Origin of the sequence: Actinosynnema sp. NPDC049800, from assembly GCF_040656635.1 — a bacterium.
GTDB lineage: Bacteria > Actinomycetota > Actinomycetes > Mycobacteriales > Pseudonocardiaceae > Actinosynnema.
Genome location: NZ_JBFAMT010000016.1, coordinates 1 through 56,514, shown reverse-complemented (window position 1 = coordinate 56,514; position 56,514 = coordinate 1). Strand labels below are relative to the sequence as shown.

The window sequence follows — 56,514 nt, the reverse complement described above, 5'->3', positions numbered from 1 at the left end:
ACGGCGGGCCGCTGGACGTCAGGCTCAGCCTCGGCCGCTGACGCACCACCCCGGGCACGCCGAACGCCCACCTCGAGCCGGAGCGGTCCCGGCCCCCTCCCCCTCGGGCCGGGGCCGTTCCAACCACCCGAACCCCGACGCGCCGTTCAGCGGCCGACGGCGTAGCCCTGGGCGCCGCGCGGGTTGGCCGCCGCGCGCAGCAGGCCGTCGCGCGAGTCCCGGGCCACGGCCGACATCCGGCCCAGCGTCCACGGCCCCGCGTCGAGCACCGCGTGACCGCGTTCGCGCAGCTCCGCCATCGCGCCGTCGCCGATCCGCGACTCGACCACGACCTCGCCGGGCGTCCACGACCGCGGGTAGAACGAGCTCGGGAACGCGTTGGTGTGCCACATCGGCGAGTCGATGGCCTCCTGGAGGTTCATCCCGCCCGCGGTGTGCGCGAGCCAGAAGCCCAGCTGCCACTGGTCCTGCTGGTCGCCGCCGGGGGTGCCGAAGGCCATCGCGGGCAGGCCGTCGCGCAGGGCCAGGCTCGGGGACAGGGTGATCCGGGGGCGCTTGCCGGGCGCCAGGGAGTTCGGCAGGCCCTCGTCCAGCCAGAACATCTGCGCCCGGGTGCCGAGGCAGAACCCCAGCGACGGGATGGTCGGCGAGGACTGCAACCACCCGCCGGACGGGGTCGCCGACACGATGTTGCCCCAGCGGTCGACCACGTCCACGTGGACCGTGTCGCCCTTGACCGTGCCCGCGCTCGACACGGTGGGTTCGCCGATCGCGCCGCCGCCGTCCTCCCCGCTCACGACGCGCGGGCCGCGCAGGACGTGCCCGGGAAGACGTGCTTCGAGCCGACCGGGTGAACCGGGCCGCAGGTCGAGCGACGCCTGATCGCCGACGAGCTGCCGGCGCTGGTGCGCGTACTCCCTCGACAGGAGGACGTCCAACGGCACGTCGCCGCCGTCCCCGTACCAGGCCTCCCGGTCGGCGAACGCCAGCTTCGCGCACTCCACCGCCAGGTGCACGGTCTCCGCCGACGGCACGCCGTCCGCATAGGACAACCGGTCCGCGAAGCCCTCCAGCAGCAGCAACTGCTGCAACAGCACGGGTCCCTGGGTCCACGCCCCCGGCTTCACCACGCTCCACGACCCGAAGTCCACCGACACGGCGTCCTCGTACGACGCCTCCCACGACGCCATGTCCTCGCCGGTCAGCACGCCGGCGTGATCGGCGCCCGAGTCGTCGCGGTGCGCGATCCGGGAGAACTCGTCCACCTGCGCCGCCACGAAGCCCTGCGACCACGCCCGCCGCGCCGCCTCGATCTGCGCCTCGCGGTCCGACCCGGCGGCCTCGGCGGCGGCGAGCAGCCACTCCCACGTGTCCGCGAGCTTGGTGTTGCGGAACCGCGCGCCGGCCTGCGGCGGCTTGCCGCCGGCCAGCCACAGCGCCGCCGACGACGTCCAGTGGTCCCGGAACAGGTCGGCGACCGTCGAGATGGTGAACGCCGCCCGCTCCAGCAGCGGGAAGCCGTCCCGCGCGTACCCGATCGCGTACCCCAGCACCTCGCGCAGCGACTTGGTCCCGTAGTCGCGCAGCAGCGTCAGCCAGCCGTCCCACGCGCCCGGCACGGTGGCCGCCAGCAGCCCGCTGCCCGGCACGAGGTCCAGCCCCAGGCCCGCGTAGTGCGGGATCGTGGCACCGGCCGGCGCCACGCCCTGGCCGCACAGCACGCGCGGCGCGGACTCGCCGGCGGCGGCGAACACCACGGGCACCTCGCCGCCGGGACCGTTGAGGTGCGGTTCCACCACTTGCAGCACGAAGCCGACCGCGACCGCGGCGTCGAAGGCGTTGCCGCCGTCCTCCAGGACGGCCATGCCCGCGCCGGAGGCGAGCCAGTGCGTGGACGCGACCATTCCGTGCGTGCCGACGAGTTCAGGACGCGTGGTGAACATTTCGACAACCTACGTCGGCTCGCCGAATTTTGTTACCCCTGCTAACGAGACCGTGTCCTGAAGATCAGCTGAACCCGAACCGCGCTCACCTCGCCTGGTCGGGCACCCGCAGCTCACGCCCCAGGCCGTGCAGCACGAGCCCCGCCCGCGCCAGCGCGTCCGGGTCGAGGTGGTTGCGCGTGTCGAGCACCGTCGAACCGGCCATCACCGACGCCACCAGCGCCCAGTCCAGCGCGCGGAACTCCGGCCACTCGGTCAGCAGCACGACCGCGTCCGCGTCGCGCACCGCCGCGTACGGGGAGTCGACCACGGTCATCCCCACCAGCGGCCGGCTGATCTCCGGGTCGTGCGCGACCAGCTCCGCGCCCTCGAACGCGAGCAGCTCCGCCACCGCCAGCGCGGGCGAGTCGCGCAGGTCGTTGGTGCCCGCCTTGAACGCCAGCCCCAGCACGCCGATGCGGGCGCCGGCGAGCGGCCCGATGGCGCGGCGCAGCTTCTCCACCACCCGCCGCTGCTGCCGCCCGTTCGTCTCGATGGTGGCCTTGACCAGCGAGAAGTCGACGCCGACCGCATCGGCGATGCGCACCATGGCGTGCGTGTCCTTGGGCAGGCACGACCCGCCCCAGCCGGGGCCCGGCTTGAGGAACGACTGGCCGATGCGCTTGTCGTAGCCCATGCCCTCGGTGACGGAGGTGACGTCCGCGCCGACGAGCTCGCACAGCTCGGCGACCGCGTTGACGTAGGACAACTTCATCGCCAGGAAGCAGTTGGCCGCGTACTTGACCATCTCGGCGCTGGCCGCGTCCATGAGCACCGTGGGCGCGCCGAGCCTGGTGAACAGCGCGCCGACGCGTTCGGCGGCCTGCGGCGAGTCCGAGCCGACCACGATCCGGTCGGGGTGCAGGAAGTCGCGCACGGCGCTGCCCTCGCGCAGGAACTCCGGGTTGGAGACGACGGCGACGTCCTCGCGCCCGAGCAGGGCCGCGACCCTGGTCGACGTGCCGACCGGAACGGTGGACTTGCACACCACGACCGCCCCGTAGGGCAGCACGTCGCGGATCTCCCGGGCCACCGCCTCGACCGCGCCGAGGTCCGCCGCGCCGCCCGCGCCCATGGGCGTCGGCAGGCACAGGAACACCACCTCGGCGTCGCCGACGGCGTGCCGCGCGCCCTCCACGAACGCGAGCCGTCCCGCCGACTGGCCCGCCGCCACCAGGTCGGCGAGGTCCGGTTCGAGGATGTCGACCTGCCCGGCACGCAGCCGCGCGACCTTGAGCGCCTCCACGTCGGCGCACACGACCCGATGCCCGAGGGAGGCCAGGCACGCCCCCGTCGTCAGGCCCACGTAACCCGTTCCCACGACCGCGATCCGCCGGACGAACATGGGTATGACGGTGGCACCCGAAGTTGACCGTGGGTCAAACACCAGGCGTATGCGGAGAGTGAGCTGGGTAGTCCCCCGGGTGTACGGGGAAACACCCCTCGCGGCGGACGCGGTTTCGCCTGGCCGAAGGCAAGGTCGTAGGTATGGAACTCGTCCTGTTCTCCCTGCTCTTCGTGGGCCTTGCGCTGCTGGCGGCCGTGCCGTTGGTCGCATTGCTCCACTTCTCCGAGCGCCGGGGGCTGAACGACCGTTAACCTCCTGGTCCCAGGACAGGAGGATGTATGGAGATCTCGGGTACCGCGGCGATCGTCACCGGCGGCGCGTCCGGGCTTGGCCTCGCGACCGCACGGGCGTTGGCGGCACGTGGTGCGGCGGTGTTCGCGCTGGACCTCTCTACCGACAACGCGCCTGACGTCGAGGGCGTCACCTACCTGGCGGCGGACGTGACCTCCGAGGAGGACGTCCAGGCCGCCGTCGACACGGCCGCCGGCTCCGGCTCGCCGCTGCGGGTCGTGGTGAACTGCGCGGGCATCGGCCCGTCGACGCGGACGGTCGGCAAGTCCGGCCCGCACCCGCTCGACCTGTACCGGAAGGTCATCGACGTCAACCTGGTCGGCACGTTCAACGTGCTGCGGCTGGCGGCGGCGGCGATGGGCAAGACCGAGCCGCTCGCGCACGGCCAGCGGGGCGTGGTGATCAACACGGCGTCGATCGCGGCGTTCGACGGGCAGATCGGGCAGGTGGCGTACGCGGCGTCGAAGGCCGCCGTGGTCGGGATGACCCTGCCCGCCGCGCGCGACCTGTCGTCGGTGGGCGTGCGGGTGATGACGATCGCGCCGGGCATCGTGGACACGCCGATGCTGGCGACCGTGTCGGACGAGTTCCGGGCCGGCCTGGCGGCGGGCGTGCCGTTCCCGAAGCGGCTGGCGCTGCCGGAGGAGTACGCGCAGCTGGCCGTGTCGATCGTGGAGCACGACTACCTGAACGGCGAGGTCATCCGCATGGACGGCGCACTGCGGATGGCTCCGCGGTGACACGGCCGCTGCTCCGCAGGCGGCGGCTCGGTCGCCCGGGAGTCGACCGCTCGCGCCTGATTTCCCGACGATCGAAAAGCGTGATCGCCGGGAAATGAGTCACGAACGATCGACGCGACCTCGCGTGGTGGTCCGGTAGGGCGACCTCGCCCGCGACGCCGGAGGCGGCGCAATCACAAATCCCCGGCGAACGGCAGGTCGTCCATGGCGTCCGACGTCATCCACAGCCTCAGGGTGTGGGTGGCGCGGACGTCGTCCTCGTTGTACTCCAGCAGCCGGCGGCGCTGGGCGGGGTCGGCCGGCTTGCCGTCCATGCCCACGGCGTCGCGGTACCAGCGCATCGAGTTCTCGCCGCCCGCCTCCGGGTCGCGCCAGCGGAAGCCGGCGACCGGCGCGATGGTCTTCAGGCCCTTGCCGTGCGCGCACAGGAACTGGTCCTGCACGATGCCGAACAGGTCGACCCACGAGTCGGACGTGATGAACTCCCGCACCTGCGCCACGGTGGGGATGCCGGGCTGCCCCTTGAACCGCTCGGCCGACCCCAGCAGCCAGCGGTTCTCCGCGAGCTCGTTGTAGCAGTAGGCCTTGAACGACAGGCCACGTGCGCGGGCGCGCAGCCGCACGCCCGTCAACCAGCCCCAGAACTCGGCGAACGACCGGGCCTCGTCCGCGCACGGCAGCGGGTCCCAGGTGGCGAACGCGCGGTAGCCGTGCTCCTCGCCGACGTCCTGCCCGGACAGCCAGCAGCCCCACATGTACGCGCCCAGGTCGCCGAAGCTCTCCATGTCCACGTCGACCTCGACGTCGGCGCGCGGCACCTCCATCCGGGACACGCGGCGCACCACGGTGAGGTCGCGCAGCCAGGCGCGGGCGAGGATCACCGCGTCGGAGTGCAGCATCCCGACCAGGGGGACGAGCTGCTCGTCCGGGTCGAGCGCGGCCAGCTCGTCGACCGTGTGGACGCCGACCTTGCGCAGCGCCGCGGCGTCCTCGCCGCGCACCACGAGGCTGACGTCGCGAGTGGTCTTCAGGTCGGCCTCGCACACCGGCCACCACGGGCAGCTGCGACACTCCACGATCCGGGTCGGGCGGGCCTGCGGGTCGGCGCCGGTGGCGGCGGCGGACGCCACGGCCAGCCGGTCGGCGAACCGGGTGTCGTACTCGGCGAGGGCGTTCTTGCCGCCGGGCCACGTCGGCGCTTCCAGGTCGTGCCACACGACGACGTCGGCGTCCATGCCGATCACGCCGCCGGTCGCCCGGCCCTGCGCGGCGAAGCCGGAGGCCTGCAGCTGCCGCTGCGCGTGCGCCAGCCGGAGCTGGTCGCGCGGCTGGGGCCGGACCTTGCGCAGCGGGTCGACCCGCGCGCCGCCCGGCAGCGGGTGCGACAGCGGTGACGTGCGCGCGCCCTGGCCGGGGTCGCTGACCTTGTGCCGGACCACGAGCACCGGCACGTACCCGGTCGCCTCCTTGACCAGCAGGTCGATGCCGCCGCGCCGACCGCCCAGCGGGTCGCGGGGCAGCGCCGCGCCCCAGATGTACGGCACACCGGCCCGCATCGCGGCGGCGGTGACGCGCTCGCGGTCGGCCGACGGCACGTCGTGCGGTATTTCCATCAGGTCGGACCCGACCACCCGGCCCAGGGCGGTCGCGACCGCGCGCCGGTGGTCGTCCGCGTCGGCCTTGCGCTGCTGACCGGTCGGGTCCGGCGGCAGTTTGGGCACGTCACGCATGGTCGGATCGTGTTCGAGGTGCACCCGCCGCCGGCAACGAGTGACCACACCGGCGTCGAGCTGCACCTGGGAAGTCACCGGTGCAGCGTATGACGCCGGGCGCGCTGTTGTACCGGCAACCTCGCGGAGTCGAGTCGATCTTTTGCCGGAACGGCTCTAGGGTCAGGCACAGGAGGTGCGGCCATGGCGCGCGAGAAGGGCAAGGGGTTCACCCCGGCCAGGGTGAAGAACCTCGTCGGCGTGGCCAAGGTGCTGGCGCCGACGTTGATCCCGGTGATGGCGCCGGTCGCGGCCAGGGCCGCCGCGCTCCTGGGCGACCGCTACGACCACTACCGGGCCGCGCGGCTCGGCGTGCCCGTCGACCAGCTGACCAGGTACTCGGGCAAGGGCGCGCGCCTGCACGCCCGGATCGCCGGGTTCGCCGACGCGCTCGCCCAGCTCCGCGACACCGAGCCGACCTACGTCCAGGACACCGAGAAGCGGCTGGCGCAGCTGCTGGCCGCGGTGCGGGCGTCCGAGCGGATGCCCGCACCGCGGCGCAAGGCGGCGCACCGCGCGGTCTCGGTCGACCTGGACGCGATGGAAGCCGACCTGCTCAAACGCCTCGGCGTGTGAGCTCCTCCACGGTCCGGTAGGCGGTCTCCTCCGGGTTGGGGTCCTGCGGGTCGTAGTGCGCGGTGACCTCCTCCATCACCTCGGCGACCCGTTCCTCCCGCCGGATCAGCGGGTCGCTGCGCAGGTCACGGGCCAGCGACACGCACAGCCCCACCATGACGACCATGAACGGCAGCGCCGCGATGATCGTGAGGTTCTGCAGGCCGGTCAGCGCGCTCGTCCCGCCGATCAGGAGCATCACCGCCGCGACGAGACCGGTGAGCACGCCCCAGAACACCACCACGGGCTTCGACGGCCGGATCGAGCCGCGCTGCGACAGCGTGCCCATCACCACGGACGCGGCGTCCGCGCCGGACACGAAGAAGATCGCCACCAGCAGCATCACCACCACCCCGGCGACGGAGGCCAGCGGGAACTGGTCGAGCAGCCCGAACAGCTGGCCCTCCGGGGAGGCCGTGCCCGCGAGGTCCGCGCCGGACCGCTGCACGAAGATCGCCGTGCCGCCGAACACGCAGAACCACGCCAGGCTCACCAGGCTGGGCACGCCGATCACGCCGGCCACGAACTGCCGGATGGTGCGGCCGCGGCTGATGCGGGCGATGAACATGCCGACGAACGGCGTCCACGAGATCCACCACGCCCAGTAGAAGATCGTCCAGCCGGACAGCCACGTCTCGGTGGCGTCGCCGCCGGACGCGGCGGTGCGGCCCGCCATGTCGGCCAGCTCGCGGAAGTAGTCGCCGATCGCGGTGGGCACGAGGTTCAGCACGAACACCGTCGGCCCGACCACGAACACGAACGCGGCCAGCACCACGGCCAGCACCATGTTGATGTTCGACAGCCACTGGATGCCCTTGGCCACGCCGGACACCGCCGACGCGACGAACGCCATGGTCAGCACGGCGATGACGCCGACCACGATGCCGTTGCCGACCTCGCCCAGCCAGCCCGCGACCTGCAGGCCGCTGCCGATCTGGAGCGCGCCGAGGCCGAGCGACGTGGCCGAGCCGAACAGGGTGGCGAAGATCGCCAGCACGTCGATCGCGCGACCGGCGGGCCCCTCGGCGCGGCGCTTGCCCAGCAGCGGGGCGAACGCCGCGCTGATCAGCTGGCTGCGACCGCGGCGGAAGCTGCCGTAGGCGATGGCCAGGCCCACGACGGCGTAGATCGCCCACGGGTGCAGCGTCCAGTGGAACAGGGTGGTGGCCATCGCGGTCTGCAACGCCTGGTCCGACCCGCCCTCGACGGTGCCGGGCGGCGGCTTGACGAAGTGCGACAGCGGCTCGTTCACGCCGTAGAACATCAGCCCGATGCCCATGCCCGCGCTGAACATCATCGCGATCCACGAGATCGTGCGGAATTCCGGAGGCTCGTCGTCGCGGCCGAGCGGGATGCGGCCGTAGCGGCTCACCGCGAGCCACAGGGCGAAGAGCACGAAGCCCGACGCGCTGAGCACGAACGCCCAGCCCAGGTTGCCGATGACCCAGGTCAGGGCCGATTTCGACGCCGTGGCCAACGATGCCGTGCCGAGGATGCCCCACGCGACGAACCCGAGGGTGACAACTGCGGCGACACCGAACACCACGCGGTCCGTCCGCCCTGGTCGATCCAGCTTCGGATCACCGGGCAACGGCTCTTTGACATGTTTACTCTCGGTCGTCACGGGTAATCACTACCCCCGATCGGAGTAGCGCAAACCCACGCCACCCCGTGGGGGCTGACGCCGGGGCGGCACGACCTCCTACTCTCTGGAGTATGACCAGCCGGCCCGCACCGACCCGCCTCGCGCGGGCCGTGCTGCTGGCCGTCACCTCGGCGGCGCTCAGCGTCACCGCTCATGGCGCGGCGGGCGGCTCGGTGACCGAGTTCGCGCCCGCGCTGCCGTTGACCTTGCTCGTCGCCTTCGCGGGCACGGCGCTCGCCGAACGCGGACGCCGACCGTGGACGATCCTGGCCACGCTGGGCGTCGCGCAAGTCGGGCAGCACGCGCTGCTCAACCTCGGCCACCACGCCGCCGACGGTCCCGGCCTCGGGTTCAGCCCGACCGCCATGACCGCCGCGCACGCCTTCGCCGCCCTGCTCACCGGTCTGCTGCTGGCCCGCGCCGACGCCGCGCTGCACGCGCTGGTCGGCGTGGTGACCCGGCTGCTGCCGCCGCCCCACACGCCGGTCGCGCCGGCCGGGGCGCTGTGGGCGCCCACCCCCTCGCCGACGGCGAACGTGCTGGTCGACGTGGTGTTGCGGCGGGTGCACGGCCGCCGCGGCCCTCCTGGTTCCTGATCACCCGGGTCCCCGAAGCACACCTCAGGTCTCAGGAGCCACAACTTCATGTCGACAAAGCGATTTGGCGTGCGCACGCTCGCCAAGGGCGGCGCCGCGCTCGGCGCCGCCGCGATCCTCGCGCTGACCACCGCGGGCCTGGCGTCCGCCCACGTCACCGCGTCCACGCCGAAGGACGCCGTGCAGGGCGGGTACACCAAGGTCACGCTGCGCGTGCCCAACGAACGCCCCGACTCGGGCACGGTCAAGCTGGAGCTGACCCTGCCCGCCGAGTACCCGCTGGCCTCGGTCAGCACGAAGCCGACGCCCGGCTGGAAGGTCGAGGCGGTCAAGGAGAAGCTGGCCACCCCGGTCAAGAGCCACGGCCGCGAGGTCACCGAGGCCGTGCGCACGGTCACGTGGACCGCGGAGCCGGGCAACCGCATCGAGCCCGGCCAGTTCAACGAGTTCGACCTGTCCATCGGGCCGCTGCCGGACAACACCGACCAGCTGCTGCTGCCGACCAAGCAGACCTACGACAGCGGCGAGGTCGTCGACTGGAACGCGCCGCCGCCCGCCGAGGGCGCCGACGAGCCGGAACGCCCCGCGCCCGTGCTGAAGCTCGTCGCCAAGACCGACGGCGACGCGCACGGCACGGCCACCACGACGGCGGTCGCGGACACCGGGCACGACCCGGCGGCGGCCGGCTCGACCGACGACACGGCCCGCTGGCTGGGCGGCGCCGGTCTGGCGGTCGGCGCGCTGGGGCTCGGGTTGGGTGCGGGAGCCGTGCTGCGGTCCCGCCGAGCGGGCAAGCCGACGGCATGAGGCGCGTCGTCTCGCTGCTGCTGACCGGCCTCGTCGCGGGCGCGGTCGTGCTCGGCACGGCCGCACCGGCGTTCGCGCACAACGTGCTGGTCAGCAGCGACCCCAAGGACGGGTCGCGGTTGGAGGCCGGGCCGGCGGCGATCACGCTGACCTTCGACCAGGCCGTGCAGGCCGGGGAGAAGTTCAACACGATCACCGTCACCGGGCCCGAGGGCACGCGCTGGGAAGCGGACGGCGAGCCGACGGTCAAGAACAACAGCGTCGTCTTCCCGGTCCGCCCGCTGGGCCCGGCCGCCGAGTACACCGTCGGCTACCGGGTCCTCTCCGCGGACGGGCACCCGGTGACGGGTTCGCTCAAGTTCACCCTGACGAAGGAGGGCAGCGGCACGCCCGCGCCCGCCTCCTCGTCGGCCGCCCAGGACCCGGCGTCGCCGTCGTCCGGGTCGGGCGGCGTGCCCATCTGGGTGTGGATCGCCGGCGCGGCCGTGCTGCTGGCCGGTGGCGCGTTCCTCGCGCTGCGCGGCGGCGCGGACAGCGCCAAGGAGAGCACCAGGCGATGACGGCGAACCGGACCACCACCACCGCGAACAGGTACTGGGTCGTCGGCGGCCTGCTGGCAGGCGGGGCCGTCGGCGTCTTCCTGGGCCTCGGCCTGTCCACCACACCGGAAGCGGTGGGCGTGGCCGAGCCGGGGGTGGTGGTCCGGTTCGGCCACCCGTTGGTGCGAACGCTGCTCGACCTGGCCGCGACGATCGTCGTCGGCCTCTCGCTGCTGCCGAAGCTGCTCGGGTTCAGCCGGCCCGCCATCACCGAGCCGGTGATGCGGATCGCCCGACCCGCCGCCGTGGTCGCGGCGGCGGTGTGGGCGTTCACCGCGCTGGTGTCGATCGTGATCCGGGCCTACGAGACGCGCCCGGACGCGGAACTGACCATGCCGATGGTCGTGGACTACGTGCAGCGCGTCGGCGCCGGGCAGGGACTGCTGTTCAGCGCGGTGTGCGCGCTGGTGTACCTGTGGATCGGCGTCATGGCCGTGCGCCGGGGCGAGTCGGTGCCGGCGGAGCTGCGCATCCTGATCGCCATGTTCGGCCTGCTGCCGCTGCCCGTGACCGGCCACGCGTCGAACTGGAAGTACCACGACTACTCCATGATCTCGATGGAGCTGCACGTGCTCGGCGCGGCGGCGTGGACCGGTGGCCTGGCGGCGCTGGTCGTGCTGGTCGCCCACCGGCGGGGACTGCTGGCCGAGGCGCTGCCGAAGTTCTCGAAGCTGGCCACGATCGCGCTGGTCCTGGTGTCGGTGACGGGGTTGTTCAACGGCCTGCTGGAGCTGGCGCTCAACCCGGTCGTCGGGCTGCCGGGCTCGCTGTTCACCACCTCCTACGGCCTGGTCCTGGTCGGCAAGGTCGCGTGCGCCGCGGCGCTGGCCGTGCTCGGCGCGAACATCCGGTGGCGGTTCCTGCCGCACATCGCGCAGCACAAGACGACGGCGATCGTGGGCTGGGCCGCGGTGGAGCTGGCGATCATGGGCATCGCGTTCGGCCTGGCGGTCGTGCTCTCCCGGGCGCCGGTCGCCTGACCCGTCGGCGGGTCGGCGCAGGCACGAGGATGTCGGACCCCTGTGATTGGGTCGATCCATGGCTGATCGACCGATCCTGGTACTGGGCGCCACCGGCTCGACCGGCAGGCGGCTGGCCGCGCGGCTCTCCGGAGCGGGCCACGCCGTGCGCCGGGCGTCACGCCGGGGCGAGGTGCGCTTCGACTGGTCCGACCCCGGCACGTGGGCGGGCGCGCTGGACGGCGTCGAGCGGGTCTACCTGATGGCGCCGCACGAGCTGCCGGTCGAGCCCGGCTTCGTGGCCGAGGCCGTGGCGCGGGGCGTGCGGCGGTTCGTGCTGCTGTCCACCCGCGGCGTGGTGGAGATGGGGGACGAACGGCTGCTCGCCGCCGAACGGCTGGTGCGCGAGTCCGGCGTCGGGTGGACCGTGCTGCGGCCGGACTGGTTCGACCAGAACTTCGACGAGGGCTTCTTCCGGCCCTCGGTGCTCGCGGGCGAGCTGGTGCTGCCCCTCGGCGAGAAGGAGCAGGCGTTCGTGGACGCGGGCGACATCGCCGCGGTGGCCGCCGCCGCGCTGACCGAGGACGGGCACGAGGGCGAGGTGTACGAGGTCACCGGGCCCGAGGCGTTGTCGTTCCCGCAGGCGCTCGACGTGCTCGCCCGGGTCACCGGCCGGGAGGCGGAGTTCCGCGGCACGCCCGCCGACTACCGGGCCGTCGTGCCCGCCGACCTGGCCGAGGAGCAGATCAAGGCGTGGGACGCGCTGGCCGACGGCGAGCCGACCGACACCGTCGCCCGGGTCACCGGACGTGAGCCCAAGAGCTTCCACGACTACGCGGTGGAGGCGTGGGAAGGAGGGGCATGGCGCGACTAGCCATCGGCGAGTGGTCCGTTCGGTGCGACGAGCTGCGCCGAACGCCCTAGTCGGTGACCGGTCGGGCGGAAGAGTCCTCACGAAGCCGGGTCAGCGCCGCCATCGCGTCCTGACCACGCCGTTCGAGTTCCTTGGCGTCGATCCAACCGTTGGCGAAGTACCGGTAGTCCCGCGCGAGCTTCACCAGTTCGGCCAGGTAGGTCGCCGAGCGCCGCCGCCGCTGCTCGTCGAACGACGCCAGGAACGGCAGCTGCGTGTCCACGACCTCGTCCAACATGCGGGCGGCCCGCAGGGCTCGCCTTCGCCGCAACACCGGCAGATTCCCGACCACTCGCACACCTCGCCGACCCCGTCACGCCATCCGTCGATGCCTCAGTCGTGAAACGCGCGCCGAGCGTTACCGGTTCGTTCCCCCACGACCCCCGTTTCAGCGGTAGGGGGTCCACGGAGTGGTGGTGTCGCCCGCGCGCAACGCTTTGAGCCGGCTGTGCAGCTCCTCGCGCACGCCGGGGTGGCTGCGCATGATCGGCAGCACGCTCGTGGTCAGCTTCAGCTCCCTGACCTCGCGCAACACCGGGAAGCCTGCCCACCGGGTGACGTCGAAGCCGTACTCGTCGGCCAGCTGCCGGTACCACTCGGCGGGGTGGCCGAAGCGGGCGACGCCGACCGGCAGGGTGCTCAGGTCCCACTCGCGCGGCCCGACGCTGGTGGAGTCGAAGTCGCAGATCACCGGGCCGTCGGGGCTGGGGATGAGGTTGCCCAGGTGCGCGTCGCCGTGCAGGACGCCCTGCGGCAGCACGGTCCGCAGCTCGGCCAGGCGGTCGTCGGCCGCGGCGCACCGGTCCTCCAGGAACCGGCGGTCCGGCGCGGACAGCTCCTCGGCGTCCGCGATGCGCCGGCGCACGTCGTCCAGCGGCGCCCAGCGCGGCAGGTCGAACTCCGGCGCGGGCAGCGCGTGCACCTGGCGCAGCACCCGGCCCAGGTCACGGCCGTCGACGGGCCTGCCACCGGACGGCACCGTGTGCCACACCGTGGCCAGGTGCTCGCCGACCGCCAACGGCTGCGGCACGCCCTCGACCAGCCGCACGGCCGGCACGTCGTGCGAGGCGAGCCACCGCGCGACCTCGACCACCTTGACCGCGCGGTGGCGCAACGTCGTCGAACCGACGATCCGCACCACCACCCGGTCGACGGGCAGGTCGAACACGGCGTTGCTGGTGAACTTCACCAGCCGCGCGCCGCGGTGCGCGAACCCCAGGTCGGCGCACAGCCGCCTCAGCACGGCGGTCAACGCGGTGGAGGTGAACCTGCCGTCCAGGACCCCGACTCCCCGCAGTTCAGGCCGCGCTGTCGTTGCCGGTGAACTTGGCCAGGCGTTCGGCCAGCTCACGGGCGTCGGGGTTGTTCCGGCGCTTCTCGGCTTCGTGCTGCAGCGGCTTCATCCGGTCCTTCGTGCGGACCGACTTCAGGCCCTCGGACAGCTCGATCGCCTGCCGGCCGAGCCGCGCGCCGTGGTCGATGTCGCCGTCGAGCAGGTGGTTGATCGACAGGGAGGTGAGGTTGAACGACCGGCTGCGGGTCATGTCCTCGCCGTAGCCGCCGATGGCCTTGGTCAACGCGGGCACGGCGGTGCGCGTGTACTTCGCGTCCACGGTCTGCGCCAGCTCCGTGTGCACGGTGCCGATCATCGCGGACAGGTCGTTGGCGTCGAAGAACTTCGCCCACGCGGGCGCCTCGCCGATGTTGGCGCGGGCGAACTCGTCGCGCGCCCGCCCGAGCAGCTTCAGCGCCTGGTCGTCGGAGCCCATCTTCGCGTAGGCCCACGCCTCGTTGGCGCACAGGATGCCGACGGCGAGCTCCGAGCCGGAGTTCTGCGCGGCCAGCTGGCCGAGCTGGAACACCTTCAACGCGTCGTCCGGCGCGTTCTGGTGCAGGTAGACGCGGCCCATCCGGTACAGGATGTTGGCCACGAGCTCTTCCTTGCGCCCCTGCTTCGCCAGGCCGAGCGCCTGGCCGAAGTGGTTGCGGGCCGAGTCGTACAGGCCGGTGTCGAACGAGGTCCACCCGGCGAGGTTGTGCAGGTCGGCGAGCGCGACGTACAGGCGTTCCTTGACCAGGTCGGTCGCGTTCGCGCCGAGCATCTGCTGGCCCCACGAGAGCTGGGCGACCACCGCGTCGCGGCACGAGCCGCCGCCGTACTGGTAGTCGAGCGTGCGCAACGCCCTGGTGGCCGCTTCGACCTGTCGGACGTCGGTCATGCCGATGCGGCCAGGGGCCGGAGTCTGCGCGGGCGACGAAGCCCAAGACCCGGAGTCCGTACCGAACACGGCCGCGCCGACGGTGATGGCGGCGGCGTGCGCGAGGAACTTCCTTCGCTTCACCGACTCGTCCTCCTCAGAATGGGGTGACTCCGCCGTGGCGGCCACCCTCACTGCCGTGGCCTCGTCGTAAGCGAGACCCATGTACCCCCTGGGTACGCCCAAGCCCGCGGCGATCCGCGCGAGGACGTCGTAGGCCATGACCTGGCGTCCCTTGAGGATCTCCGAGACTTCGGACTGCGACTGGCCCGTCAGCGCCGCGATCTGGCGCTGCGAGACACCGTGCCGTCGGAGCAGCCGGTAGACCGCGCTGATCTCTCGTCTGGCCAGGGCGTCACGCATCTCCTGCTGGTCCCAGACCTCTGGGGTAACAGGAGAGCTTGGCGAACCGATGGTGTTCAATTGCGCCCCCTCACAGTCCTTTGGGCGTCAACGGCAGAGTAGGGGCACTCCCCCGACTGCGAGAAGTACCGATCGGCGAGGCTGATCGGCCCTGCCGAACTCCACTGACCGCTTACCGTGGAACGGCCACCGGCCAGCGCTATGACGTCCCGATCCGGGTTGAATCATCGCAATCTAAGTTCCGGTAAGCGAGTGAGCACGGAGAGGAACATGTCGTGGACCTGATCGAGCGGGCGGTGACCACCCCTGGTGGGTCGGCAGCGCCTGCCGTGGCCGCGACCGACGCCTCTCCCTCACCCCTGTCCGTCCAGGAGTCGACCGACCTCGGCTCCGGATGGCGCGGCACGACCGGGCACCGTCGCTGGTGGCGCATCCGCTGCAGCGACGTGGTCGACCGGGAGCGCTGCCTCACCGTGATGGTCGACCGGGGCCGCGTGGTCCTGGTCGGTCCTCCCGGCGAGACGGCGGTCCTTTCGGCCGACCAACTCGTACAACTCAGGGCCGCGCTACGTGAGGCCGCCGAGCAGGCGGAAAGGTGACGGTGACGTTTCGGTGGACGAGATCCTCGGACAAGTTCTTCGCAACGCGGTGTGGGAGCGGTTGGACCTGCTCACAGAGCTGGCCAACGAGGCCGACGCCCCGTCCCTCCTGTCGGTGGCACGTTCCGAGCTCCCTCGGCTGACCGAGGGGTGGCGGGCCCTGCTCGCCGCGCACGAACCGGACGAGAAGGGCAACTGCCCCGAGTGCTCCGGACGGTGGCGGCAGCAGAAGAGCCCCTGCTCGGTGTGGCGCGCCGCGTACGAACACCTGGTCGCGGGCGGTTTGGCCCCGCGCCCGGCTCGGCACCTCCGATCGGCGCCGGTGACGCCTCCTGTCACCCGTTCGCGCCGGGGAATGGTGGTCCGAGCCCACTAACGGGCGGCCCCGACCTGTCGTTCCCCCGACGCGACCAGGTCGAGCACCCGCCTACTGGCCGGCGGTCCGGGACGTGCGAACCCCCGACCGCGACGAACGGACCGCCGGCCAGCTAAAGCTCCACCAGCCAGAGTTCCACCAGCCAAAGCTCCACCCAGCCAGAGTTCCAGCAGCAGGAACCAACTACACAGACATCCGCGGGCCGGTGTTGTGCACACCTTCCCTCCCCGACCGACACTGGTCCGCGGGCACCACTCGGCCCCGATGTCCGCACCTCCCGCGCGGACGTCGGGGCCGTTCAGCGTGATCAGCCCGGTCAGCGTGATCAGCCCGGTCAGCGAGATCAGCCCGTTCAGCGTGATCAGCCGGGTCGGTGGTGAGGCCGGTCGGCGCGGTCAGCGGTGGGTGCCGGTCAGCCAGGTCAGGTACCCGGTCACCCCCGGGAACAGCCGGCCGGCCAGGTCGAACGCCTTCAGCTGCCACGGGAACACCGCCTCGTCCCGCTCCCGCTCCACCACGTCGGCGATCCGCGCCGCGACCACCTCCGGCGTGACGGTCGGGATCAGCCTGGCCAGCCTCGGGATCCGCTCCTCGGCGCCGGGGTTGTTGACGAAGTACCTGCTGCTCACCTTGCCCGGCACGACCTCGCTCACCCCGACCCCGGTGCCGCGCAGGTCCATCCGCAGCGCCGCGGTCATCCCGCGCAACGCGTAGCGGGCCGCCGCGTACCCGGTCGCGCCGGGGATCGGCAGGCGGGACACCGGCGAGTTGACGTTGACCACCCGCCCGGAGCCGCGCGCCCGCATGCCGGGCAGGAACTCCCTGGTCAGGTGCAGCGCGGCGGTGAACGGCAGGGCGATCATCCCGGCCAGCTCGGGGGTCGGGGTCTCGTCGAGGAACAGCCAGCGGCCGACACCCGCGTTGTTGACCAGCACGTCCGGCACGCCGACCTCGGCGACCACCCGTTCGGCGAGCGTGCGGATCCCGTCGACGTCCGCGAGGTCCGCCGGCACGGCGAGCGCACGCCCACCGGTCGCCGTGATCCGTTCGACCTGCTCATCGAGCGCTTCACCGCCGCGTGCCACCAGCACGACAACCGAACCGCGCCCCGCGAGCGTCCGGGCCGTCGCCGCGCCGATGCCCTGCGACGCGCCGGTCACCACGACCGCCTTACCCGCCAACCGCAACGAACTCCCCCTAAGCCACGGAACGAACCCTGGTCACGAACGCCGCCGCGCACAGCGTGGCGACCGCCGACACGGCGAACAACCCCCGGTACCCGCCGAGCGACGCCAGCACGAACGTCGTCAGCAGCGGCGCGATCACCTGGGGCAGCGAGTTGGCGATGTTGAGCACGCCGAGGTCCTTGGCCCGGTCCGACGCGGCGGGCAGCACCTGCGTCAGCAGGGCCAGCGCCACCGCCCAGTACGCGCCGAAGCCGAGCCCGAGCAGCGGCGCGGCGATCAGCGCGGCCGGCCACGTCGGCCACGCGACCAGCAGCAACGCGGCCAGCGCCATCACGCCGGCCGCCAGGAGCACGTACGGCTTGCGGCGGCCGGTGCGGTCGGAGCGGGCGCCGACGGCGAACGCGCCGATCGCCAGCGCCACGCCGTAGAGCAGCATCAGCACCAGCAGGCCGTTCTCGGGTTCCGGGTGCCGGACCACGTCACCGAGGAAGTACAGCAGGTAGAGCGTGCCGAACGCGTTGCCCAGGTTGATCATGAAGTGCGCGCACCACGCCCAGGCGAAGTCCGGGTGCCGCCTCGGCGACACCCACAGCTCGCGCCACCGCAGCGCCGGGCGGGCGGCGGGCGGCAGGCGGACGTCCGGGGTGATCAGCACGAACGCCAGCGCACCGGCCACGACCAGTGCCGCGCACGCCAGGTACCCGTTCGCCAGGCCGCTGACCAGCACCGTCACCACGATCGCGCCGAGCACCGTGCCGAGCATCTGGGAGATGCCGACGAGCCCGCCCACCTTGGCCCGCTGCCGCACGGGCACCCAGTCGGGCACGGCGGAGGTGAGGCTGGCGAGCATCCCGTTCAGCCCGGCCTGCACCAGGCACCACCCGATCACCATCACACCGACGGATGACGCGGACGACAGCACCGCCAGGCCGACGGCGCCGACGAGCGCGCCCGCGAGCGTCCACGGGTGCCGCCGGCCGAACCGGGACGTGGTGCGGTCCGACGACAGCCCGATCAGCGGGTTCGCGACCAGGGCGACGAGCGCGCCGACGCCCGTGACCAGGCCGAACACCGCTTCCTTCGCGGTGGAGTCGAGCAGTTCGGCCTGCTGCGGCAGCAACACCTGGATGGGCGCGTAGATGGCCAGCCAGAGGCCGAGGTTGGCCAGGAACAGCCACGTCATCCACGACCGGCGGACCGGGACGGCCGGTTCCGCCAACGCCTCCGCCGTCACTGCCTGATCCGATCGCGGTACCACTCGTAGGAGGCACGCGGGGTGCGTTGCTGCGTTTGGTAGTCGACCTGGACGAGGCCGAACCGCTGCGAGTACCCCGAGTCCCACTCGAAGTTGTCCATCAGGGACCACACGAAGTACCCGCGCACGTCGGCCTTCAGGGCTTCCGCGATGTGCGCGTCCAGGTACGCGATCCGCTCGGTGTCGTCGAGCGAGTCGGGGTAGCTGCACCCGCTCTCGGTCACGTAGACGGGCGGCAAGTCGACAAATCGATCTCGCAACAGGGAGATCATCTCGAACAGCCCGGACGGCACCACCGGCCAGCCGAAGCCGGTCTTCGGGTACTCGTCGACGTCCACCAGCTCGAACGGCAGCGGGTTGCCCTCGGACGGCAGCCGCAGCCGGGTCGGGTTGTAGTAGTTGACGCCGTAGAAGTCGAGCGGCGCGGAGGTGATCGCCAGGTCGCCGTCCACGATCGGCAAGCGGTCGGCCAGCGAGTCCGGGTAGCGGCCGGCCAGCTGCGCGTCGGCGTAGAGCCAGTTGTGCAGATCGGAGTAGGCGTCGGCGGCGGGCCCGTCGGCCGGGGTGGCGGGCCAGGCGGGCGTGTGGTTGTTGGCCGTGCCCACGGCGCGCGCTCCGGCGGACCGCAGCGCCTGCACCGCGAGCCCGTGCGCGAGGTTGAGGTGGTGGGCGGTCGGCAGGGCGTCGAAGAGCAGCGCCTTGCCCGGCGCGTGCTGCCCGGTGGCGTACCCGAGCAGGGTGACCATCGCGGGCTCGTTGATCGGGATCCACATCGCGACCCGGTCGGCCAGGCGTGCGGCGACCCGCTCGGCGTACTCGGCGAACCGGTGGGCGGTGTCGCGGGCGAGCCAGCCGCCCTCGGCCTCGACGGCCAGCGGCGTGTCCCAGTGGTACAGCGTGACGACGGGCGCGATGCCGGATTCCAGCAGCTCGTCCACCAGCCGGTCGTAGAAGACCAGGTCGCCCGCGAGCACCCGCGGCCAGGACACGGAGAACCGGTAGGCGCCGACGCCCAGGGACCGCATCAGGCCGACGTCCTCGCGGTAGCGGCGGTAGTGGTCGCACGCCACGGACGCGTCCTGCCCCTCGAACGCCGGGAACGCGTCCCACACGGACGGTTGCCTGCCGGCGGCGGTGAACGAGCCCTCGATCTGGAAGGCGGAGGTCGACACGCCCCACAGGAAGTCGTCGGACAGGGTCACGCAAGCCTCCCAGAACATGAAAGTGATTCGGATCGTAGGCGTGTTGCGCCGTGAAGTGAAGTGGAAAGGTCCATTACCGGGCACTATGGAGTCCCGCCATCCATTCAGCAGGAGTCGCCGTGACCAGTACGACCCCGCTGCGCCGTCAGCCGGTGCAGCAGCGCAGCGCCAAGCGCGTCGAGCGGATGCTCGAGGCCTGCGCACAGCTCATCGAGGAGGTCGGCTACGACGGAGTCACCACGACATTGATCGCCGAGCGCGCGGGTGTCGCGGTCGGCTCGCTGTACCAGTTCTTCCCCGACAAACGGGCCGTCGTGCAGGCGCTGACCCTGCGCAACCTGGAGAAGTTCATCCAGACGGTGGACGGCCGGTTCACCTCGACCACCCTCGACCACTGGTGGGACGCCGTCGACTCGATCTTCGACGTGTACGTCTCGATGCACCGCGAGGTGCCCGCGTTCTCGAAGCTGCACTTCGGCGACGTGGTCGACATGCGGCTGCTCGACGACCGGCGCGACAACAACACGGTCATCTCCGACCGCATCGCGGAGATGATCTCGGCGAAGTTCGACATCCCGCTCACCGAGCTGCAGCTGCCGATCTCGATCGCGGTCGAGGCGGCGGACGGCGTGCTGAACCTCGCGTTCCGCCGCGACCCGGCCGGTGACCAGCGGATCCTCGAGGAGGCCAAGGCGTTGGTGCGCGGGTACCTGTCGACACGACTTCCGAGTTAGGTCCCAGGTCGGGCCAGGTCGGGTCGGGTCGGGTCGGCTGTCCACGGCCAGGTTTGGTCGGCCGGGTCGGGTTCGGTCGGGTTGGGTCGGTCGGGTTGGGTTGTTCAGCCGAACGAGTGCCCCTCGCCCCGGTAGGTGGGCACGGTCCGCTCCACCACGCCGCCCCGCACGACGTGGTAGTGGGTGAACCGCTCGGCCAACTCGCCCGCCTTGGCGTGCCGCAGCCACACGCGGTCGCCGAGGCGCAGCGAGTCGGCCGCCCGGCCCACCACCGGGGTCTGCACCTCGCCCGCGCCCTCCAGCGGCAGCAGCTTCAGCCCTACCGGCAGGTACGGGGTCGGCTGGCGGTCGGCGGTGGCGGTGCCGGAGGCGATGTAGCCGCCGGAGAACAGCGTGGCCACGTGCCGCTTCGGTCTGCGCACGACCGGCAGGGCGAACAGCACGGCGGGCTTGGGCTGGAAGCCGCGGTAGCCGTCGAACAGGGTCGGGCCGATGAGCCCGGACCCGGCCGCGAGCTCGGTGACCGACGGGTCGGCGGCGGTGATCTCCAGGCTGCCCGTGCCGCCGCCGTTGACGAACTCCAGCTCGGCGACCTGGCGCACGGCGGCGATCGCGACGGTGCGGCGTTCGACCAGCTCGGCGGCCGAGTGCCGTTGCATCCAGCGCAGGACCGCGCCGCGCACCGGCTTGCCCGGCGGCTGGTCGCCCAGGCCCGCGATCTGCCCCTCGTAGCCCATCACGCCCACCAGCCGGAACCCCGGCCGGCGCACGATCGCCTCGGCCAGGGCACGCGCTTCACGTGCCGTGTGCACGGGTGACCGGCGTGGGCCGATGTGCAGCCCGGGCACCGGCCGCCAGGACACGTCCAGCTCCAGGCACACCCGGATCTCCGGGTGGTCGGGGCCGAGCACGGAGTGGACCAGGTCGAGGTGCGCGGTCGAGTCGACCACGATCGTGATCCTCGCCCGCGCCTTGTCGTCCTTGGCGAGTTCGGTCAGCGCCGCCTGGTCGACGGTCGGGTAGGCGACCAGGAGGTCTTCGGAGAGGTCGACCGACGACAGCCACAGCGCCTCGGCCAGCGAGTAGCACATGACGCCCGCGAAACCCGGCCGTGCGAGCACCCGTTCCAGCAGCGCGCGGACCCGGACGGACTTGCTCGCCACCCGGATCGGCCGCCCGGCCGCGCGGCGCACGAGGTCGGCCGCGTTGCTGTCGAAGGCGTCCAGGTCGACGATCGCGAGCGGGGGGTCGTGCTCCTCCGTCGCGGCGTCCAGGCGCGTGCGGTGCTGCATGGGCCTCACCGTACTTGAAAGGTGAATAGCTTTCACCTACGGTTCGTGGAACGCGTCACATCCGGAGGTGGGCATGGCGTCCCCGTGGACGAACTGGGCTCGCACGGCGTCCGCGAACCCCCACCGGGTAGAGCACCCGGCGAGCGTCGACGAGCTCGCTTCGGTCGTGGTGGGCGCGTCCAGTGTCCGCCCGCGCGGTAGCGGGCACTCGTTCACCGGGATCGCGGTCGCGCCCGGCGTGGCGATCGACCTCGACGCGTGGACCGGGATCGTCGACGTGTCCGGAACCTTGGTGACGGTCCGGTCGGGGACGACGTTGCACCAGCTCAACGCGTTGCTGGACGTGCTCGGGTTGGCCATGGCGAACCTCGGGGACATCGACGCGCAGACCGTCGCGGGCGCGATCTCGACGGGGACGCACGGCACCGGGGCGAAGCTCGGCGGGCTGGCGACGCAGGTCGTGGCGCTGGAGCTCGTGCTCGCGGACGGGTCGCTGATGCGGTGCTCGGCCGAGGAGCGGCCCGAGCTGTTCCACGCGGCCAGGGTCGGGCTCGGCGCGCTGGGGGTGATCAGCACGGTCACGCTGCGGTGCGTGCCGTCGTTCGTGCTGCACGCCCGCGAGTTCCCCGGTCGGTTGGACGCGGTGCTGGAGGAGTTCGACCACCTGACCGCGGTCGAGGACCACGTGGAGTTCCACTGGTTCCCGCACTCCGACCGGGTGATCGTGAAGCGGAACAACCGGGTCGACGAGCCCGCCGCGCCGCTGTCGGCGCTGCGCCGGTTCTACGAGTACGAGGTGATGGAGAACGGCGCGTTCGGGCTGGTCTGCAAGCTGGCGAAGGCCGTGCCGTCGACCACCAGGACGCTCAACCGGGTGTGCGGGTCGCTGCTGTCGGAGCGCGACTACCGGGACGTCTCACACCGGGTTTTCGTCACGCCCCGGCGGGTGCGGTTCGTGGAGACCGAGTACGCCGTGCCGCGGGCGGCGCTGCACGACGTGCTGCGGGAGCTGAGGGCGGCGGTGGGCGGCCTCGAGCACGGCATCATCGTGCCGGTCGAGGTGCGGGTGGCCCAGGGTGACGACATCTGGCTGTCCACGGCGCACGGACGTGACACGGCTTACATCGCGGTGCACCAGTACCTCGGGATGCCGTACCGGCGGTACTTCGACGCGTTCGAGCGGATCGCGGGCGCGGTGGGCGGGCGCCCGCACTGGGGCAAGATGCACCGGCTCTCGGCTGACGACTTGCGGGGGCGGTACCCGCACTTCGACGACTTCCGGCGGGTGCGGGGAGAGGTCGACCCGGAGGGGAAGTTCACCAACGCCTACCTCGACCGAGTGCTCGGTGAGCTTCGGTAAGCCGCGGTTGGGTGCGGTTGGGTGCGGTAAGGCTAGGGCGAAAAGATCAAAGAGTCCTCGCCGGACGGGCAGATCAGCAGGATGACGACCGGTGGGTGGGTACGCGCCGGGTCCGTTGTGGGTCGGGTTTCGTGTCATCCCACCGACCTCCCTACGGGCTACCACACGTATCAAGGGGGCAGGCATCGGTGAATGCCGCGAGGTATCGGTGAACAGGCCCCCTTGACACGCGCGGTAGGGCGGAGCCAGGTCGGCGGGATGACACGAAGCCCTTCCTTTGGGGAAGGGCGTGTCGGTGGAGGGCGTGTCAGTGGACGGCGCGGGGGGTCGTGGGGCTAGAAGGCGTCGGCGATCGGGGTGTCGCCGGAGATCAGTTCGTAGGTGCGGCGGACGGTGCCGGGGCGGTCCAGGAGGGCGACGACGACGGCGGCCACGTCGGCTCGCGGTACGGAACCCCGTAGCGGATTTTCGGAGAGTTGGACGTGGCCGGTCGGCTCGTCGTCGGTCAGCCGGCCCGGGCGCAGGATCGTCCAGTCCAGGTCCCGTTCGCGCAGGTCCTCCTCGGCGGCGCCCTTCGCGGCCAGGTAGGCGTCGAAGACCTCGTCGCCGGTGGTGCGGCCGATGCCCGTGGCGCTGATCTGGATGAACCGGCGCACGCCCGCCCGTTCCGCCGCTTCCGCGAACAACACCGCCGCGGCGCGGTCCACCGTGTCCTTGCGCGCCACCCCGCTGCCGGGTCCGGCGCCCGCGGCGAACACCGCCGCACCCGCGCCGGTCAACAGTTCCGCGACCGAAGCGACGTCGGTCGCCTCCAGGTCGCAGTGGACGGGGACACCGCCCGCGTCCAGCACGTCCGCGTGGTGGTCCGGGTTGCGCACCAGCGCCGTGGCGCTGTCGCCCCTCGCGGCCAACAGCCGCTCCACCCGCAACGCGATCTTGCCGTGTCCGCCCGCGATCACTACCCGCATGGTCCGACCGTAGGTCAGGACGCGGTCGCCAGCACCTGCTCGTAGACGAGTTCGTTCACCCAACGGGTGGTCGCGGTGTCCTCGACCGGCACGGTCTCGTTGCGGCCGGCAACGTCCGTGCTCAGCTGGAGCTCCTCGTCGGCCAGCAGCACCGAGACGCCGTAGCGGCGCACCCGCGGCAGGCAGTTGGCCAGGTAGTCGTGCGTGAAGACGACCGACGTCGGCAGGACGGCGGCGGCGTTGCCGAAGCGGGCGAACGGCACCGCCGAGGCCAGCGCGGTCCGCCAGTGCCGGGCGACCGCCAGGACGCCGACGATCCGCACCGCGGCGGGCGGCACGCGGCCGTCCATCTCCGGCCACACCCAGGTGGACACGGTGGTGCGGTCGGTCTCCGGGCCCGCGCCGAGGCACAGCCGCTCGGCGTGCGCGTCGGCCAGCAGCTCCGCCACCACGATCACCTTGCGCCCCATGAGGACCATCTCGGGCAGCACCACGCCGTGCCAGCCGAGGCGCACCGCCGCGGAGGCGGCCAGCTCCTCGACGGAGCCGGGCAGTTCGGGAACCGGAACGGCGGTTGCCGACAGCGCCCTGGCGTCGTCGGTGTCCGCGATCCGTGCTGGTGTGCTGCTCACGCCAGGGCCTCCTCGGCAACCACGACGGGCTGTCCGCCGCGTTTCGACTCGTGCTCTGGGTAAGGCGTACCAGGTGGGACCGGTCGCACCCCCGGGGCAAAAGGCGTCCTGCGATCGGCGGCGTCGAGCGGTCGGTAACCGGTCGGCGACCGGCGGGGGGACTTCGGCCCGGCGGTGCTGCCGTCTGGGTGACCCGGGCGGCCCTCGGAGCCCGGAAGACTGCTCAGCGTGTGCGTCGCTCGCCTGGAACGACCGCCGGACCGGGGCCGCCGGCCGGCCCGACCACCACACCGCCGACCGCTCGCCGCGCGAAATCGACCGACCGCCCCCGAGCCGCCACGTTCGGCCGCGGCTGTGCGGGTGACAGACATCACGCGACCGCCGGCGGCGAAAAGACGGAAAAACCATGAAGTCCCACCCACGACCGTGGATGGGACTTCATGGTTTTGGTGGGCGAGGGGGGAGTTGAACCCCCACGTCCTTTCGGACACACGGACCTGAACCGTGCGCGTCTGCCATTCCGCCACTCGCCCGGAGCGACGTGGAGAACACTAGCATGGTCCCCGTCCGGGTTACCAATTGCCCCGTGTCCCGCCACGTCAGCCCGGATACGATCGGTCTTGGAAGTCGACCGGGTCGGAGGGTTGCCGTGGGCCTCGTACAGCGCTTCGAGCGCCGTCTCGAAGGCATCGTCGGGAACACCTTCGCGCGTGTGTTCGGTGGCAACGTCGTCCCGCAGGAAGTGGCCCAGGCACTGCAGCGGGAGGCGGAGAGCAACATCCGCGAGTTGGCGGGTGGCAGGTTGCTCGCTCCGAACCACTTCCAGGTCCTGCTGGGTCCGCAGGACCACGATCGGCTTGCCGGGGACGGTCAGGATGAACTACGCATCACCCAGCTTCTGGGGGACTCCATCCGGGAGCACCTCGAAGAGAGCGGATGGGATACCTATGGTGACGTCGTAGTCTCCCTGGAGCGCTCCGACGCGCTGCACACGGGACAGTTCCGAACCAGCTCGTCCGTCGACCCCGACGTGAAAGTTGCCAGCCGACGGTCAGCACCACCTCGCACTGCAGGAGACGGATCCATGAGCCAGCCTCCCGGCTACGGACAAGGACAGGGCCAGCCCGCCTACGACCCCTATGCACAGGGCGGCTACGGCCAGCAGCAGCAGGGCTATGACCAGCAGGGATACGGTCAGCAGCAACCCGGTTACGACCAGGGCTACGGCCAGCAGCAGCCCGGGTACGACCAGGGTTACGGCCAGCAGCCCGGCTACGACCAGGGCTACGGCCAGCAGCAGCCCGGCTACGAGCAGGGCTACGGGCAGCAGCAGGGCTACGACCAGGGTTACGGTCAGCAGCAGCCCGGTTACGGACAGCCCGGCTACGACCAGGGCTACGGCCAGCAGCCCGGTTACGACCAGGGCTACGGGCAGCAGGGTTACGGCCAGCAGCCCGGCTACGACCAGGGGTACGGCCAGCAGGGCTACGCCGACCCGGCGCAGGGCGGTTACGCGCCGCCGGCGGTCCAGTCCGGTCCCCGGCAGCTGAACGCGACGCTGCACCTCGACGACGGCTCCAACCGCACCTACAACCTCAAGCAGGGCGGCAACGTGGTCGGCCGCGGCCAGGAAGCGGACTTCCGGCTACCCGACACCGGGGTCTCCAGGAGGCACCTGGAGATCACGTGGGACGGGCACAGTGCCATGCTCGCTGATCTCGGTTCGACAAACGGCACCACGGTGAACGGCACACCAGTGCAGACTTGGCAGCTCGCGGAAGGCGACGTCGTCCGCATCGGCCACTCCTCGCTGGTCTACCGCACCCAGGGCTGAGCGGTCGATTCGGGCGTAGGCGTGACGGCACTCAAGTCAGGAGCGGTTACAACCGGTGCCAGAGCTGGTGATGCAGCTGACCAGAGCGGGTTTCCTCGTCCTGCTCTGGTTGTTCGTGTTGGCTGCGCTTCGAGTGGTCCGCTCCGACCTGTACGCGGCGTCGGGGCTCCGTGTCCCGACGCCCAAGTTCGGCAGAGGCACTAACAAGGCCGCCCGGGGCAACAAGGCGGCCCGACAGCTCGTCGTGACACACGGCGCGCTGGCGGGCACGCGCATCTCCCTGGACGGCAGGCCGATCATGATCGGCCGTGCCGACGACTCCACGCTCGTGCTGGACGACGACTTCGCGTCGACCAGGCACGCGCGGCTGTCGATGCGCGGCACCGACTGGTACGTGGAAGACCTCGGCTCCACGAACGGCACGTATCTCGACCGGGCGAAGGTCACGGCCCCGATCCGGGTTCCGCTCGGCTCCCCGATCCGAATTGGCAAAACGGTGATCGAGCTGCGCTCATGACTCTCGTCCTCCGATACGCGGCCCGCAGCGACCGGGGCCTGGTCCGCTCGAACAACCAGGACTCCGTGTACGCGGGTCCACGCCTGCTCGCGCTCGCCGACGGCATGGGCGGCCACGCCGCGGGCGAGGTGGCCAGCAAGGTCGTCATCGCCGCCCTGGCCCCGCTCGACGACGACGAGCCGGGCGACGACCTGCTCGGCCAGCTGCGCGACGCGGTGATCGCCGGCAACGGCGCCATCTCCGAGCTCGTGCAGAGCGACCCCGACCTGGACGGCATGGGCACCACGCTCACCGCCGTGCTGTTCGCGGGCTCGCGGCTGGGCATGGTGCACATCGGCGACTCCCGCGCCTACATGCTCCGCAACGGCACGTTCACGCAGATCACGCACGACGACACGTTCGTGCAGTCGTTGATCGACGAGGGACGGATCACCGAAGAGGAAGCGGCCACGCACCCGCAGCGCTCGCTGCTGCTGCGCGCGTTGACCGGCCACGAGGTGGAGCCGAGGCTGATGGTGCGGGAGGCCCGTCCGGGCGACCGCTACCTGCTGTGCTCGGACGGCCTGTCCGGCGTGGTCAGCATGGAGACGCTGGAAGAGGCGATCCGCATCCCGGACCCGCAGGCGTGCGCGGACCGGATGATCGAGCTGGCGCTCAAGGGCGGCGGCCCCGACAACGTGACGGTCGTCGTCGCCGACGTGGTCGACGTCGACTTCGGGGAGGACGCGCCCATAGTGGGCGGCGCGGCCGGCGACGGCAGCGAAGACCCGCCACCACCCGACTCGCCCGCCTCGCGGGCGAGTTCCATCACCGGGCCGCGCCCGATCCCGCAGCGGGTCGAGCCGATGCCACCGCCGGACCCCCGGCGGGCGCGCGGCAACCGGCTCAAGGCGCTCGCCCTGGTGGTGTTCCTGCTCCTGCTGGTGGTCGCGGCCGGCCTGGGCACGCGCTGGTACGTCCTGCGCCAGTACTACGTCGGCGAGGGCGACAACGGCGAGGTGTCGGTGTTCCGCGGCGTCACCGGCAGCGTGTTCGGCTTCGACCTGCACCGCAAGGTGGAGGGCTCGTGCCCGCCGGGCGCGCAGGCGTGCGAGCCGATCACGGTGGAGGACCTGAAGGTCGCCACCAGGGACGTCGTGCGCAACGGCATCACCGACGTGGACGGCCTGGAGGGCGCCCGGGAGGCGATCCGCAGGCTGCGCACCGAGCAGACGCTGCCGTTCTGCCCGAAGGACACCGCGGAGAGCACCACGGGGACGTCCACCACCGCCGCGCCGCCGACGGCAACCTCGACCGAGGCGCCGGCGTCCACCACTGTGGAGGGGACACCCCTCACCACGCCCGTGCAGCAGCCGGGCACGGATTGCCGAAAGGGTCAGTAGTCGCATGGGTTCGCCGGTCACCGGCGCTGAGGGCACACCGCTCGCGGCGGCGAGCAGCACGTCGCCCGGGTTGAGGCCGCCCACGCGACGAAGCACCGAACTGTTCATGCTGGCGTTCGCCGCCACGTTGGTGACGGGCGCGCTGATCCTGGTGGAGGCCAACCAGGAGCAGGAACTCAGCATGAGGATCCTGTGGTTGGGCCTGGCGTACCTGGGGCTGCTGACCGTGGCGCACCTCGCGGTGCGCAAGTGGGCGCCCTACGCCGACCCGGTGATCCTGCCGTGCGTCGCGCTGCTCAACGGCCTCGGCCTGGTCATGATCCACCGGATCGACCTGGCCATGGCGGACGTGAAGCTGCCGAACAACCAGGTGTGGTCCTCCGCCGCGCCGAAGCAGGTGCTCTGGACGGCGATCGCGCTGGTGCTGTTCTGCACCGCGTTGAAGGTGCTGTCCGACCACCGCACGCTGGCCCGTTACGGCTACACGGCCGGGCTGCTCGGGCTGGTGGCGCTGGTGCTGCCCGGCGTGCTGCCGAGCTTCATCGCGCCGGAGATCAACGGCGCGAAGATCTGGCTGAGCTTCGGCGCGTTCTCGATCCAGCCGGGCGAGTTCGCGAAGATCCTGCTGATGGTGTTCTTCGCCGCGTTCCTGGTGTCGAAGCGGGACCTGTTCACCATCGCGGGCCGCCGGGTCCTCGGCCTGGACCTGCCGCGCGCCCGCGACCTCGGCCCGCTGATCGCCGCGTGGGCGGTCGGCGTGAGCATCATGGTCCTGCAGAAGGACCTGGGCAGCTCGCTGCTGTTCTTCGGCATCGTGCTGGTGCTGCTGTACGTGGCGACCGAGCGGGCCGCGTGGGTCGTGCTGGGCGTGATGATGTTCTGCGTCGGCGCGTTCGTGGCGTGGAAGCTGTTCGGCCACGTCCAGATCCGGGTGCAGAACTGGCTCGACCCGTTCGCGGACCCGTCCGGGGCGGGCTACCAGATCGTGCAGTCGCTGTTCGGGCTCGGCACCGGCGGGTTGTTCGGCGCGGGCCTCGGCGGCGGGCGGCCGGACCAGATCCCCGAGGCCAACACCGACTTCATCACCGCGGTGATCGGCGAGGAGCTCGGCTTCGTCGGGCTGGCCGCGGTGCTGCTGATCTACACCGTGTTCGCCCTGCGCGGCCTGCGCAGCGCGCTCGCCGTGCGCGACACGTTCGGCAAGCTGCTCGGCGGCGGTCTGGCGTTCGCGGTGGCGTTCCAGATCTTCATCGTCGTCGGCGGCGTGACGAAGCTGATCCCGATGACGGGCATCACCGCGCCGTTCCTGTCCTACGGCGGTTCCTCGCTGCTGGCCAACTACATCCTGGTGGCGCTGTTGCTGCGCATCTCGGACGCGGCACGCGCGCCGAAGTCGACGCCGAAGCCGCGACCGCAGCAGCCGGCGATCGCCGACCAGTTCACAGTCATGGTGGAGCGTCCGAAATGAACACACCGCTCCGCCGGGTCGGCCTCGCCATGATGGCGATGATCCTCCTGCTGTTGGGCAACGCGACGTACGTGCAGGTCATCAAGGCCGACGACTACCGCAAGGACCCGTTGAACCGCCGGGTGATCCTGGACCAGTACTCGCGGGAACGCGGCCAGATCATCGCCGCCGACGGCACGCCGCTGGCCAGCGTGCAGCGGGTGGACGACCGGCTGCGCTACCTGCGGACCTACGCCAACGGGCCGGTGTTCGCGCCCGTGACCGGCTACTTCTCCACGCTGTACGGCGCGGGCGGCATGGAGCGCGCCGAGGACGACCTGCTCAACGGCTCGGACGACCGGCTGTTCGCCCGCCGGGTGTCGGACCTGATCACCGGCCGCGACCCCAAGGGCGGCAGCCTGCAGCTGACCATCGACGCGAAGCTCCAGCAGGCGGCGTTCGAGCGGCTGCAGGGCGTGACCGGCACGGTCGTCGCGATCCGGCCGCAGACCGGCGAGATCCTGGCCATGGCCAGCACGCCGTCCTACGACCCGAACGTGCTCGCCAGCCACGACGTCGACGTGCAGGAAGAGGCCTGGACCGGCTACGACGCCGACAAGTCCAAGCCGATGCTCAACCGCGCGGTGCACGAGAACTACCCGCCCGGCTCGACGTTCAAGCTGGTCGTGACGGCGGCGGCGCTGGCCGAGGGCAAGACCAACGACACCAAGGTCGACGGCCGCCCGGTGATCACGCTGCCCGGCACGAACACCCCGCTGCCGAACTTCAACGACACCCAGTGCGGCGACGGCGTCACGGCCACGCTGCAGGAGGCGCTGGCCAAGTCGTGCAACACGGCGTTCGCGGTGCTGGCCGCCGAGCTGGGCGCGGACAAGCTGCGCGACCAGGCGGCCAAGTTCGGCATCGGCGAGCAGGACCTGTCGATCCCGCTGTCGGTGGTGCCCTCGACGCTCGGCCCGATGTCGGACAAGCCGTCGATCTACCAGACCGGCATCGGCCAGAAGGACGTCCGGGTGACGCCCCTGGCCAACGCGGTGATGGCGGCGACCATCGCCAACGGCGGCGTGCGGATGCAGCCGCACCTGGTCGGCAAGATCCTGGCGCCCGACCTCCAGGCGATCAGCGAGACCAAGCCGGACGAGGTCGACGAGGCCATGGAGGCCGACCACGCCAAGGCGCTGCGCGACATGATGATCGCCTCGGAGAACAACACCGGTGGCGGCGGCAAGCTCAGCGGCGTGACGATCGCGTCCAAGACCGGCACCGCCGAGCACGGCGAGAACGTGCGCTCGACCAACCCGCACGCCTGGTACGTGGCGTTCGCGCCGGCCGAGAAGCCGGAGATCGCGATCGCGGTGATCGTGGAGAACGGCGGCCAGCAGGGCCTGTCGGCCACCGGCGGCCGGGTCGCCGCCCCGATCGGACGCGCGGTCATCGGCGCCTACCTCGGGGGACGCTGATGCTGACCTCCGGCCAGTTGCTCGCCGAGCGGTACCGCCTCAGCAAGCGGATCGCCGTCGGCGGCATGGGCGAGGTCTGGGAGGCCGACGACACCCGGCTCGACCGCAAGGTCGCGGTGAAGGTGCTCAAGGCGGAGCTCAGCGGCGACGCCGAGTTCCTCAACCGGTTCCGCATCGAGGCGCGCACCACCGCGTCGCTCAACCACCCCGGCATCGCCGCGGTGCACGACTACGGCGAGACCGCGTCGATCCCGGACGGGCCGGAGGACACCGCCTACCTGGTGATGGAACTGGTCGAGGGCGAGCCGCTGGCCGCGATCATCTCGCGCGGCAGGCTGAACGCGGACCGCACGCTCGACCTGCTGGAGCAGGCGGGCAACGCGCTGCAGGCGGCGCACGAGCGCGGGCTGGTGCACCGGGACGTGAAGCCGGGCAACATCCTGGTGACGCCGACCGGCAAGGTGAAGATCACCGACTTCGGCATCGCGAAGGCCGCGGACGCGGCGCCGGTCACGCACAGCGGCATGGTCATGGGCACCGCCCACTACATCGCGCCGGAGCAGGCCCTCGGCCACGCCGCCGAGCCCGCGTCGGACGTGTACGCGCTGGCGGTGTGCGGCTACGAGTGCCTGACCGGGCACCGGCCGTTCCTGTCGGAGAACGCGGTGACGGTCGCGATGATGCACATCCGCGACATCGCGCCGCCGTTGCCGCCGGACGTGCCGCCGGGCCCGCGGGCGCTGATCGAGGCGACCCTCGTGAAGGACCCGCGCCAGCGCTACCGCAACGGCGGCGAGTTCGCCTCGGCGGTGGGCGCGGTGCGCGCCGGGCAGCCGCTGCCCGCGCCGTCCGGCCTGGCGATGGCGGTCGGCGCGCCGATGGCCGGGCCGATGACGCCGCCCGCGCAGCACCCCCATCCCCAGCACCCCCATCTGGGCAACCCGGTGACCCATCCCGGGTCGCGACCGGGCATGCAACCCGTCCCACCAGGCATGAACACTCCGCACACGGGCGCTTTCCGTCCGTTGCCGCCGGGCCCGCGGCCGCCGGGGCGCAACCGCGCCGCGCTGTGGGTTATGGTCGCTGTGCTGCTGGTCGCGCTGCTGGTGCTCGGCGTGGTCATCCTGCGCTGGGCGCTGAAGGGCGACGAGGTGCCCGGCGGTGCGAACCAGCAGGGCACTGGCACCACGAGCGCCCGCCCGTTGGACGACTCGACCGATCGCCTCCCCGGCAAACCGAAGGTGACGATCACGAAGTCCGACTACGTCGACCTCCCGGTGGACGAAGTCGCGAAGAAGCTCTCCGGGCACGGCTTGGAACCCGAGGTGCACTCCGAGGACGGGGGCGCGCCGTTGGAGCCCGAGCGGTGCCTGGTGTCGGACCTGGCGCCGACCGGTGAGGTTGCGATCGGCTCACGGGTCACGGTGACGTGTGTGCCGACTTGACGCTGAAACGGTACGAAAGCGAACGCAAGGCTTGATGGTGAGACCGTTGACGAGGAGCGGGACGAAGCACTGATGAGCACTCCGCGACTGCTCTCCAACCGCTACGAACTGGGTGAGACCCTCGGCTACGGCGGCATGTCGGAGGTGCACAAGGGCCGGGACGTCCGGCTCGGCCGGGACGTGGCCATCAAGGTCCTGCGCGCCGACCTCGCCCGTGACACCCAGTTCCAGGAACGGTTCCGTCGCGAGGCCCAGAACTCGGCGGCGCTGAACCACCCCGCCATCGTCGCGGTCTACGACACCGGTGAGACCCAGACCGAGTACGGCCCGCTGCCCTACATCGTGATGGAGTTCGTCGACGGCCGCACGCTGCGCGACATCGTGAAGACGCAGGGGCCGCTGTCGGGCAAGCGGGCGATGGAGGTCATGGCCGACGTGTCGGCCGCGCTGGACTTCAGCCACCGGCACGGCATCGTGCACCGGGACGTGAAGCCCGCGAACGTCATGATCACCCGCGCGGGCGCGGTGAAGGTGATGGACTTCGGCATCGCGCGCGCGGTGCACGACGGCCAGGCCGCGGTCACCCAGACGGCCGCCGTGATAGGGACCGCCCAGTACCTGTCGCCGGAGCAGGCCCGCGGCGAGGCCGTCGACGGGCGGTCCGACGTGTACGCGTCGGGCTGCGTGCTGTTCGAGCTGCTGACCGGGGAGCCGCCGTTCACCGGCGACTCACCCGTGGCGGTGGCCTACCAGCACGTGCGGGAGGACCCGAAGCCGCCGTCGGCGCTGAACCCGAAGGTGACGCCCGCGCTGGACGCGATCGTGCTCAAGGCGATGGCCAAGGGACCGGCCAACCGCTACCAGTCCGCCGCGGAGATGCGCGCGGACCTGGTGCGCGTGCTGTCCGGTCAGCGGCCCTCGGCGCCCGCCGTGATGACGGCGGAGGACCGCACCGCAGTGCTCAACCAGACGTCGTCGCCGCGCACCGAGGTCGCGCCGGCCTCCGGCGGTCGGCACCGGCCCTCCGCGCAGCGCGAGGAACCCGCCGAGTACGACCCGCTGGCCGAGGAAGAGGAAGAGCGGCGCGCCCGGCGCAAGAAGGCGATCATGGTCACCCTGGTCGTCCTGCTGTGCATCGCCGTGCTCGCCCTCGCCACGTGGATCACCACCACGCTGCTCAGCGAGAAGGACAACACCGCGGCCACGGACAAGGTCACCGTGCCGTCGTTGGTGGGCAAGGAGCAGTCGGCGGCTCGGGCCGAGTTGGAGGCCAGGCAGTTGACCGTCGAGGTCGTGCTGACGCCGTGCCAGCCGGGTTCCGAACCGGCCTGCAACGCGGACCAGATCGGCAAGGTGGTCCTGACCGACCCGCCCGCCAACCGCGAGGTCGAGAAGCGCAGCTCGGTCAAGCTGGTGATCGGCAAGGGCGCCGACAACGCGCCGGTGCCCAGCGTCACCGGGCTGAGCCCGACCGACGCGCAGAAGAAGCTGGAAGCCGAGGGCTGGGTCTTCCAGCAGGCCACCGAGACCGTCGAGACCGAGGACCCGAACCTGGTCGGCAAGGTCGTCGAGCAGTCGCCGGCTCCCGGCGTCTCGGCGGCCAAGGGCAGCGCGGTCACGGTGACGCTGGGCAAGGCGCCGGAGACCGCGCAGCTGCCGGACGTGACCGGTCAGACGCTGGACAACGCCCGCGCCACGCTCGAGGGCAACGGGTTCAAGGTGCAGACCAAGGACGTCGACAGCCCCGAACCGCTCAACGAAGTCGTGGCCCAGAACCCGGGACCGGGACGGGCGGAGAAGGGCACGCTGGTGACGTTGAGCGTGTCCAAGAACAACCAGTTCATCATGCCCGACCTGCGCGGCCTCACCGAGAACCAGGCGCGCACCAGGCTGAGCCAGGCCGGGTGGACGGGCAACGACCTCACCGTCACCGACAAGGAGACGGTCTCCGACATCAGCCAGAACAACAAGATCCTGGACCAGGAGATCAAGGCGAACGCGCCGGCGGGCAAGAACGCGCGGATCAACGTGATCCTGGCCGAGTTCAAGGTCGGCGGACCCACGTCCACCAGGTAGCCGGACCGCGAAAAGGCCCCCTCCACCTCGGAGGGGGCCTTTCGTCGTCAACGGGCCGGGTCGGCTACTTCCGCCGGGCCGCCGCGGCGAGCTGGCGCATGCCGTTCTCGAGCTGGAGGACGGTGCCCTCGGGCACCTCGAACCCGCACACCGCGAGCCAGTTCGCCAGCATCCGGTGGCCGCCGTCGGTCAGCACGGACTCCGGGTGGAACTGGACGCCCTCGACCGGCAGCTCGCGGTGGCGCATGGCCATGACCACGCCGGACTCGGTGCGCCCGGTCACCTCGAACTCGGCCGGGATGGTGTCGGGCAGCACGGTCAGGGAGTGGTAGCGGGTCGCGGTGAACGGGCTCGGCACGCCGTTGAGCACGCCGCCGCCGTTGTGGTGCACGACGCTGGTCTTGCCGTGCAGCAGCTCCGGCGCGAGGTCGACCGTGCCGCCCCACACCGCGCCGATGGCCTGGTGGCCCAGGCACACCCCGAACACCGGGACGCCGGAGTCCGCGCAGTGGCGGATGACGTCCATGCTCCGGCCCGCCTTGTCCGGCGTGCTGGGACCGGGGCTGACGAGGACGCCACCGACCTCGGCGATCTCGTCCAGCTCGACGGCGTCGTTGCGCCGGACCACGCACTCGACCCCGAGCTGGGCCAGGTACTGGACGAGGTTGTAGACGAAGCTGTCGTAGTTGTCGACCACGAGCACGCGCATGGCGCCAGCGTAGCCGTGACGAACCTCTCGCCAGAAGTGAGCTTAGGCTCACCTAACCTAGTGGTATGACCCGTTCTCTCCGCGTCGCCGTCGTCGGCGCCGGCCCCGCCGGCATCTACGCCGCCGACATCCTGACCAAGTCCGCGGCCGAGTCGGGCGTCGAGGTGGCCGTCGACCTCTTCGAGCGGATGCCCGCCCCGTACGGCTTGATCAGGTACGGCGTCGCACCGGACCACCCGCGCATCAAGGGCATCGTCAACGCCCTGCAGCGCGTGCTGGACCGGCCGGAGATCCGGTTCTTCGGCAACGTCGAGTACGGCGTCGACCTCAAGCTCGACGACCTCAGGCACTTCTACGACGCGGTGATCTTCTCCACCGGCGCGGAGAAGGACCGCCCGCTGGACATCCCCGGCATCGACCTGGACGGCTCCTACGGCGCGGCCGAGTTCGTCTCCTGGTACGACGGCCACCCCGACGTGCCGCGCACGTGGCCGCTGCGGGCGCGCGAGGTCGCCGTCCTCGGTGTCGGCAACGTCGCGCTCGACGTCGCCCGCGTGCTGGCCAAGACCGCCGACGAGCTGCTCAGCACCGACATCCCCGACAACGTGCACGAGGGCCTGAAGCAGAGCCCGGTCACCGACGTGCACGTGTTCGGCCGCCGCGGACCGGCGCAGGCCAAGTTCACCCCGCTGGAGCTGCGCGAGCTCGACCACTCGCCCAACGTCGAGGTGATCGTGCACCCGGAGGGCATCGACTTCGACGCGGCGAGCATGGCGTCGATCCGGTCGAACAAGCAGGTCGAGATGGTGGTCAAGACGCTGCAGGAGTGGGCGATCCGCGACGTCGGCTCGCGTGCCCGCAGGCTGCACCTGCACTTCCTCGAAGCGCCCGTCGAGGTGCTGGGCTCGTCGTCGGTCACCGGCCTGCGCACCGAGCGGATGGAGCTGGACGGCGACGGCGGCGTGCGCGGCACGGGCGAGTTCACCGACTGGCCGGTGCAGGCGGTGTACCGGGCCGTCGGCTACCTGTCCACGCACCTGGTGGACCTGCCGTTCGACCACGCCTCGGGCACCGTGCCGCACCAGGCGGGCCGGGTGCTCGACCTGGACGAGCAGGCGATGACCGGCGTCTACGTCACCGGCTGGATCAAGCGCGGCCCGGTCGGGCTCATCGGGCACACCAAGGGCGACGCGCTGGAGACCGTCACCAGCCTGCTCGCGGACGCGCCGCTGCTGCCGGTCGCGCCGGGCCGCGCGCCCGACGCCGTGGTCCGGTTCCTGGAGCAGCGCGCCGTGCCGTTCACCACCGTGGACGGGTGGCGCCGGCTCGACGCCCACGAGCTGGCCCTCGGCGCCGCGCGCGGCCGTGACCGGGTGAAGGTCGTCGACCGGGCGGAGATGACCGACATCTGCCGGTCATAGGGCTACTGGGGCGTCGTCACGTTGTTGAACGGCAGCTTCGGCTCCGCCCACGGGAACACCACGAACATCAGCAGCGCCACCACCCCGGCCACGAGCACCAGCGCTTCGAGGACGCGCACGGGCAGCGGGCCGGGGAGGTGCCGCCAGATCCACCCGTACATCACTGCTCCTTCATCTCTTCGGGCACGAAACCGGGCGCCTTCGGGTAGCTCATCGTCAGCACCGAGTGCACGATGAGCCGCTGCTTGTCGGAGAACCGCGGGTGGCAGGTGGTCAGCGTCATCAGCGCCGCCTGCTGCGCCGCGGGCACCTCGCCCTCGAAGTAGGGCACGGGGTTGATCACCTCGCCCTGGGTGGGCAGCACGATCGCCTGGCCGACCGCCTTGTCGTACGGCGCGCCCAGCGGCGAGACCTTGGCGCACTTCGGGTCGGACTGCCGCGCCGCCCAGTCCGCGACCTCGCCGGACTTCGGCATGACCCGGTAGACGAACCACTGGGTCTGCGTCTCGACCACGATCGCGTCGCACGAGTTGAGCAGGTCCAGGTCGTTGAAGGGCGCGCCCTTGCCGACCCGGTGGCCCGCGACGGCGAAGTTGCCCGGGTCGCCCGGGAGCGCGGTGCCCTTGTAGTGGCCGGGACCGATCTCCAGGTCCTTGTCGGTGGTGCCCTCGACGATGGAGAACTTGTAGTCCGGGCCGAACACCGGGATGTACATCTTGGCGAACGCCTGGCCGTCGAGCAGCTCGTACTGGGCCTGGCGCTGCTGGTCGGACTCGACCGTGTTCGCGTTCCACTGGTCGTCCAGCGCCTGGGTGGCGTCGTCCTGCTTGCCGGCGGAGATGAGGTCGGTGACGTACACCTCGTAGACCACGAACAGCAGGATGACCAGGCCGGCCGTGATCAGCAGCTCGCCGACGGTGCGGACCGCCTTGCGCGCCGTGCTGTCGGGCGGCGGGCCGGGCTGGTCGTCCTCGTCGTCGTAGTAGTCGTCGTCCTCGTAGTACTCGTCTTCGTAGTCCTCGTACTCGTCGTCGTAGTCGTCCACGGGTGCGATGACCTCGGTGGGCGGGTCGACGGGGCGAGGGCGGCGCGGCGGCGCGGGCGGCCGGGCGCCCGGGGGCGGCGGCAGGCTGCCGGAGAACGCGTTCGTGTAGCGGGTGGCGTCGGCTTCCGGCGGTGCGGGCCGGGGGCGCGCCGCGCCGGGCGGTGGCACGGCCCCGCCGAGCCGGGCGGCCACCTCGGAGGGCGCGGGCCGGACGGACGGGTCGTCGGTCGGACGGCGACGGCCCGCCGGCGGCGCTTCGTCACGCAGGGCGCGGCGGCCGGCGGGCGGCGGGTCGGCCCGGACCGGCTCGACGTACGAGGTCTCCTCGGCGTGCGTCGGCACGGGCGGTGAGACGTCGTCGCGGCGGGCTCGGCGGCCGGCGGGCGGTTCGGCGCCGGCCGGGTCGACGCGCGGGCCCATCTCGTCGCGGCGCGCGCGGCGGCCCGTGGCGGGCGGTTCGGCCGGGGACGGCTCGGCGTACGGCGGTTCGGCCTCGTCACGGCGCGCGCGCCGGGCGACCGGCGGCTCGACCGGGGTCGGTGCGTCGTCCCGGCGGGCACGGCGCACGGCGGGTGGCTCGCCGTAGGGCTCCACCGGCGGTACAACGTCATCGCGGAGGGCACGGCGGGCGACCGGCGGCTCGGCCTGCGGCAGTTCGACCGGCGGCACGTCGGCACGACGCGCGCGGGCCGGTTCGGCCTCGTCACGACGTGCGCGACGGGCGACCTGGGGCTCGGCCGGCGGTGCCTCGTCGCGGCGCGCCCGGCGACCGGTGGGTGGCGGCTCGACCGGCGGCGGGACGTCGTCGCGGCGGGCTCGGCGGCCGGTCGGCGGCGGCTCCGGGGCGTACGGCTCGGCCTGGTACGGCTCGGCAGGCGGCACCTCGTCGCGACGCGCCCGGCGGCCGGTCGGGGGCGGCTCGAGCCGGGGCGGGTAGGACTCCCCCGGACGGCTGAAACCTCCGGCGGGCGTCGCCGGCCGGTCGAGGTCGCCGGAGTGGCCCGCCGGCCGGTCGAACCCGCCCGGCGGCGTCGACGGGCGGTCGAAACCGCCGGGAGGGGTGACGGGCCGGTTCGGGCCCGCCGGGCGGTCGAAACCACCCGGAGGGGTCGATGGCCTGCTGAAACCGCCTGCCGGCGTGGGTGGACGGTGGCCCGGGAGCGGCGGTTCGCCGGTGACGTGGGGCGGCTGTGGCCTGGGTCGTGGCGGTCGGCCCGGCGGGCCGCCTTGCGGCGGGGGCGGGTCGTAGCTCACCGGAAAACCTCCCAAGCCGAACGTTCCAGGACTACACGGTGCTTCAGGGACCTGCTCGGTTACGTTAACGTGTTCATCCAGCAGTGGACGTGAACTCGCGCCACTGGAGGCCTATCCACCCGTCAGGCGAGGACAGCATGCCCAAGTCCAAGGTCCGCAAGAAGGCCGTCTACACGGCGCCTGCCGATCGCCGCACCCCGGTGAAGGTCAAGGCAGCGGGGCCGTCGCACCCCGTCTACGTCGCCGTGATGCTCGGCATGATGCTGTTGGGGCTGGCGTGGCTGGTGGTCAACTACATCGCGGGCGAGAAGGTCCCGGTGATGATGGACCTCGGGTCCTGGAACTTCGGCATCGGATTCGCCCTGATGATCGTCGGCTTGCTGATGACCATGAAATGGCGCTGACCACGCGCTACGCCAAGTGGCTGACGGCCCGGACGAGCTCCACGTCCGGGCCGTTCCGCGTTACCCCGTCGTTCACCCGGTTCACCTGACGGTCACCGAAGCACACGGCTGTAAGTCATCCCCAATGGGGACAACTCCTGTGGACAACTTTGCGCCAATTTGCACAAGCCCCGGTCGGAGGCCCTAGTTGTCCACAAGTGCGGCAGACTCGAAAGCGTGAACCCACCGCGCACCTGGTCGCCCCAACCCGGCCTCGTCGGCCTCGCCTGGGGCCTGGCCGCCGTGTTCCTGCTGGTCACGTTCCTCAGTTCGGACCCCGTCAGCCGGGTGTTCCTGGGCCTCGCCACGCTCGTCCAGCTCGCGCTGGGCGCCTACGGCACTTTTGTGCGCCCCAGGCTGCTGGTGGACGACTCAGGCCTCACCGTGCGCACCCTGAGCGGCGCGAGGCAACTGCCGTGGCACGAGGTGAAGGTGCGCCTGGCCCGCACCCGCAGGCTCGGCCGCGAGACGGCCACGCTGGAGCTGGACTGGCACCGCGGCGAGCACGAGCAGCTGTACGTCTTCACCCCGCTCGACCTGGGCACGGACCCGCGCGACGTGGCGGACGTCCTGCACGCCCTGCGCCCCTGACGAGCCGCTAGAGGTCGAGGACCAGGCCCGGCACGGCGACGTCGGCCGGGTGCCCGGCCGCCTCCAGGTGCTCCGCCGGGTCGACGCCCGGCCACAGGTGCGCCAGCACGAGCCTGCCGACACCGGCCCGGTGCGCGTTCGCGCCCGCCTGCTCGGCCGTCGACAGGTACGGCGCGTTGTCCGCCGGCAGCACGTGCCGGGCGAACGTCGCCTCGGCCACGAGCACGTCCGCGTCCCGCGCGAGGTCGACCAGCGCCGGGCTCGGCCCGGTGTCACCCGTGTAGGCGATCACCCGTCCGCCGGCCGTCAGCCGCAGCCCCGCGTTCGGCACGAAGTGCGGCAGGTCCCACGTGTCCACCCGGAACGGCCCCACCTCGAACGACCGCTCGACCACGTGCACCGAGCACGCGCGCGCCACGGGCACCTGGTCCAGCGCCAGCACGCGGTCCAAGGCGCCCTCCGGCGCGTGGACGGGCAGCACCGGCGCCGAAGTTCCGAGCGCGCGGGCCCGAAGCAACGGGTTGAGGTCGGCGCAGTGGTCGGGGTGCCCGTGGCTGACCAGCACGGCGTCCACCGCCGCCGCGGGCAGCACCGCCTGCAACGCCGGGAACGTCGCGTAACCCGGGTCCACCAGGAGCGCGAACCCGTCGTGCTCCACCAGGTAGCCGCTGCACGGCTGGGCGGCCGTCGGCCACGCGCCGACACCGCCCAGGACGGTCAGCCGCACCGTCAGGCCAGCTGCCCGGTCCGCACGACCGCCAGCACCGCCAGCAGCACGACCGCGGCGATCACGGCCGCCAGCTGCCAGTTGTTCCGCTTCGCGGCCGGCGCGTAGACCAGCCCGGCCGTCAGCGCCGCGCCGATCACCAGACCGCCGATGTGCCCGAGCAGGGAGATGCCCGGCAGGGTGAAGCTGAGCACGACGTTCAAGCCGATCACGCCGAGCGCCGGGCCGGGGTTCAGCTTGAGCCGCAGCACGGCCACCAGCATCGCGCCCATCAGGCCGTACACCGCGCCGGACGCGCCGGCCACCACGGTGTCGATCCCGCCGAACAGGTACACCGCGAGCCCGCCGCCGAGCAGCGACACCCCGTACACCGCGGAGAACCGCAGCTTGCCGAACACGGGTTCCAGGTCACGGCCGAGCACGTACAGCGCGATCATGTTCAACGCCAGGTGCAGGGGCCCGAAGTGCAGGAACCCCGACGTCACCAGCCGCCACCACTCGCCGTCCCAGGCGACCGACGGCGTGTACATCACGAGGTCGAGGAACAGCGCCGACCGCTGGTTGGTCGCCACGCTGCCCGCCTGGGCCGCCGTGATCGCGAAGAACAGCACGTTCACCGCGATCAGCACCGGCGTGACCACCATGCGCTGGGAGTACTCCGCGCCGACGAACGTGCGCGGCCGGCGCACCGCGGCCCGGCCCTCGTTCACGCAGTCGACGCACTGGTGGCCGACCGACGCCTCGCGGAGGCACTCCGGGCACGCCGGCCGGTCGCAGCGGACGCACCGCAGCCCGGTGGCCCGATCGGGGTGGCGCACGCAGACCGGCAGGTCTGGTCGCGCCCCGATCGGCTCACCGGGCGGCGGGGAGATCGGCGAGTCGGCCACTCAGGCCCGCTCCACCGAGACCTTCTGGATCACCACGTCGGTGACCGGGCGGTCGCCGGCGCCGGTGGGTGCGGCGCCGATCGCGTCCACCACGTTGCGCGACTCCTGGTCGGCGACCTCGCCGAAGATCGTGTGCTTGAAGTTCAGCCACGTGGTCGGCGCGACCGTGATGAAGAACTGCGAGCCGTTGCTGTTGGGCCCGGCGTTGGCCATCGCCAGCAGGTAGGGCTTGTTGAACTGCAGCTCCGGGTGGAACTCGTCGGCGAACTTGTAGCCGGGGCCGCCGCGCCCGGTGCCCGTGGGGTCACCGCCCTGGAGCATGAAGCCCGCGATCACCCGGTGGAAGATCGACCCGTCGTAGAACGGGCCGGAGGTCTCGCCCTTCGCGTTGGGGTCGGAGTAGCTCTTCGTGCCCTCGGCCAGGCCGACGAAGTTGGCCACCGTCTTGGGGGCGTGGTCGGGGAAGAGGTTGACGCGGATGTCGCCCTGCGAGGTGTGCAGGGTCGCCGTCAGCTTGGTCCCGACGAACGATTCGTTGCTGTCTGCCACGCCACCCATCGTGCCATCACCGGGCGAGGTGGTTGGGGAAGGGGCACGATGGGTATTGCCTGGAACGTGACTGACCGACAGCTTCTGGAGCGCGATATGGATGAGGTAGACGCCATGACCCGGGCCGGGGAGTCGGTCGGCAAGGCGGTGCGGGCTGTTCGCCGCAGCGCCGTCCGCGCTGGTCACGTCGGCGCGGACGCGGCTGTTCAACTCGCGGAGCGCGCCGAGGGCAAGCTCGCCGAGCGTGGCGTGACCAAGGACTACGTCCGCGGTGTCGTCGCCGACAAGGCGGGCGCGCTGGTGGAGAAGGCCGAGGAGTACGAGAAGTCCACCAGGCGCAGTCGCAAGCAGCTCGCGAAGAAGGCCAAGGGCGTCCGCAAGGACGTCGTCAAGGCCGCCGAGCGGGCTCGCAAGGAGGCCAAGGTGCGTGCGAAGGACGTGCGCAAGGCCGCGAAGCAGGCGCGCAAGGAGATGGCCGCGGCCAGGCACCCCAAGCGCCGCCGCTGGCCGTGGGTGCTGGGCGTGTTCGCCGCGGCCGCGGTCGCCGGGTACCTCGCGCTGACCAAGCGGCCCCAGGAGGTGCACCTGGAGGAGGACGACGTGGACATCACGTCCGAGCCCACCACGACCGGCACCGCCGAGTCCGTCCGCCCGCACGCGGCCCGCAACGGCCAGGTCTCCGACCAGCACAGCCGCAGCTGACCGGAAGAAGAACACCTTCGCGCCCGCCCCGTCCGGGGTCGGGCGCGAAGTCGTGCGCGCTCACAGCCCGAGGTTGCCCACCACGGTCTCGGCGATCCGCCGGGTCTTGATCGTCTGCTTCTGGTTGCTGGTCACGACCACCGCGTTGCCGCCCTTGGCCACGGCGTACACCGCGCCCGTCGGGGTGGTCAGCGAGCCGCCGCTCCACCCGGCGGGCACCGTCGCCGGGCTCGAGTCGGCAACCGGCGCGGCCCGGTCGACCACCGCCTTCGCGGTCTCCGGCTCACCCCGGAACACCCAGACGGACAACTGCACGTCCGTGGCGTTGGCGTAGAAGAAGCAGGCCGGGTCGGGTTGGCCTGCGGACAGCCGAACCTTCCGCACCAGCTGCCCGTTCGCCTCCTGCACGACCGAAGAGGCCAGGTAGGGGCACTGCCCGTCGGTCGCGGGCTCCGGCGCGGGCGGCGGCCCGACGGGTGTGGTCGTCGTCTTCGCCACTGCGCTGGTGGTCGTCCCGGCGGCGGGAGCGGGGGTCGGCTCGGGGGTCGCGCAGGCGGTCAGCGCGCCGAGGACCAGCAGGGAGGGCAGGGCGGTGAGCAGCACTCGGTTCATAGGGCAGCCAGTCAATCAGATGACGGACAGCGAATCGACAACGTGACCACCTAGGCACGCAACGTAAACCACATTACGGTTGTCTTACCCTGCCGGCCGCCCCTGCAATGTGAGGACTGAGTCAAGATGAACATCTTTGACCGCGGTCGAGACCACGCCATCGCTGTGTTCCGGATTGTCGTCGGTGTGCTGTTCATGTGCCACGGCGCGCAGAAGTTGTTCGGCGTGCTGGGCTCCAAGGGTGCCGTGTCGATCACCGACTGGCCGTCCGGCCCGGCCGGCCTGATCGAGTTCGTCGGTGGCGCGTTGATCGTCATCGGCCTCGGCACCCGGATCGCCGCGCTGATCTCATCCGGTGCGATGGCCTACGCGTACTTCGTCGTCCACCAGCACGCCGGGCTCCTGCCCATCCAGAACAAGGGCGAGCTGGCCGCGGTGTACGCGTGGGTGTTCCTGCTGTTGGCGTTCACCGGTCCCGGCGCTTGGGCCGTCGACAAGGTGATCTCCGCACGGAAGCAGGAACAGGCGCTCGTCAACGCATAGCAGTGGGCAAGACGAGGGCCCGCACCCAGCGGCATTGGGTGCGGGCCCTCACTTGTCGACTTACCGCGAAAGCCACCGCCGGACAGCCCTCACGCAGGGGATGACCCGGCGGTTACACCCCAGTAAACACCAAACGCGAAACTTTCGCGCCCCCACCAACCCGACAAATCGGACTTTTACCCAGCCAAAGGGGAACCGGCGCGCCAAGCGATCTTCGCGGGGCCCGGGGCCTGCGGCCCCGAAAGGGGTCCGGGGGCGAAGCCTCCCGGGCGGGGCGTGGGGGTCGCACCCCCACAAAACACAAGGAGCGAGGTGGCCGACGCTGTTCGTCGGCACACCTCGCCCAGAAGCGGATGGAGACGAGGGGAATCGAACCCCTAACCCCCGCCTTGCAAAGGCGGTGCTCTGCCAATTGAGCTACGTCCCCTCACGGGGCGGCAGACTTACCGCCCTCGCGGGTCAGTCGGTGGGAGCAGTGGCCTCGCGCCACAGGTCCGCGTCGGCCTTGGCCGAGCGGCTGCGCTTGACGAAGAACAGAACCGCACCAGCGACAGCGACAAGTGCGATGATCTTCTTCACGGCGATTCCCCTCTGCAACACCTGTGAACTTCCGGTGGGCCTAGGAGGACTCGAACCTCCGACCTCTTCGTTATCAGCGAAGCGCTCTAACCGTCTGAGCTATAGGCCCTCGGGGCAACGACGGCAAGACTACAGCACCTCCCGTCGCGGCCCCAAATCGGCTGGTCGTAGATCACTCCCGCTCGGACAACGTCACTTCCAGGCCCCCGGCAAGATCGGCCGAGACGTTGTAGACGAACGAGCCGACGGTCGCCAGGGCGGTGAACAGCACGATGTTCACCGCGCCCACGATCGCCGCCACGCCGAACACGCGACCGGCGCTGATCAGCGGGTCGCTGCCGGTCTCGTTGCCCTGCAGCAGGTCGCTGGCGGTGTTGTTGATCTTGTCCCAGACGCCCATGCCGTTCAGCACGCCGTACAGCACGCCGACCGCCACGAGCCACACGAAGAACAGCGCCACGCTCAGCACCAGGGCGAGCTTGAGCACCGACCACGGGTCGACCCGCTTCACCTGCAGGCTCGCCCGCCGCGGTCCGCGCCCGGGACGGCGGGCCGACGGCGCGGCGGCGGCCGGACGACCGTTCGCCGCGCCCAGGTTCACCTGCGTGCGGGCCGAACCCACCGCACCCGGCCCGGCCGCGCCCGGCACCACGGGACGGGCCACCGCCACCGTGTCCGGGTCGCTGGCCGGGTACGCGGGCTGCGACCCCTCGGCCGCCGGGTGCTCCGGCGAGGACATCAGGTCGGCCGGACCGACCTGCTGCGCCTCGGCGTACTGCGCGTCGCTCGTCACCCGCTGCCACGGCGGGGGCGCCGCGGCCTGGTGGCTGTCGTGCTCGGCGGCCGGCCGCTCGACCGTCTCGGTCTTGCCGTCCGCCGTCGTCGCGTCGGCCGCGGGCGTCTCGGCCTGCTCGGACGCCCCCGAGGCGTCGACCGCCGGCTTCTCGGCGCCGGCGGGCTCATCGCCGGCCGCCGGTGTCGGCTCGGCGCCGGGCCGGGTGATCACCGCGGTCTTGTCCTCTGGCTTCTCGGGTGGAGTCACGAGCAGTCCTCAACCTCTCGTTCGCGCTAGTTGGCAGGCTCAGCCTGGTCGCCCTCGGCGGAGTCCACGACCGGACCCGCGCCGGCGGGGTCGACCGTCGGACCCGCTTCGGCGGGGTCCACGACACCGCCGTCACCACTGGTGACGTCCGCGGGCTCGTCGGCGTTGCGCGCCACCGCGATCAGGGTGGTCCCTTCGCCGAGGTTCATCAACCGGACGCCCTTCGTCTGCCGCCCTGCCTTGCGCACCTCCTTGGCGCTGGTCCGGATGACCCCGCCCGAGGAGGTGATCGCGTACAGCTCGTCGTCGACGTCGACGATGAGCGCGCCGACCAGCCTGCCACGCCTGCGGTCGTGCTGGATGGTGAGCACACCCTTCCCACCGCGACCCTGGACGGGGTAGTCCTCGATCGGCGTGCGCTTGGCGTACCCACCATCGGTCGCCACCAAAACAAACAGACCCTCTTGGACGACGCCCACCGACAGCAGCTCGTCCCCGCTGTTGAAGCGCATGCCCAGCACGCCCGAGGTCGCGCGCCCCATGGGCCGCAGCGCCTCGTCGCTCGCGTGGAACCGGATGGACTGGCCGTCGGCCGAGATGAGCTGGAGGTCGTCGGACGCCGAGCACAGCACCGCCCCGACCAGCTCGTCGTCGTCGCGCAGGTTGATGCCGATCAGGCCGCCGGACCGGTTGGAGTCGAAGTCGGACAGCTTCGACTTCTTGACCAGGCCCTTCTTGGTGGCGAGCACCAGGTACGGCGCGACCTCGTAGTTCTTGATCTGGATGACCTGGGCGATCTCCTCCTCCGGCTGGAACGCCAGGAGGTTCGCCACGTGCTGGCCGCGCGCGTTGCGGTTGGCCTCGGGCAGCTCGTAGGCCTTCGCCCGGTACACCCGGCCCTTGTTCGTGAAGAACAGGATCCAGTCGTGCGTGGAGCACACGAAGAAGTGCTGCACGATGTCGTCCTGCTTGAGCTGGGCGCCCTGCACGCCCTTGCCCCCGCGCTTCTGCGAGCGGTACAGGTCGGTCTTCGTGCGCTTCGCGTAACCCGTCCGGGTGATCGTGACGACGACGTCCTCGACCGCGATCAGGTCTTCCATCGACACGTCGCCGTCGAACGGCACGATCTTCGTGCGCCGGTCGTCGCCGTGCTTCTCGACGATCGCCAGCAGCTCCTCGCGCACGATCGCGCGCTGCCGCTCCGGCTTCTCGAGGATGTCCTTGTAGTCGGCGATCTCCAGCTCGATCTCGGCCAGCTGGTCGACGATCTTCTGCCGCTCCAGGGCGGCCAGCCGGCGCAGCTGCATCTCCAGGATCGCGTTGGCCTGGATCTCGTCGACGTCGAGCAGCTCCATCAGGCCGGTGCGCGCCACCTCGGGCGTGTCCGACCGGCGGATCAGCGCGATCACCGCGTCGAGCTGGTCGAGCGCCTTGACCAGGCCGCGCAGCACGTGGGCGCGTTCCTCGGCCTTGCGCAGCCGGAAGCGCGTGCGCCGGACGATGACCTCGATCTGGTGCTTCACGTAGTGCCGGATCATCTGGTCCAGGCGCAACGTGCGCGGCACGCCGTCGACCAGCGACAGCATGTTCACGCCGAACGAGTACTGCAGCTGGGTGTGCTTGTAGAGGTTGTTCAGCACGACCTTGGCGACCGCGTCGCGCTTCAGCGTGACCACGATCCGCATGCCCGAGCGCCGGTTGGACTCGTCGGCGATGTTCGCGATGCCGGTCAGCTTCTGGTCGCGGACCAGGGTGGCGATGTTCTCCACCAGGTTGTCCGGGTTCACCTGGTAGGGCAGCTCGGTGACGACCAGGATCGTGCGGCCCTTGGCGTCCTCGTCGATCTCCACGACCGCGCGCATCTTCACCGAGCCGCGGCCGGTGCGGTAGGCGTCCTCGATGCCGGCCGTGCCCAGGATCTGGCCGTGGGTCGGGAAGTCGGGCCCCTTGATCCGCTGGATCATCGCCTCCAGCGTCTCCTCCTCGGAGGCGTCCCAGTTGTCCAGCGCCCACACCACGCCGTCGGCGACCTCGCGCAGGTTGTGCGGCGGGATGTTGGTCGCCATGCCGACCGCGATGCCCGAGCTGCCGTTGATCAGCAGGTTGGGCACGCGCGACGGCAGGACCGTCGGCTCCTGGATGCGACCGTCGTAGTTGTCGCGGAAGTCGACCGTGTCTTCCTCGATGTCGGCCAGCATCTGCATGGCCAACGGCGTGAGGCGGCACTCGGTGTTGTGGCTGACGAAGCCGTCGGTGATGAACGCGTGGTCGTCGGTGTCGACCCGCAGGCTGTACACCGGCCGCACACCCGCGTCGGTGACCGACTCGACGGGCGCGTAGTAGAACCGGCCGTCGACCAGCGGCTCGACCACGTCGAGCACCTCGCGGTTCGTGATCCGCGCGGCGATCTCCTCGTAGTCGCGCTCCCACCGCTCGACGCGGTCCACGTTGTGCCGCCGGAGCCAGTCGCGCTCCGTCCAGCGGGTCGCGCCGTGCGCCCGGATGTAGTCGCCGACGAACGGCACGTGGTCGCTGCTCATCGCCCGGCTCTCGAGCGGGACGGCGTCCAGGATCGCGTTCAGCTTGTCCTGCTTCGCGCCGAGGAAGCCCACGTTGCGGGCGAACAGGCGCGCGTCACGCCGGTTGGTGATGACGACCTTGATCTCGCCGTTCTCGTAGTTCACCAGCGTGCTGACGACGCCGAACTCCAGCAGGAGCTGCTGCACTTCACGGGCCAGCTGCGCGCTGCGGGTCGAGTAGCTGACCTGCACGGAGTTGCGCGGCAGGGCCGACGCCGAGCCGTCACCTTGGAATAGCGAGGCGAGGAACGCCCGCTTGCCAGTCGCCTCCAGCCGCCACACGAACTCGGGCACGCGCTTGGCGGCGCTGCGCAAGTCTGCCAACTCGTGGAGCACGCTCCCCTGGAGCACCGCCCTGCTGAAGCGCAGCTTGTGCAGCACCTTGCCGGTACTGGTGATCTCAGTCCCGATACCGCGACGCTTGCCGACGCACAGGTCGTAAGCACTGACCACCGACTTGAAGTAGTCGGTGTCGGTGTTGTCGAACCCCGCCTGCCCGTTTACGCCCGTCCAGCCCTCCGAGACGAATGCCCCAGCGAGGAACGCGGAGCTGAACTGCTCCGGCGATAGCCCGTCAAGGTCGACTTCTTGCGGCATGCGCTGGAGGACTACGCGGTCGCCCGGCTGGACCTCTTCCAGCAGCTTCCACAGCAGGGTCGGCACGCCGAGCACGTTCACCAGGCACAACACGGGGTGGTTGTGGGTGCCGGCCAGCTCGTAGCCGTTCTTGGTGCGCAGCTTCAGCGTGGGGTGCTCGCCGGAGTGGAACAGCATGTCGGCGCGCACCGGGTTGCCGTTGCGGTCGAGCACCTTCAGGTCGATCGGGTTGTCGCTGTTCGGCTTGGCGTCCGGCACGATGTCGCCGATGCGCGGCGTCGAGCCGTCTGCTAGCCTGATACGGACATCTGAATCGATGCAGTACCTCATGGCGGCTGCCGGGTCGTTGCCGGGAGAGCCGAAGTTGCCCTGGCCGTCGATCAGCGGGTAGCGCTGCGACCACGGCTGGGCGAGGCGGACCAGTGCGTCGTAGATGGCCGAGTCACCGTGCGGGTGGTAGTTGCCCATCACGTCGCCGACGACGCGGGCGCACTTGTTGTAGCTGCGGTCCGGGCGGAAGCCCGAGTCGAACATCGAGTACAGCACGCGGACGTGCACGGGCTTCAGGCCGTCGCGCACGTCGGGCAGCGCTCGTCCCACGATCACGCTCATCGCGTAATCGATGTACGAGTTCTGCATCTCCTGCTGGATGTCGCGCGGCTCGGTGCGGTCTCCACCAGCCGGGGGCAGCGTCGTCTCGCTCACAGTTCTACTTCCTTAGAGGGCACGCCTGCGGGTTCGGGAACGACAGGGGTCAGACGTCGAGGAACCGGACGCCCTTGGCGTTGCGGGTGATGAACGCGCGGCGGGCCTCCACGTCCTCGCCCATCAGCACGCTGAACAGCTCGTCGGCCGTCGCGGCGTCGTCCATGGTCACCTGCGTCAGCACCCGGTTGGCCGGGTCCATCGTCGTCTCCCACAGCTCGGAGGAGTTCATCTCGCCGAGGCCCTTGTAGCGCTGGATGTTGTCGTCCTTGCCGATCTTCTTGCCCGCCGCGAGACCGGCCTGGATGATGCCGTCCCGCTCGCGGTCGGAGTAGGCGTACTCCGGTTCGGCGCGCTGCCACTTGATCTTGTACAGCGGCGGGTTCGCCAGGTACACGTGACCGTGCTCGATCAGCGGGCGCATGAAGCGGAACAGCAGGGTCAGCAGCAGCGTCCGGATGTGCTGGCCGTCCACGTCGGCGTCGGCCATCAGCACGATCTTGTGGTAGCGCAGCTTCGCGATGTCGAAGTCCTCGTGGATGCCCGTGCCGAACGCCGTGATCAGGGCTTGGACCTCGTTGTTCTTCAGCACGCGGTCGATGCGCGCCTTCTCCACGTTGATGATCTTGCCCCGGATCGGCAGGATCGCCTGGAACATGGAGTCCCGGCCCTCCTTGGCCGAGCCGCCCGCGGAGTCGCCCTCCACGACGTAGATCTCGCAGTCCTCCGGGTTGGTGGACCGGCAGTCCTTGAGCTTGCCGGGCAGGCCGCCGATGTCGAGGGCGCCCTTGCGGCGGACGAGCTCGCGGGCCTTGCGGGCGGCGATGCGGGCCTGGGCCGACGACACGGACTTGGTGACGATCGCCCTGGCCTCGTTGGGGTGGCGCTCGAACCAGTCGGCCAGGTGCTCGTTGGTCGACTTCTGCACGAAGGACTTGGCCTCGCTGTTGCCCAGCTTGGTCTTGGTCTGGCCCTCGAACTGCGGCTCCTTGAGCTTGACCGAGATGATCGCGGCCAGGCCCTCGCGGATGTCGTCGCCGGTGAGGTTGGAGTCCTTCTCCTTGAGCAGCTTCTTCTCGCGCGCGTACTCGTTGACCACGCGGGTCAGCGCGGCGCGGAAGCCCTCCTCGTGCGTGCCGCCCTCGTGGGTGTTGATCGTGTTGGCGAACGTGTACACCGACGGCGTGTAGCCGGTGTTCCACTGCATCGCCACCTCGACCTCGAGGTCCTCGCCCTTGGCCTCGAACGAGACGACCTTCTGGTGCACGGCCTCGCGGGTGTGGTTGATGTGGCGGACGAAGTCCTCCAGGCCGCCGGGGTAGTGGAACGTGCGCTCGCGCACGGCCGCCACGTGGCCCTCGGCGTCGGCCTCCTCGTCGCTCGCCTGGACGCGCTCGTCGCGCAGGATGATCGTGAGGCCCTTGTTGAGGAAGGCCATCTCCTGCAGGCGGCGGGAGATCGTCTCGATGTTGTAGTCGGTGGTCTCGAAGATCGTCGGGTCGGCCCAGAACGTGATGGCCGTGCCGGTCTCGTCGGTCGGCGCGCCCTTGGCCAGCTCGTGCGCCGGCTTGGTGTTCTCGAACCGCTGGTTCCACGTGAAACCCTCGGTCTTGACCTCGACGTCGACGGCGGTCGACAGCGCGTTCACCACGGAGATGCCGACGCCGTGCAGACCGCCGGACACCGCGTAGGAGTCGCTGTCGAACTTGCCGCCCGCGTGCAGCTTGGTCAGCACCACTTCCAGCGTGGGCCGCTTCTCGACCGGGTGCATGCCGATCGGGATGCCGCGGCCGTCGTCGATGACCCGGACGCCGCCGTTGGCCAGCAGCGTCACGTCCACGACCGTCGCGAAGCCCGCCATGGCCTCGTCGACCGAGTTGTCCACGACCTCCTGGATCAGGTGGTGCAGACCGCGCTCGCCGGTGGAACCGATGTACATGCCTGGCCGCTTGCGGACCGCTTCCAGGCCCTCCAGGACGGTGATCGAGGACGCGTTGTACTCATTCTTCTTGGCTGCCACGGGCCTGGTGTCTCCTCGGACTTCACGCGACTGGGACCGTCGCCGGGCGACGCTGGGTTGCGCTACCCCACGATTCTACCGGGGCATACCGACAGAAACCCACTTAGGACACCCCTGGTTTGCTCACAGGCGGCCCGAAGTGAACGCAGATGGGTGCCGACCGCTGGTCACGGGGTCAAAATCGACTGGTGAGCGCTCACCGCGCCACAGGATCGCCGCTGCGGCCCTGGCGCTCGTCACCCGTAGGTGTCACGTGGTCCGCGGCCCGGAGCGTGCCTGGGGCCGTAGCGCCAACTGGGCGCCGCCGGACCCTGGACCTTCAGGTTCTTCACCACGCCGTGGCCGACCCCCGCCGCGATCCGCTTGAGCAGGTCGCGCTGGAGCAGCCGCAGCTGCGTGGCCCACGCCGTCGAGTCGGCCTGGACGGTCAGTTCGCCGTCACTCAGAGCTACCGGCTGCGCGTGCTCGGCCACGTCCTCGCCGACCAGTTTCGGCCACCGGGCGAACACCTGGCCACCCGCCAGCCGCTCGGCCCACCCGCGGTCGGCGGCGATCCTCGACGCGAGCCTGCCGAGCGGTTGCGGGTCGCGGTCGTCGGGGCCCGGCCCGGACCAGCGACGACGCCGGCGGCGGGCGGTCGCGCCCGTCCCACCCTTGCGCACGCCCCGTACCCCGCGCTCCTTGGCGGAGGCGCGAGCCGCTTCCAGGGCGGCCCGGGCGAGGTCCGGACCCCGCAAAGCACCCTCTTGTGTACTACCGGCTGTGGATATGTCCGGTTCTCGAGCCGAGTTATCCACACCATCCACAGGGTTGTCCCCAGATGTGCGTCGGGTCACACCCGTTCGGGGCAACTCGTCAGACACGGTGCACCTCCCCGTGGCGAACGTCGAACCGCAGCCCGTCCAGCTCCTCGGGCACGTCCTCCGCGACCGCCGCCGTGATCAGCACCTGCTCCGCGCCGGCGGCCACCTTCGCCAACTGGCGACGCCTGCCGCGGTCCAGTTCGGCGAACACATCGTCCAGCACGAGGACCGGTTCGGCCCCCTCGACACGCAGCAACTCGTACCCGCCGAGACGCAGGGCCAAGGCGAAGGACCATGACTCACCGTGACTGGCGTAGCCCTTCGCGGGCAGCTCGCCGAGCGCCAGGTCGAGGTCGTCGCGGTGCGGCCCGACCAGGCACACGCCCCGCTCGACCTCCTGCGGGCGCACCCGGTGAAGCTCGGCGAGCAACGCGTCCTCCAGCACGTCCCGGTCGTGCGACTCCGGGAACGCCTCGCCCAGGCTCGACCGGTACGCGATCCGCGCGGGCCGGGACTCCGGCGCCACCTCCGCGTACGCCGCCGCCACGTGCGGCGCGATGTCCGCGACCAGGTCCAGCCGCGCGGCCAGCAGCTCCGCGCCGTGCCGGGCCAGGTGCCCGTCCCACACGTCGAGCGTGCTGATGTCGGCGTTGCGCGCCGCGCGCACGGTCTTGAGCAACGCCCCCCGCTGCTTGAGCACGCGTTCGTAGTCGCTGCGCACCCCGGCGTACCGCGGCGCGCGCGTCGTCAGCAGCTCGTCGAGGAACCGCCGGCGCTCACCGGGGTCGCCGCGCACGAGCGCCAGGTCCTCCGGCGCGAACAGCACCGTCCGCAGGATGCCGAGCACGTCGCGCGGGCGCGGCACCGGGCCGCGGTTGACCCGCGCCCGGTTCGCCTTGCCCGGCGTGATCTCCAGCTCGACCAGCAGCTCGCGCCCCTCGTTGACCACCGCCGCGCGCACCACCGCGCGCGGGGCGCCGTGCCGGATCAGCGGAGCGTCCGTGGCCACCCGGTGCGAACCGAGGGTGGCCACGTACCCCAGCGCCTCGACCAGGTTCGTCTTGCCCTGGCCGTTGCGCCCCACCAGCACGCTCACCCCCGGCTCGAACACCAGGTCCGCGTGCTCCCACGACCTGAAGTCGGTGACTTGCAGGTGCCGGACGTACAACTCGTCAGCTCTGGGTCGAGCCGGAACCGGACGAAGGACCCGCGGCCTGCACGGCGTGGCCGCCGAACTGGTTGCGCAGCGCAGCGACCGCGCGCATCGCGGGCGAGTCGTCCTGCCTGGACGCGAACCGGGCGAACAGCGCGGCGGAGATCACCGGCGCGGGCACCGCGTGCTTGATGGCCTCCTCGACGGTCCACCGGCCCTCGCCGGAGTCCTCGACGTGACCGCGCAGGTCGTCCAGCTCCGGGTCCGACTCCAGCGCGCGGACCAGCAGGTCCAGCAGCCACGAGCGGACCACGGTGCCGCGCTGCCACGCCTTGATCGTGGCCGGCACGTCGTCCACCAGCTTGGAGGCCTCCAGCAGCTCGAAGCCCTCGGCGTAGGCCTGCATGAGGCCGTACTCGATGCCGTTGTGGACCATCTTCGCGAAGTGGCCGGCGCCGACGCGGCCCGCGTGCGCGAAGCCCTCCTCGCGCGGGCCCTCCGGGCGCAGGGCGTCGAAGATCGGCATGGCGCGCTCGACGTGCTCGGCGTCGCCGCCGACCATCAGCCCGTAGCCGTTCTCCAGGCCCCACACGCCACCGGACACGCCGGCGTCCACGTAGCCGATGCCCTTGTCGCCCAGCGCCTTGGCGTTGATCTCGTCGTCGGTGAAGCGCGAGTTGCCGCCGTCGATCACCAGGTCGCCCGGCTGGAGCAGGTCGCCGAGCTCGGCGATCGTCTGCCGGGTGATGTCACCGGCGGGCACCATGACCCACACCAGGCGGGGTGCGGCGAGCTTGCCCACCATGTCGGCGAGCGAGTCGGCGTCGGTGACTTCGGGGTTGCGGTCGTAGCCGACCACCTCGTGCCCCGCGCGGCGGATGCGCTCGCGCATGTTGAAGCCCATCTTGCCGAGGCCGACGAGTCCGAGCTGCACGGTCGTTCCTCTTCCCTAGCGTCTGTGGATGGCGTGGTGGATCAGCCGGGCAGGCGCACGGGCATCAGCAGGTAGAGGTAGCCCGGCGCCACGTTCCCATCCTCGTCCACCGGCTTGAGCAGTGCGGGGCGACTGGGTGTGGTGAAGGACAAGTGCGCCCGCGGCGTGCGGACGGCCTGGAGCCCTTCGAGGAGGTACGTCGGGTTGAACGCGATGGTGACCGGGTCGCCGGTGTAGTCGACCGGCAGCTCTTCCTCGGCGCTGCCCTCGTCGTCGCCGCCCGCGGACAGGCGCAGGCCGTTGTCCACGAACTCCAGCCGGACCTGCGTGCCGCGTTCGGCGACCAGCGACACGCGCTTGATCGCCTGCACCAGCGCGTCGACCTCGATGATCGCGGCGGCCGAGTGCTCGGTGGGCAGCAGCTGGCGGTACTTCGGGAAGTCGGCGTCGAGCAGCCGGGTGGTCGTGCGGCGGTTCGTGCCGGACAGGCCGAGCAGGCCGTCGTTCGCGGCGAGGGACAGCTCGATCTTCGCGCCGGACGCGCCCAGCGTCTTCGCGGCGTCGTTGAGGGTCTTCGCCGGCACGAGGACGGCGACGTCGCCGAGCGCCTCGTTCGGCTCCCACGGGAACTCGCGCATGGCGAGCCGGAAGCGGTCGGTGGCGACCAGGGTCACCTTGCCCTCGCCGATCTCCAGCCGGACGCCGGTCAGCATCGGGAGCGTGTCGTCCTTGCCCGCCGCGACGGCGACCTGGTTCACGGCCTCGCCGAAGACCTCGCCCGGGAGCTCGCCGGCCAGCTGCGGCATGGACGGCAGCTGCGGGTAGTCCTCGACCGGCATGGTCGGCAGGCTGAACCGGGCGCTGCCGCACGAGATCGTCATCCGGGAGCCGTCGACCGCGATCTCGACCGGGTGGTTCGGCAGGGCCTTGGTGATGTCGGCCAGGAGCCGTCCGCTGACGAGCGCCTTGCCCCCGTCGGCGATCGTGGCCGGGACGCCGCACTGGGCGGACACCTCGTAGTCGAACCCGGAGACGGTCAGCGCCTCGCCGGAGCCGTCCTCCGCCCCGGCGTCGAGCAGGATTCCGCCGAGCACCGCGACAGGCGGCCTGGACGGCAGGCTGCGGGCGACCCAGGCGACGGCGTCGGCCAGGCCGTCGCGCTCGACGCGGATCTTCATGAGGCGTCCTTCCTCAAGTCGGCATGACCAACAACAGCATGCGTTGCGGTGGGGGTTGGGGAGCCGCGGCCCTCGCCGGATCTTCCGACCCTCGGCGCGGAGGCTCCCCACCGTAGAGCGTCGGCCCGGTCCTCGTCACCTCGGGGCTGCCCGGGGACGAGGCGCTGCCGAGCGTTCGTCCCCGGGCTCGACCGCCGGCTGTTTTTTCTTTGTTCTTCATCTTCAAGGGAAGACAACAGCAACAGCAGTAGGGGCTGTGGATTGTGTGGACAACCCCGGTTTCCGCAGCGTGTCGCCCGCTTGGAGGTGTGGATGGACACGGGGTGTCACCCGGGGACAAGTCGGCGCACCCGGGGAGAACTATCCGGCTCGTCCGTTCGGTCCACAGGCGGGCCGAGTTGTCCCCGGGTTAATCCCCGGGTGTGGGCCGGGTTGTACCCGGGTGCTGCACAGGGTGATGGTGGGCCGAATCTCCCCCGACGGGGCACTTCTCCGGGCCTGTGGACAACTTTTCGCCCGCCGTTCACCTGCGACGGCACCTGCGACGGGGCCGTTGGGCCGCACCGAGAACGCCCTCTACCCGGCCCCGGTGGGGCGGGGGTACCTCACACGGGTGACACGAAACGACCCCCGTTGGTCCCGGCCCCCACGCCCGGGTGTCGCGGCCTCCTCGGGGCCTGTCGGTGGGGTGCCGCGGGCGCGGCACCCGGGTGCCGGCGGCGGATCCGGCTCGCACCCGGGTGCGGTGTGGGTCGCACCCAGGTGCGAC

Annotated in this window: 51 protein-coding genes, 3 tRNA genes and 1 pseudogene (1 of these 55 only partly in view); 24 read left to right on the top strand and 31 right to left on the bottom strand. The window is 71.3% G+C overall.

Features of this window, described 5'->3' with window-relative positions:
* A protein-coding gene (locus AB0I91_RS20410) for a hypothetical protein (RefSeq protein WP_499608041.1) crosses the window boundary here: on the top strand, positions 1 to 41 show its 3' end. Its footprint begins 220 nt before the window's first position; 41 of the gene's 261 nt are visible here — the last part of the coding sequence; the start codon falls outside the window, past its left edge; the stop codon is at positions 39 to 41.
* A gap of 105 nt (positions 42 to 146) precedes the next feature.
* Here the strand turns inward: AB0I91_RS20410 and AB0I91_RS20405 are convergent, their stop codons facing one another.
* A complete protein-coding gene (locus AB0I91_RS20405; RefSeq protein ID WP_499608038.1) occupies positions 147 to 1,943 on the bottom strand; it encodes a gamma-glutamyltransferase family protein in 1,797 nt (598 codons plus the stop codon).
* 85 nt (positions 1,944 to 2,028) lie between these two features.
* Positions 2,029 to 3,327, bottom strand: a complete 1,299-nt coding sequence (locus AB0I91_RS20400; RefSeq protein WP_499638175.1) for a UDP-glucose dehydrogenase family protein — start codon at positions 3,325 to 3,327, stop codon at positions 2,029 to 2,031.
* Positions 3,328 to 3,608: 281 nt separating this feature from the next.
* On the opposite strand from AB0I91_RS20400, the gene AB0I91_RS20395 reads away from it, so the two are divergent.
* Complete coding sequence (locus tag AB0I91_RS20395; protein ID WP_499608033.1) at positions 3,609 to 4,361, top strand: SDR family NAD(P)-dependent oxidoreductase; 753 nt, start codon at positions 3,609 to 3,611, stop codon at positions 4,359 to 4,361.
* A gap of 173 nt (positions 4,362 to 4,534) precedes the next feature.
* Here AB0I91_RS20395 and AB0I91_RS20390 read toward each other — a convergent pair whose 3' ends face one another.
* Positions 4,535 to 6,169 (bottom strand): TM0106 family RecB-like putative nuclease, encoded by a 1,635-nt coding sequence (locus tag AB0I91_RS20390; protein WP_499638172.1) that lies wholly within the window; start codon positions 6,167 to 6,169, stop codon positions 4,535 to 4,537.
* 105 nt (positions 6,170 to 6,274) lie between these two features.
* On the opposite strand from AB0I91_RS20390, the gene AB0I91_RS20385 reads away from it, so the two are divergent.
* Positions 6,275 to 6,706, top strand: coding sequence for a DUF6474 family protein (locus AB0I91_RS20385; RefSeq protein ID WP_498771279.1), 432 nt, complete (start codon positions 6,275 to 6,277; stop codon positions 6,704 to 6,706).
* Here AB0I91_RS20385 and AB0I91_RS20380 read toward each other — a convergent pair.
* Entirely contained in the window at positions 6,687 to 8,336 is a 1,650-nt protein-coding gene (locus AB0I91_RS20380; RefSeq protein ID WP_498771281.1) for a BCCT family transporter, read from the bottom strand. The genes AB0I91_RS20385 and AB0I91_RS20380 overlap by 20 nt on opposite strands.
* A 125-nt stretch (positions 8,337 to 8,461) precedes the next feature.
* Here AB0I91_RS20380 and AB0I91_RS20375 point away from each other — a divergent pair, with 125 nt between their 5' ends.
* From AB0I91_RS20375 to AB0I91_RS20355, 5 genes are read left to right on the top strand one after another with little or no spacing between them, the layout of a single operon-like run.
* Entirely contained in the window at positions 8,462 to 8,986 is a 525-nt protein-coding gene (locus AB0I91_RS20375; protein ID WP_498771283.1) for a hypothetical protein, read from the top strand.
* 48 nt (positions 8,987 to 9,034) lie between these two features.
* Positions 9,035 to 9,793, top strand: a complete 759-nt coding sequence (locus tag AB0I91_RS20370) for a YcnI family copper-binding membrane protein (RefSeq protein ID WP_499608028.1) — start codon at positions 9,035 to 9,037, stop codon at positions 9,791 to 9,793.
* Positions 9,790 to 10,353 carry a copper resistance CopC family protein gene (locus tag AB0I91_RS20365; RefSeq protein WP_499608025.1) on the top strand — a complete coding sequence of 188 codons (564 nt, stop codon included), beginning with the start codon at positions 9,790 to 9,792 and terminating at the stop codon, positions 10,351 to 10,353. Before AB0I91_RS20370 ends, AB0I91_RS20365 begins: the two co-directional genes overlap by 4 nt.
* Positions 10,350 to 11,372 carry a CopD family protein gene (locus tag AB0I91_RS20360; RefSeq protein ID WP_499638169.1) on the top strand — a complete coding sequence of 341 codons (1,023 nt, stop codon included), beginning with the start codon at positions 10,350 to 10,352 and terminating at the stop codon, positions 11,370 to 11,372. The genes AB0I91_RS20365 and AB0I91_RS20360 overlap by 4 nt, the downstream gene beginning before the upstream one ends.
* A 58-nt stretch (positions 11,373 to 11,430) precedes the next feature.
* Positions 11,431 to 12,225 (top strand): NAD(P)H-binding protein, encoded by a 795-nt coding sequence (locus AB0I91_RS20355; protein WP_499638166.1) that lies wholly within the window; start codon positions 11,431 to 11,433, stop codon positions 12,223 to 12,225.
* A 46-nt stretch (positions 12,226 to 12,271) separates the two neighbouring features.
* Here AB0I91_RS20355 and AB0I91_RS20350 read toward each other — a convergent pair whose 3' ends face one another.
* The 3 genes from AB0I91_RS20350 to AB0I91_RS20340 all read right to left on the bottom strand — a co-directional run bounded on the left by AB0I91_RS20350 (position 12,272) and on the right by AB0I91_RS20340 (position 14,885).
* On the bottom strand, positions 12,272 to 12,556 hold the full coding sequence (locus AB0I91_RS20350) for a hypothetical protein (protein ID WP_498771293.1): 285 nt from the start codon (positions 12,554 to 12,556) through the stop codon (positions 12,272 to 12,274).
* Between the two features lie 96 nt (positions 12,557 to 12,652).
* Positions 12,653 to 13,543, bottom strand: a complete 891-nt coding sequence (locus tag AB0I91_RS20345; RefSeq protein WP_499608280.1) for an aminoglycoside phosphotransferase family protein — start codon at positions 13,541 to 13,543, stop codon at positions 12,653 to 12,655.
* 19 nt (positions 13,544 to 13,562) lie between these two features.
* Positions 13,563 to 14,885, bottom strand: coding sequence for an NsdA family TPR-like regulatory protein (locus AB0I91_RS20340; protein WP_498771295.1), 1,323 nt, complete (start codon positions 14,883 to 14,885; stop codon positions 13,563 to 13,565).
* A 275-nt stretch (positions 14,886 to 15,160) separates the two neighbouring features.
* On the opposite strand from AB0I91_RS20340, the gene AB0I91_RS20335 reads away from it, so the two are divergent.
* Positions 15,161 to 15,484 carry a hypothetical protein gene (locus tag AB0I91_RS20335; RefSeq protein WP_499608014.1) on the top strand — a complete coding sequence of 108 codons (324 nt, stop codon included), beginning with the start codon at positions 15,161 to 15,163 and terminating at the stop codon, positions 15,482 to 15,484.
* A gap of 13 nt (positions 15,485 to 15,497) precedes the next feature.
* On the top strand, positions 15,498 to 15,860 hold the full coding sequence (locus AB0I91_RS20330; protein ID WP_053714584.1) for a hypothetical protein: 363 nt from the start codon (positions 15,498 to 15,500) through the stop codon (positions 15,858 to 15,860).
* Between the two features lie 395 nt (positions 15,861 to 16,255).
* On the opposite strand, the gene AB0I91_RS20325 is transcribed toward AB0I91_RS20330, so the two are convergent.
* Genes AB0I91_RS20325 through AB0I91_RS20315 form a run of 3 tightly spaced genes read right to left on the bottom strand, consistent with a single transcriptional unit; the run spans position 16,256 to position 19,522 of the window.
* A complete protein-coding gene (locus AB0I91_RS20325) occupies positions 16,256 to 17,041 on the bottom strand; it encodes an SDR family NAD(P)-dependent oxidoreductase (protein ID WP_498771299.1) in 786 nt (261 codons plus the stop codon).
* A 16-nt stretch (positions 17,042 to 17,057) separates the two neighbouring features.
* Positions 17,058 to 18,230 carry an MFS transporter gene (locus AB0I91_RS20320; protein WP_499638268.1) on the bottom strand — a complete coding sequence of 391 codons (1,173 nt, stop codon included), beginning with the start codon at positions 18,228 to 18,230 and terminating at the stop codon, positions 17,058 to 17,060.
* A 47-nt stretch (positions 18,231 to 18,277) separates the two neighbouring features.
* On the bottom strand, positions 18,278 to 19,522 hold the full coding sequence (locus tag AB0I91_RS20315) for a glycoside hydrolase family 1 protein (RefSeq protein ID WP_499638163.1): 1,245 nt from the start codon (positions 19,520 to 19,522) through the stop codon (positions 18,278 to 18,280).
* A gap of 101 nt (positions 19,523 to 19,623) precedes the next feature.
* Between AB0I91_RS20315 and AB0I91_RS20310 the strand changes: the two genes are divergently transcribed.
* Positions 19,624 to 20,238: a TetR/AcrR family transcriptional regulator gene (locus tag AB0I91_RS20310; protein WP_498771303.1), complete on the top strand. Its 615-nt coding sequence runs from the start codon at positions 19,624 to 19,626 to the stop codon at positions 20,236 to 20,238.
* 104 nt (positions 20,239 to 20,342) lie between these two features.
* Here AB0I91_RS20310 and AB0I91_RS20305 read toward each other — a convergent pair whose 3' ends face one another.
* Complete coding sequence (locus AB0I91_RS20305) at positions 20,343 to 21,530, bottom strand: amino acid deaminase/aldolase (RefSeq protein ID WP_498771305.1); 1,188 nt, start codon at positions 21,528 to 21,530, stop codon at positions 20,343 to 20,345.
* A gap of 73 nt (positions 21,531 to 21,603) precedes the next feature.
* On the opposite strand from AB0I91_RS20305, the gene AB0I91_RS20300 reads away from it, so the two are divergent.
* On the top strand, positions 21,604 to 22,890 hold the full coding sequence (locus tag AB0I91_RS20300; RefSeq protein ID WP_499638161.1) for a D-arabinono-1,4-lactone oxidase: 1,287 nt from the start codon (positions 21,604 to 21,606) through the stop codon (positions 22,888 to 22,890).
* 335 nt (positions 22,891 to 23,225) lie between these two features.
* Here the strand turns inward: AB0I91_RS20300 and AB0I91_RS20295 are convergent, their stop codons facing one another.
* From AB0I91_RS20295 to AB0I91_RS20285, 3 genes are all read right to left on the bottom strand, one after another.
* Entirely contained in the window at positions 23,226 to 23,858 is a 633-nt protein-coding gene (locus AB0I91_RS20295; RefSeq protein ID WP_498771309.1) for an SDR family oxidoreductase, read from the bottom strand.
* 14 nt (positions 23,859 to 23,872) lie between these two features.
* Positions 23,873 to 24,490: a hypothetical protein gene (locus AB0I91_RS20290; RefSeq protein ID WP_498771311.1), complete on the bottom strand. Its 618-nt coding sequence runs from the start codon at positions 24,488 to 24,490 to the stop codon at positions 23,873 to 23,875.
* A gap of 447 nt (positions 24,491 to 24,937) precedes the next feature.
* Positions 24,938 to 25,023, bottom strand: a tRNA-Leu gene (locus tag AB0I91_RS20285).
* 116 nt (positions 25,024 to 25,139) lie between these two features.
* Between AB0I91_RS20285 and AB0I91_RS20280 the strand changes: the two genes are divergently transcribed.
* From AB0I91_RS20280 to pknB, 7 genes are all read left to right on the top strand, one after another.
* Entirely contained in the window at positions 25,140 to 26,324 is a 1,185-nt protein-coding gene (locus AB0I91_RS20280) for an FHA domain-containing protein (protein WP_498771314.1), read from the top strand.
* 55 nt (positions 26,325 to 26,379) lie between these two features.
* Positions 26,380 to 26,841 (top strand): FHA domain-containing protein FhaB/FipA, encoded by a 462-nt coding sequence (locus tag AB0I91_RS20275; RefSeq protein WP_498771316.1) that lies wholly within the window; start codon positions 26,380 to 26,382, stop codon positions 26,839 to 26,841.
* A complete protein-coding gene (locus tag AB0I91_RS20270) occupies positions 26,838 to 28,223 on the top strand; it encodes a PP2C family protein-serine/threonine phosphatase (protein ID WP_498771318.1) in 1,386 nt (461 codons plus the stop codon). The genes AB0I91_RS20275 and AB0I91_RS20270 overlap by 4 nt, the downstream gene beginning before the upstream one ends.
* A gap of 4 nt (positions 28,224 to 28,227) precedes the next feature.
* On the top strand, positions 28,228 to 29,691 hold the full coding sequence (locus AB0I91_RS20265; RefSeq protein WP_498771320.1) for an FtsW/RodA/SpoVE family cell cycle protein: 1,464 nt from the start codon (positions 28,228 to 28,230) through the stop codon (positions 29,689 to 29,691).
* On the top strand, positions 29,688 to 31,151 hold the full coding sequence (locus tag AB0I91_RS20260) for a peptidoglycan D,D-transpeptidase FtsI family protein (protein ID WP_498771322.1): 1,464 nt from the start codon (positions 29,688 to 29,690) through the stop codon (positions 31,149 to 31,151). The genes AB0I91_RS20265 and AB0I91_RS20260 overlap by 4 nt, the downstream gene beginning before the upstream one ends.
* Positions 31,151 to 32,596, top strand: coding sequence for a serine/threonine-protein kinase (locus AB0I91_RS20255; RefSeq protein WP_498771324.1), 1,446 nt, complete (start codon positions 31,151 to 31,153; stop codon positions 32,594 to 32,596). The genes AB0I91_RS20260 and AB0I91_RS20255 overlap by 1 nt, the downstream gene beginning before the upstream one ends.
* 72 nt (positions 32,597 to 32,668) lie before the next feature.
* Positions 32,669 to 34,672 carry a Stk1 family PASTA domain-containing Ser/Thr kinase gene (gene pknB, locus AB0I91_RS20250; protein ID WP_499638157.1) on the top strand — a complete coding sequence of 668 codons (2,004 nt, stop codon included), beginning with the start codon at positions 32,669 to 32,671 and terminating at the stop codon, positions 34,670 to 34,672.
* A 64-nt stretch (positions 34,673 to 34,736) separates the two neighbouring features.
* On the opposite strand, the gene AB0I91_RS20245 is transcribed toward pknB, so the two are convergent.
* Entirely contained in the window at positions 34,737 to 35,381 is a 645-nt protein-coding gene (locus AB0I91_RS20245) for an aminodeoxychorismate/anthranilate synthase component II (protein WP_498771328.1), read from the bottom strand.
* Between the two features lie 65 nt (positions 35,382 to 35,446).
* Between AB0I91_RS20245 and AB0I91_RS20240 the strand changes: the two genes are divergently transcribed.
* Complete coding sequence (locus AB0I91_RS20240) at positions 35,447 to 36,802, top strand: FAD-dependent oxidoreductase (RefSeq protein WP_499607995.1); 1,356 nt, start codon at positions 35,447 to 35,449, stop codon at positions 36,800 to 36,802.
* 2 nt (positions 36,803 to 36,804) lie between these two features.
* On the opposite strand, the gene AB0I91_RS20235 is transcribed toward AB0I91_RS20240, so the two are convergent.
* Together AB0I91_RS20235 and AB0I91_RS20230 are read right to left on the bottom strand one after the other, a co-directional pair.
* Positions 36,805 to 36,963 (bottom strand): hypothetical protein, encoded by a 159-nt coding sequence (locus tag AB0I91_RS20235; RefSeq protein WP_170185175.1) that lies wholly within the window; start codon positions 36,961 to 36,963, stop codon positions 36,805 to 36,807.
* Positions 36,963 to 38,729: a class E sortase gene (locus AB0I91_RS20230; RefSeq protein ID WP_499638154.1), complete on the bottom strand. Its 1,767-nt coding sequence runs from the start codon at positions 38,727 to 38,729 to the stop codon at positions 36,963 to 36,965. The genes AB0I91_RS20235 and AB0I91_RS20230 overlap by 1 nt, the downstream gene beginning before the upstream one ends.
* Before the next feature lie 509 nt (positions 38,730 to 39,238).
* Here AB0I91_RS20230 and crgA point away from each other — a divergent pair.
* Positions 39,239 to 39,505: a cell division protein CrgA gene (gene crgA / locus AB0I91_RS20225; protein ID WP_053714567.1), complete on the top strand. Its 267-nt coding sequence runs from the start codon at positions 39,239 to 39,241 to the stop codon at positions 39,503 to 39,505.
* Between the two features lie 216 nt (positions 39,506 to 39,721).
* Positions 39,722 to 40,135: a PH domain-containing protein gene (locus AB0I91_RS20220; RefSeq protein WP_498771334.1), complete on the top strand. Its 414-nt coding sequence runs from the start codon at positions 39,722 to 39,724 to the stop codon at positions 40,133 to 40,135.
* A 7-nt stretch (positions 40,136 to 40,142) separates the two neighbouring features.
* On the opposite strand, the gene AB0I91_RS20215 is transcribed toward AB0I91_RS20220, so the two are convergent.
* From AB0I91_RS20215 to AB0I91_RS20205, 3 genes are read right to left on the bottom strand one after another with little or no spacing between them, the layout of a single operon-like run.
* Entirely contained in the window at positions 40,143 to 40,862 is a 720-nt protein-coding gene (locus AB0I91_RS20215) for an MBL fold metallo-hydrolase (RefSeq protein ID WP_499607986.1), read from the bottom strand.
* 2 nt (positions 40,863 to 40,864) lie between these two features.
* Positions 40,865 to 41,749: a rhomboid family intramembrane serine protease gene (locus AB0I91_RS20210; RefSeq protein WP_498771338.1), complete on the bottom strand. Its 885-nt coding sequence runs from the start codon at positions 41,747 to 41,749 to the stop codon at positions 40,865 to 40,867.
* Complete coding sequence (locus AB0I91_RS20205; protein WP_498771340.1) at positions 41,750 to 42,298, bottom strand: peptidylprolyl isomerase; 549 nt, start codon at positions 42,296 to 42,298, stop codon at positions 41,750 to 41,752.
* Between the two features lie 96 nt (positions 42,299 to 42,394).
* On the opposite strand from AB0I91_RS20205, the gene AB0I91_RS20200 reads away from it, so the two are divergent.
* Entirely contained in the window at positions 42,395 to 43,000 is a 606-nt protein-coding gene (locus tag AB0I91_RS20200) for a hypothetical protein (RefSeq protein ID WP_499638151.1), read from the top strand.
* 60 nt (positions 43,001 to 43,060) lie between these two features.
* Here the strand turns inward: AB0I91_RS20200 and AB0I91_RS20195 are convergent, their stop codons facing one another.
* The gene (locus AB0I91_RS20195) at positions 43,061 to 43,612 is read right to left on the bottom strand and encodes a DUF2020 domain-containing protein (protein ID WP_498771344.1); all 552 of its coding nucleotides are present in this window, start codon (positions 43,610 to 43,612) and stop codon (positions 43,061 to 43,063) included.
* 126 nt (positions 43,613 to 43,738) lie between these two features.
* Between AB0I91_RS20195 and AB0I91_RS20190 the strand changes: the two genes are divergently transcribed.
* The gene (locus AB0I91_RS20190; RefSeq protein ID WP_230569482.1) at positions 43,739 to 44,155 is read left to right on the top strand and encodes a DoxX family protein; all 417 of its coding nucleotides are present in this window, start codon (positions 43,739 to 43,741) and stop codon (positions 44,153 to 44,155) included.
* A 354-nt stretch (positions 44,156 to 44,509) separates the two neighbouring features.
* Here the strand turns inward: AB0I91_RS20190 and AB0I91_RS20185 are convergent.
* The 10 genes and pseudogenes from AB0I91_RS20185 to dnaN form a co-directional block, all read right to left on the bottom strand.
* Positions 44,510 to 44,582: transfer RNA gene (locus AB0I91_RS20185), tRNA-Ala, on the bottom strand.
* 35 nt (positions 44,583 to 44,617) lie between these two features.
* A pseudogene (locus tag AB0I91_RS20180) lies at positions 44,618 to 44,734 on the bottom strand (DLW-39 family protein); the annotation flags it as partial.
* A gap of 35 nt (positions 44,735 to 44,769) precedes the next feature.
* Positions 44,770 to 44,843: transfer RNA gene (locus AB0I91_RS20175), tRNA-Ile, on the bottom strand.
* Between the two features lie 63 nt (positions 44,844 to 44,906).
* On the bottom strand, positions 44,907 to 45,776 hold the full coding sequence (locus AB0I91_RS20170; RefSeq protein WP_499638148.1) for a DUF3566 domain-containing protein: 870 nt from the start codon (positions 45,774 to 45,776) through the stop codon (positions 44,907 to 44,909).
* A 26-nt stretch (positions 45,777 to 45,802) separates the two neighbouring features.
* Complete coding sequence (gene gyrA / locus AB0I91_RS20165) at positions 45,803 to 49,657, bottom strand: intein-containing DNA gyrase subunit A (protein ID WP_499607983.1); 3,855 nt, start codon at positions 49,655 to 49,657, stop codon at positions 45,803 to 45,805.
* Positions 49,658 to 49,706: 49 nt separating this feature from the next.
* Positions 49,707 to 51,677, bottom strand: coding sequence for a DNA topoisomerase (ATP-hydrolyzing) subunit B (gene gyrB / locus AB0I91_RS20160; protein WP_498771352.1), 1,971 nt, complete (start codon positions 51,675 to 51,677; stop codon positions 49,707 to 49,709).
* A gap of 236 nt (positions 51,678 to 51,913) precedes the next feature.
* Positions 51,914 to 52,474 carry a DciA family protein gene (locus tag AB0I91_RS20155; RefSeq protein WP_499608278.1) on the bottom strand — a complete coding sequence of 187 codons (561 nt, stop codon included), beginning with the start codon at positions 52,472 to 52,474 and terminating at the stop codon, positions 51,914 to 51,916.
* 58 nt (positions 52,475 to 52,532) lie between these two features.
* The gene (gene recF / locus AB0I91_RS20150) at positions 52,533 to 53,648 is read right to left on the bottom strand and encodes a DNA replication/repair protein RecF (RefSeq protein WP_498771354.1); all 1,116 of its coding nucleotides are present in this window, start codon (positions 53,646 to 53,648) and stop codon (positions 52,533 to 52,535) included.
* A 4-nt stretch (positions 53,649 to 53,652) separates the two neighbouring features.
* Positions 53,653 to 54,567 carry a phosphogluconate dehydrogenase (NAD(+)-dependent, decarboxylating) gene (gnd, locus tag AB0I91_RS20145; RefSeq protein ID WP_498771356.1) on the bottom strand — a complete coding sequence of 305 codons (915 nt, stop codon included), beginning with the start codon at positions 54,565 to 54,567 and terminating at the stop codon, positions 53,653 to 53,655.
* Between the two features lie 41 nt (positions 54,568 to 54,608).
* Positions 54,609 to 55,745, bottom strand: a complete 1,137-nt coding sequence (gene dnaN, locus AB0I91_RS20140; RefSeq protein WP_498771358.1) for a DNA polymerase III subunit beta — start codon at positions 55,743 to 55,745, stop codon at positions 54,609 to 54,611.
* Positions 55,746 to 56,514: the final 769 nt, after the last annotated feature.

Excerpts from the sequence above, each read along its gene's own strand:
- AB0I91_RS20360 (WP_499638169.1), top strand. The coding sequence starts at position 10,350 with ATGACGGCGAACCGGACCACCACCACCGCGAACAGGTACTGGGTCGTC.
- AB0I91_RS20375 (WP_498771283.1), top strand. The coding sequence starts at position 8,462 with ATGACCAGCCGGCCCGCACCGACCCGCCTCGCGCGGGCCGTGCTGCTG.
- AB0I91_RS20260 (WP_498771322.1), top strand. The coding sequence starts at position 29,688 with ATGAACACACCGCTCCGCCGGGTCGGCCTCGCCATGATGGCGATGATC.
- AB0I91_RS20235 (WP_170185175.1), bottom strand. The coding sequence starts at position 36,963 with ATGTACGGGTGGATCTGGCGGCACCTCCCCGGCCCGCTGCCCGTGCGC.
- AB0I91_RS20270 (WP_498771318.1), top strand. The coding sequence starts at position 26,838 with ATGACTCTCGTCCTCCGATACGCGGCCCGCAGCGACCGGGGCCTGGTC.
- AB0I91_RS20395 (WP_499608033.1), top strand. The coding sequence starts at position 3,609 with ATGGAGATCTCGGGTACCGCGGCGATCGTCACCGGCGGCGCGTCCGGG.
- AB0I91_RS20365 (WP_499608025.1), top strand. The coding sequence starts at position 9,790 with ATGAGGCGCGTCGTCTCGCTGCTGCTGACCGGCCTCGTCGCGGGCGCG.
- AB0I91_RS20255 (WP_498771324.1), top strand. The coding sequence starts at position 31,151 with ATGCTGACCTCCGGCCAGTTGCTCGCCGAGCGGTACCGCCTCAGCAAG.
- AB0I91_RS20370 (WP_499608028.1), top strand. The coding sequence starts at position 9,035 with ATGTCGACAAAGCGATTTGGCGTGCGCACGCTCGCCAAGGGCGGCGCC.
- AB0I91_RS20305 (WP_498771305.1), bottom strand. The coding sequence starts at position 21,530 with ATGCAGCACCGCACGCGCCTGGACGCCGCGACGGAGGAGCACGACCCC.
- pknB (WP_499638157.1), top strand. The coding sequence starts at position 32,669 with ATGAGCACTCCGCGACTGCTCTCCAACCGCTACGAACTGGGTGAGACC.
- AB0I91_RS20400 (WP_499638175.1), bottom strand. The coding sequence starts at position 3,327 with ATGTTCGTCCGGCGGATCGCGGTCGTGGGAACGGGTTACGTGGGCCTG.
- AB0I91_RS20320 (WP_499638268.1), bottom strand. The coding sequence starts at position 18,230 with ATGACGTGGCTGTTCCTGGCCAACCTCGGCCTCTGGCTGGCCATCTAC.
- AB0I91_RS20355 (WP_499638166.1), top strand. The coding sequence starts at position 11,431 with ATGGCTGATCGACCGATCCTGGTACTGGGCGCCACCGGCTCGACCGGC.
- crgA (WP_053714567.1), top strand. The coding sequence starts at position 39,239 with ATGCCCAAGTCCAAGGTCCGCAAGAAGGCCGTCTACACGGCGCCTGCC.
- AB0I91_RS20240 (WP_499607995.1), top strand. The coding sequence starts at position 35,447 with ATGACCCGTTCTCTCCGCGTCGCCGTCGTCGGCGCCGGCCCCGCCGGC.
- dnaN (WP_498771358.1), bottom strand. The coding sequence starts at position 55,745 with ATGAAGATCCGCGTCGAGCGCGACGGCCTGGCCGACGCCGTCGCCTGG.
- AB0I91_RS20245 (WP_498771328.1), bottom strand. The coding sequence starts at position 35,381 with ATGCGCGTGCTCGTGGTCGACAACTACGACAGCTTCGTCTACAACCTC.
- AB0I91_RS20300 (WP_499638161.1), top strand. The coding sequence starts at position 21,604 with ATGGCGTCCCCGTGGACGAACTGGGCTCGCACGGCGTCCGCGAACCCC.
- AB0I91_RS20265 (WP_498771320.1), top strand. The coding sequence starts at position 28,228 with ATGGGTTCGCCGGTCACCGGCGCTGAGGGCACACCGCTCGCGGCGGCG.
- AB0I91_RS20385 (WP_498771279.1), top strand. The coding sequence starts at position 6,275 with ATGGCGCGCGAGAAGGGCAAGGGGTTCACCCCGGCCAGGGTGAAGAAC.
- AB0I91_RS20315 (WP_499638163.1), bottom strand. The coding sequence starts at position 19,522 with ATGTTCTGGGAGGCTTGCGTGACCCTGTCCGACGACTTCCTGTGGGGC.
- AB0I91_RS20295 (WP_498771309.1), bottom strand. The coding sequence starts at position 23,858 with ATGCGGGTAGTGATCGCGGGCGGACACGGCAAGATCGCGTTGCGGGTG.
- AB0I91_RS20200 (WP_499638151.1), top strand. The coding sequence starts at position 42,395 with ATGGATGAGGTAGACGCCATGACCCGGGCCGGGGAGTCGGTCGGCAAG.
- AB0I91_RS20195 (WP_498771344.1), bottom strand. The coding sequence starts at position 43,612 with ATGAACCGAGTGCTGCTCACCGCCCTGCCCTCCCTGCTGGTCCTCGGC.
- AB0I91_RS20340 (WP_498771295.1), bottom strand. The coding sequence starts at position 14,885 with ATGCGTGACGCCCTGGCCAGACGAGAGATCAGCGCGGTCTACCGGCTG.
- AB0I91_RS20405 (WP_499608038.1), bottom strand. The coding sequence starts at position 1,943 with ATGTTCACCACGCGTCCTGAACTCGTCGGCACGCACGGAATGGTCGCG.
- AB0I91_RS20190 (WP_230569482.1), top strand. The coding sequence starts at position 43,739 with ATGAACATCTTTGACCGCGGTCGAGACCACGCCATCGCTGTGTTCCGG.